The organism is Halomonas sp. TP35, from assembly GCF_052375975.1.
GTDB classification, from domain to species: Bacteria; Pseudomonadota; Gammaproteobacteria; order Pseudomonadales; family Halomonadaceae; genus Vreelandella; species Vreelandella citrativorans.
Genome location: NZ_JBQSUZ010000008.1, coordinates 1 through 57132, shown reverse-complemented (window position 1 = coordinate 57132; position 57132 = coordinate 1). Strand labels below are relative to the sequence as shown.

Genomic DNA, 57132 nt, shown 5'->3' with positions numbered 1-57132 from the left:
ATGAGTGATTTACTGGACTAATGTCCTATTGCAGTGAATAAAGGGCGCCACGAAATCGTTGAGCCCTTCTCAGTCTGGGTAAGTTGCTCACTATCAATCTACTTTTTTGCTCACCTGACGGCGGTGTTTTTATAATGCGCAGAGTTGCCATGATGACCGTGTGGGACCAGCTATGGTATTCCCACGATCAAGCCAAGAAACTGCTGATGTGTGCGTTACCCTCAACGCATGCTCCCAGCACCTCACGTCCTTCCGCCGCATCCGGTAGTGGTCAGTCCCAAGGCAGCGGGCCATCTCCACGCCCACCTGCCTACAATAAGCCCCAAACAGTAGGGCTTGTACTTGGGCCGCTGCTGTTTGCTTTGGTTGCGCTGTTTTTTCATCCTGCTGATTTAAGTTTTGAAGGCCGCATGGTCTTGGCAACTACGTTGTGGGTCGCTGTTTGGTGGATTACTGAGGCTATCCCTATCCCGGCAACGTCGTTATTACCCATTATATTGCTGCCTATTACGGGCGCATTGGATGGAAGTACGGTCACGGCTGCTTATGGAAATCCTATTATTTTTCTTTTCCTGGGCGGGTTTATGATCGCACTGGCCATGGAAAAGTGGGACCTGCACAAGCGTATTGCACTGACGATTATTTCCGTGTTGGGCACCAGTATTAACAGTATCGTGTTTGGCTTTATGGCTGCCACTGGGTTTCTTTCCATGTGGGTGTCGAATACCGCCGCGGTCATGATGATGCTGCCGATCGGCACCGCGATCGTCTACCAGGTGAGCCAGGAACTGGGTAAAAACGGGGGCGAGGTTGATAGCAAGGAAATTGACAAGTTCAGTAAAGCGCTAATTTTTGGTGTAGGTTACGGCGGCACTATTGGTGGGTTAGGCACGTTGATTGGTACACCGCCGAACATCATTTTAGCTGCGGTCGTGAATCAGCTTTTTGGTGTTGAAATCTCCTTTGCCAGCTGGTTAATGTTTGCCTTCCCGGTGGTTATCGTGCTGCTGGTGTTGGGTTGGTTGATGCTTACCTATCTGATTTATCCGATTAGTTTTCGTAACCTTCCCGGCGGTAAGGAGCTCATCAAGAAAGAAAAGGATGCGCTAGGCAAGATCTCATTTGAAGAGAAGGCCGTTCTGGGGGTGTTCATTTTTGCAGCGTTTTTCTGGATTACGCGCTCTTTCTTATGGCAAGGCCAGATTATTAATATTCCAGGCATCAGTGATGCCATGATAGCGATCAGTGCTGCGATATTACTGTTCCTGCTTCCCTCCAAAAACAAAGGCGGCTGTCTGCTCAACTGGGATATCGCGCGGGACGTACCGTGGGGTATTTTACTGCTATTTGGAGGCGGCTTGGCCATTGCGGCAGGATTCGGGTCTTCAGGTCTGGCTGGCTGGATTGGCAACCAGATGAGCGTGCTCCAGGGAATGAATTTCATTCTGGTCATTCTGCTGGCGACCGGTATAGTGCTGTTTCTTACGGAAATTACCTCCAATACAGCAACGGCAACCATGATTTTACCGGTACTGGCATCGCTGGCGCTGGCGCTAAATATTCACCCGTTTGCTTTGATGGTACCTGCTGCCATGGCGGCCAACTGTGCCTTTATGTTGCCGGTGGGGACGCCGCCCAACGCAATTATCTTCGCAACCGGCAAAATCAAGATCACCGAAATGGTACGTAACGGTTTCGGCCTGAATATTATCTCCATGCTCCTGATTACGGCGGCTGTATACTTCCTTTTACCGATGCTATGGGGGGTTGATCTGACGGTCTATCCCGAAGCTTTCCGTCACTAAAGCGCTCTTTTAATCGCTTTTGATCAAAGCCCTTATCCATCGATAAGGGCTTTTTTTATGCACATCGTTCGTACTCGTTTATTGATGACGCTATTGTTGTTGAAAGTTATTGTTGGAAAAGACAACTTAATATTTTAGAAAAAGAGCGCGGCGGTTATTGGGTTGACACTAAACCTGTCAGGATGAAGAATCGATTCATAAATGATAAGTGCATGTTGGGAATGTAAGGGAAAGAGGCCGCCTGCAAATATTACGTCCTATAACGATGTGGCTCAGGCGTCTGTCGTCTTTTGTTCCTGTTCCATATCATCGCCTCAACAAGGAAAAGAAATGGATAGCGCTGGCGTCTCGACTTCATAAAAGTGGCTGGAGTGAATAAGAGACGTTTGCTGACCGCTTCTGCCCGATTGCTTACAACCGAGCCCTGTCAATAATGGTGATTAGACCTTACGATTTCGCAACCTGTGCTCTTGGCCGTTTCAGGCTGAGTATTTTGACGTCTGACCCTGGCCGGGTTCGGCTTCGCTTGGCTGTGCGCACAATGCTCACGATGGGGCTTGTCTGCCTGGCGCTTCTCCTTCTTCATCGCTGGTTTCCCATGGCGGCACCCGCCTATGCCGTTGCGATGCTCACTGCGCTTCAAGGAGCGGTGGCGATAAAAGATGCGACGGCTGGCAAACGCGCTGTTTCCCGCGTTTTTGCCGCACTCTGCGGCTTCGCCGTCATTGCGGCGATTTCGCTAGTTGAACACTCGATTCTTCACATTAGTGCCGTGCTGCTTGGGGTCATTTTTTGGGCAGTATTTATACGCCAGTTTGGCGCTCGCTGGCAGGGCATCGGCGCGTTCACCTTTATGTGCGGTGTCATCGCTGCCTTTTTGAAGGCGCCTGATACGGACCTAATGGATATCGCTATTTCATTAGCGTTATCAGGCTTTATCGCTCATTTCGTCCGCAATTTTGTGCTACCGGAACGGCCCGTTCAGGATTTTGAGCGGGCGATACGCGCCTCCCTGCTTTCTGCAGACCGGTTGCAGGTCGGGGTCGCACGTTCGCTGCAGGCTGGCATGGCGATTGACTTGCGTGAAACGACCCAACTTGCGCGCCGGGCGCAGGAGGCGGCTTTCTTATGCGAAAGCTATCTACCCGCAATGCCGGAAGCAGTCGATGTCAAATTAGCCGACCTACTGGCGATGCGGCTGTTTGACCTGAGACTTGCTATCGAAAGGGTGCTAGATGACGCACTAAAAGTTGATCATAAGACATCCGGCCCCGAGCTTGCCGTGCTTGAAAAGCAGCTCACTGAGCTGCGGGATATTGAAGTAAAAGTGCGTGCCGATGTCGCTTCTATCGGTACTTCCTCTTCGGCTTTATCCCCCAAACGCCCGCCCTCGGTGCCTGCCGCGGCCCCATCGCCGCGCGGAAGCCTTCTGGCTAATCCATTCTTCAGGCAAGCTGTTCAGGTAACACTGGCGTCCGCCATTGCCATGACAGTGGGTCTCGTGTTGTCTCCGGAAAGATGGTTCTGGGCGGTGATGACGGCCTTCTTGATCTTCTCCAATACTCAGTCGCGGGGTGCTGTCGCCGTTCGTGGGCTTAATCGGGCACTGGGTACTGCCGTGGGCATTTGCGTGGGTATTGGGCTTGCTACCCTGGTGCATGGCAATCTCTACTGGACCATTCCGCTGGTGACGATCTCGATCTTTGCAGCGTTTTATCTGATGATGCTCTCTTACGCGATGATGACGTTTCTAATCACCATCGCTCTTTCGCTCATCTACGGAATTCTGGGGGAGTTTACGCCGGGGTTGCTTGTCCTGCGTCTGGAAGAAACGCTGGTGGGTGCCTTCGCTGGAATCATCGTCTCGCTTGCCGTCTTGCCGCAGAGTACTCGCGGGCAGGCACGCCAGGCATTTGATCGCTTTCTATCCGCGTTTGAAAAGCTACTGGGGGATATTATCGCCGAAGAGGGCGACGCGAAGCGTCATTCACGCCTGATAGCATCCGTCACCGCGCTTGATACAGCACGGGCGAGCTTCGTTGATGCTGCAAGCCCTATGCAAAGCTTCATATCGTTCGGAGCGACGCACCGGTGGGCCTACCAGAATTTGAAATACGCCTCGACCCTGGCGTACGCCGCGCATCTGCTGGAGCGTCGGTTTAGCCATGCTTCGCCGAATGAGAAAGAGCAGCAAGCAATCGCCGGTATTCGCGCTCGGCTTTCCCACCCGGCCGAGAATAATCTTGAGACGCCCGCTTTAGAAAACCCTGTTCAAAATAACCTGTCGGCGTCAGTGGTGAACGACTTAGCGGCCAACGATTTGGCGGCTAACGACTCTGCGGATGACACAGCCGCTTATGCGATCACTCTGATACATCAGACGCTGGATCGGCACGACAATGCGCCATGAGGCTTGGCCTGTGATTCAATATTAAAACGCCGCCGTGGGTTCACCGGTTTATACCCAAAATGTCTTAACGGCTCTATTTGGTTTAGCATCTACAGCAGGAGCAACATCTAACATTTTTGCATGAGAAAACCATGTCCATTCAGCACATTCAGTTCAGCCTGCGTGAAGCACATACTGCCCTTGAGAATCTCTTATCCAATCAAGCGGCATTGGCGACTATTGAGCAGGCCGCAGGCATTTTGATTGATACCTTTGAGAGAAAAGGACGCGTTTACTCGTGTGGTAATGGTGGCTCGATGTGCGATGCCATGCACTTTGCTGAAGAGCTAACGGGGCGTTACCGGAAAGATCGAGCAGCACTGGGTGCCGCAGCTATTAGTGACCCCGGCCACATGAGCTGTGTGGGTAACGACCTCGGCTATGAACAGGTGTTTTCACGCTACGTTGAAGCGCATGGTCGATCAGGCGACTGCTTGTTGGCGCTTAGCACCAGCGGTACCAGCAAGAATGTTGTAGCGGCCGCGCATACTGCTAAAGAGCAGGGGCTTAAGGTGATTATTTTATCCGGTAAACGAAGCCCTGAGCTTGAGGCACTCAGTGATGTGTATATTTGCACGCCAGCAGGTGATTTTGCCGACCGGGTTCAGGAGCTTCATATCAAAATATTACATATTCTGATTGAGCTTATTGAGCGGCACTTTTTTCCGGCTAACTACGTATAAGAGACGTTATTAGCGAGGGTGCTTATATCAGCTAAAAAACGCCGTATGGTCAGCAAGTACCCCAAAACCGATCCCGCTCAGCACAATTACCGAAAGATAGAAGCTAAGTAGTTAAAAAATAAATTTTATTTCAGTAAAATAGTATAGCTTTGGCTAACTATCACTGCATGGGGTGAGTTAGCCGCAAAAGCCTATAAGGTAAATGCGGGCCTGGCCCAGTTAACATGCCGTAAACGACACGCTGCGAATGAGTGCCGTGACCTGCATGCCTTTTGCTAACCCCATCTCATCCCATGATTTACGCGTTAGCCGGGCTCGTAAGAAAAAACGGCCGATGCTTAAACGCAGCTCCACTGTGTAAGGCGCTTCAGGGAGGGTGATGAAATCAGTGATGGTGGCGCTGAGCTGGTTGCGATAACTGGTGTTGGCCGGTGGGGTAAGCGCTAGGGCAATATCCCGGGCCAGAATACGTACCCGTAAGTGGCTGCCAATCGGCGCTGAAGTACCAGGCAGTACCAGCTGATAATTGTCATCAAGCGCTAAATGGGTAAGGCCATACGCGGTTTCATGGGCGACTACTTCGCCTTGCAGTAGCGAGGCCGCATCAAATCCCCCCAGTTCATGGGTTAGATCAAAGCGCTGGAGCAGGGCGCCTAGTTTGTCGCTGGCGCGAACCTGTCCGGCTTTCATTACCACCAAGTGATCGGCAATCGCCGTGATCTCTTCGGCATCATGGCTAACGTAGATCACCGGAATATCCACCTGCTGGGTGAGCCGGGTGATGTAGCGCAGCAGCTCCTCTTTGCGCGCGCCATCAAGCCCGGTAAGCGGCTCATCCATGAGGAGTAGTTGGGGCTCGCTCAGTAGCGCTCGGCCAATTGCCACACGGCGAGCTTCACCACCTGAAAGCGTGCCGGGCATGCGCTCCAGCAAGGCTTCGATACCCAATAGCTCCACTATCTCAGCAAAGCGCTGCGCGGCCGGCTTACGCATGCCGTAGGTTAAATTGCCACGCACGCGGTAGTGCGGAAACAGGCGCGCTTCTTGAAACACAACGCCAATACGCCGACGGTGCGGCGGTACGAAGATGCCTTGCCGAGTATCCAGCAAGGTCTGCTCGCCCAGTGTTATGACGCCCTGTTTTGGCCTTTCAAGCCCGGCTATCAGCCTAAGCAGGCTGGTTTTTCCGCTGCCGGAGGGGCCAAAAAAGCCGCTTACGCCTGTCGCGGGCAGGTTGAGTGCAACTGAAAGATGAAAATCCCCCAATTGCTGTTCAACCTGCAGTTTGAGTCGTGGGTCGCTGGCCTGAGGAGTAGTCGTTACGTTAGCCATCGCGTTCCTGTAGGCGTTGTCGAGTGCGTCGGGCCAGCCACTCAGAAGCAATCAGCGAAACCAGCGCAATGGCAATGGCAATTAAGCATAGTCGCGCGGCGGCGGATTCCTGGCCGGGGGATTGAATCAGGGTGTAAAGCGCCAGTGGCAGGGTGCGGGTTTCTCCAGGAATGTTGGAGGCAAAGGTAATCGTTGCGCCAAACTCGGAAAGCGCCCGGGCAAAGGCGAGTACCGTGCCGGTTAGCAGGCCAGGCACGGCGAGCGGCAGTGTAATAGTGGTAAATACCCGCCATCGGCTAGCGCCCAGCGTGCTGGCAGCGGCCTCAAGCTTGGGATCAACTGCCTCAAGCGAGAGCCTGAGGGCGCGCACCAGCAGCGGAAATGCCATTACGCCGCTGGCGACCGCAGCGCCTTGCCAGGTAAACGGCAGCGATACTCCCAGTGTGCTATACAGCCATTGGCCAATAACGCCTTGTCTACCCAGCGTCACCAGCAATAAATAGCCGACTACTACAGGCGGTAACACCAGTGGCAGGTGAATCAAGCCATCTACCACCGCTTTACCGCGAAACTCAAAGCGCGCCAGCCACCAGGCTACCGCAATACCCGGCGGTAGAATCCAGGCGATGGCGGCCAGCCCGATTAAAAGGCTCAGGCGGATAACTTCCCACTCAGCAGGCGAAAGGCTCACCGGGCATCCATACCTGTATCAAATCCGTACTGTGCAAAGATGCTCAGTGCTTCTTCGCTCTCAAGCCATTGGCGTAAAGCAACCGCTGCATCGTTCTGCTCGGCGTTGATCAAGGCAATCGGGTAGGTGATAGGCGCATGCGTTTCAGGCGGGAAAAGCCCCAATACTCTTACTTGTTGGCTGGCTAATGCGTCGGTTTGATACACAACACCCGCAGGCGTTTCCTGGCGTTCCACCAGTGTAAGGGCTGCGCGTACGTCGTTGCCACGCGCAAGCCTTGGGAGTAGTTCCTCCCATTCTCCTAGCGCTTCAAGCGCCTGTTGGGTGTAGATGCCTGCCGGCACATGGTCCGGGTCGCCGACCGAGAGTCGATCCCGCTCACCCAGCAGTGTGGCGATGCGGGCGTCTTCGCCTGGTGTAAAGTGCTCGGGCAAGTCAGGGCTCGCTGAAACCAGCGCCAAGCGGTTGTGCAGTAAACTACTGCGCTTTTGAACATTAATGTCTTGGGCTTCCAGCCAGTCCATCCACTCAACGTTTGCTGAAATAAACAGCGCCGCTGGGCTACCGTTGGCAATTTGGCGGGCAAGGGTGGAGGAGGACGCATAGATGGGCGTTACGGTCACGTCGTGCTGCGCTTCATAGGCCGCGATAGCTTCGTTAAGCGCATCGGTAAGCGAGGCTGCCGCCGCCACTTGAACATTTGCCGCTGCATAACTTGCGGTAGGTATAACCATCATGAGCAGGGCGGCTATCAAGAGGCGGTAAATGGCGAGATTGATCATACTGTTACGGTCCTTGTGCGCATCTTCTTGATGGTTAATGTAACGCTTTTATCGTGATCTAATCCAGGAGACGGTATCCAACATTGGCCATACGCACGGGTGGTGTGCCCTTGGTCATTGCGTCAGCAACGTTTAAACTGAGTAACAACCGCGAACTGCCTGGCATTTTGTGTATCTAACCCTCGATGAGTCAGTATTTATCAAATGAGCTGTTATAGGGAAAAACATGAAAAAAAACATGATTCAGGCAGGTGTTGTTGCCTTATTGACAGGTATGTTGTTACCACCGGTCGCTACTGCCGCCGATGATTTATGTGAAAGCAAGGCAGCCAATGTTCGTGAGCAGTTAGCGCATGCGCAGGCTCAGGGTAATCAGCATCGAGAAGAAGGCCTGCAGCGCGCATTAGATGCGATTGACGATAACTGCACGAATGAAAGTGTATTAAATGATGCAACGGATGAAGTAAAAGAGAGCCTTGCAGAGGTTCAAGAGCGCCAAGCGGAATTTGAAGAGGCGCTCAATGAGGGGGAAGAAGATGACATTGAAAAAAGGCGCGTTAAGCTGGAAGAGGCAACGCTTGAGCTAGAACGCCATACCGAAGAATTGAATACGTTACAGCAGCAAATTAGCGAGTAAATCATTGGGCGCTATGCCAAGCATAGCGCCCATCAGTAGCAGGGTAAGTAACGTGCAGGCCATTAAAGTGCTTAGCGTCGGCGCTGTTGATAAAGCCACCAGGTGTCGATGCCAAAGGAGTAGGCAAGTGAGAGTAGCGCGCTAAACGCCAACAGGCTCGCAACGAGCGTGGGCGTCAGTGGGGTGAGCGCCAATAGCAGGGCGGATACTTGCCAAACGCACACCACTTTACGGCGTATGCTGGCAAATAAAGGGGCTGAAAGCCACGTAAAGTGCCAGCTAGCCACCACAAATAAATAGCGCATAACGCCAATCAAAAGCACCCACAGCCCTAACGATTCAAGTTGAATTAACCCCACACAGAGCAACAGGATAAGCAGCGCATCCAGCTCCATATCAAAACGAGCGCCAAACGTGCTATAGCTCTGCGTTTTTCTGGCTATCCAGCCGTCCACGCCATCCAGCATCAGCGCGGTGGTCGCGGTAACAAGCCATAGCCAAATGGAATGAGTGAATACATTGTCGGCCAGCGCCCCCGCCACCAGCGCGACTAATACGGCGCGCAGTAACGTTATTCTGTTGGCCCAGCCAAGTGCGCCACCCGACCAGAAAATCAATACGAAAAGGCTAATAAACGCATACGTGCCAAACGCTAGCCCCCAGTTCAAAGCCGTTACCGTCAATGTGGGTAGCAGGCTGCCCAACCCCAGCAATAGCAAACTGCCCACCGCTAGTTCGCTGGCGCTGTAGAGGCGGCTCGATAAAAGATGGCTAGAAGCGAGCGTGGTAATTCGAACCATTGTGTCTCGCAAAGCGGATACCCCGCCCGCAGTCAATTGATGGGTGAGCCTGTTTTATATATACGCTTCTTGTACGTGGCTCTGCGGTTGTCTACCCCATTAATCATAGCGTATTGATGTCCCTGAAAAGTACCTACGCACATTTTTAACCGTTCTTAAACGAAATTGGCGCTCGCATTCATCGACCTGTGCCTTTTCTGGGCTAAGCTTTAAGGTACGCCACAAAAATTTCATACGTTGGCCATGCCAGATTAACGGTAGAGGCGCCCAACTGATTGGATGAAAACGCGAATAATAGGGAAATGTCATGTCGGCGAACGATACGGCCACTGCCTTCTGGGTAACGCGCCCAAGGGTCGGCGAGCTTAAAAAAGAGGCGCTTACCAGCGTAGGGGAGGAAGACGTACGAGTACGTGCCCTGTTCAGTGGCGTTAGCCGTGGCACTGAGTCGCTGGTATTCAATGCCCGCGTACCCGAAAGCGAAGTGGAACGTATGCAGGCCCCTTTTCAGGCAGGTAGTTTTCCCGCGCCGGTCAAGTATGGCTACTGTAGTGTCGGCGTTATTGAGCAAGGGCCTGCGCACCTGCTTAACAAAACGGTATTTTGTCTCTATCCCCATCAGGATCGCTATGTCGTTCCTGCTTCCGCCGTATTACCTATTCCTGACAATATACCGGCACAGCGCGCCGTGCTGGCCGCCAACATGGAGACGGCCATTAATGGCGTTTGGGACGCCGAACTTATGCTTGGAGAGCACGTCAGTGTTATCGGGGCCGGTGTTGTAGGCGCCCTGGTGGCTTACCTGTGTTCACAGATCCCCGGTGTGAGCGTCACGCTTATTGATATTAACCCGAAGCGCCAGGCGCTTGCCGCGCGTTTAGGCCTTGCCTTTTGTGCCCCCGAACAAGCGCCCGATAATCAGGACTGCATCATTCATGCCAGCGGCCACCCCGAAGGCTTACGCCAAGCGCTAAACCAGGTAGGCAACGAAGGCCGAATTATCGAAATGAGCTGGTTTGGCGAAGGGGAGGTAAGTATCCCCCTAGGCGGCGCGTTTCATTCACAGCGCCTTAGCCTGCGCGCCAGCCAGGTGGGCCAGCTACCTGCTAAATTGCGCCCGCGCTGGGGCTTCCAGCGCCGTTTAATGTTGGCCTTGAGCCTGTTAAACGATAGCCGATTAGACGCACTGATTAGTGGCGAGAGCGACTTTGACGCCTTTCCCCAGCTTGCTCCCGAACTTTTTTCTGCGGGCAGTGATGTGTTATGTCACCGCCTTCGTTATCCCTCTCGCGTTTAATCACGACTACTGACTATCAGGAGCGTTTATGTACCGTCTATGTGTTCGTGATCACTTTATGATTGCGCATAGCTTTAAAGGTGACATTTTTGGTCCTGCCCAGCGCACGCATGGGGCAACATATGTTGTTGATGTGGTCTTTCAGCGCCCGGAGCTTGATGAGGACGGACTAGTGATTGATATCGGCCTTGCCAGTGAAACGCTCAAAGAGGTGTTGTCGCACCTGAACTATCGCAATCTGGATGACGAAGAAGCCTTTAAGGGTAAAAACACCTCAACCGAGTTTATGGCCAGCGTTATCTTCAGCCGTTTGGCCGATGCCATCGGCGAAGGCCGAATGGGAAAAGCCGCGCAAGGCATCGCTCGTATGGAAGTCAAACTGCATGAGTCGCATATTGCCTGGGCAAGCTATGAAGGCGATCTATGAGTGAACCACTGACGTTTATTATCGCGGGGGCGCTTGATCAGCGCACCGGCGGCTATATCTACGATGCACGCATTGTCGAAGCGCTGCGTCAGGAAGGGCGCACCGTCGATGTCATCAGCTTATCAGGCCGCTTCCCTAATGCTGACCAGGAGGCTGCCGAGCAATTGGCTACGGCACTAAACAATTTGCCCGAGGCTACGGACGTTGTGATCGATGGTCTCGCCATGGGGATGTTACCGGACATCATTGTTCAGCAGGCCAAGCGGTTGATGATGACGGCACTGGTGCATCATCCGCTGGGTGATGAGCAAGGGCTAAGCGAGTCCGAGCAGCAGCAATTTCATCAGTCCGAGATGACGGCGCTTGCCGCAGTCTCACAAATAATCGTGACCAGTCGGTTTACTGAGCGCCGGTTGAAGGTGTTGGCAAACCACTACGCCATGCCTATAGCGGCTACCATTAGTGTTGTCGAGCCAGGGGTGGATGTTGTCCCAATGAACGCCGCCCCAATACCTGGCGAGCCGTTACGGTTTGTGTGTGTGGCAACGCTTGTTCCGCGTAAGGGGCAGGATGTATTGGTCCAGGCGTTGGCGGGATTAAACCAGAAAAACTGGCAGTGTGACTGTTATGGCGGCGCACGTGATGCGGCGTTTGCCGAGCGGGTAGAGCAGTTGATTGAAGCGCATGGGCTTGCGTCTTGTGTGCAGTTGCACGGCGAGTGCGACGCGGCGACCTTAACCCAAGCGTATAAAAGCGCGCATGCCCTGGTACTGCCTTCCTGGTACGAGGGCTATGGCATGGTGGTCACCGAGGCGCTGGCGCGAGGCCTGCCTGTCATTACCACGACCGGTGGCGCTCTTGATGAAACCTTGCCGGAAGGCGCAGGCCTTAAAGTAACACCTGGGGATGTAAAGGCACTGACACAAGCACTGAGCCGTTTTTGCGATGACCCCGAGCTGCGTGCGTCGCTTAAAGCCGGTGCAGAAGCGGTACGTGAAACGCTTAGCGATTGGCAGCATGCCGGTGCTGCGTTTGCTAAAGCGCTGAACCCGGCTCCCTCTTTTCATAATGGCAGCCAGTTTGAGGCCGATTGGCTCACGCTACGTGAAGAGGCGGACGTTACGTTTAGAAGCCAGCAGCTCCCTCAAAAAGCCGCTATATGGTTAAACGAACGCACTCAGACGCCGAGGCTGGTCGATTTAGGGGCAGGTAGAGGAAGCAATATGCGTTTCCTAATGCCTTTTCTACCGCCCCCGCAGCACTGGACGCTCATTGACCATGACGCTGAACTACTCAACGACGCCCGCGACAGCATCGGCAAGCTGGAAAATGCCCAGGCTGGCATTCGGGTAGAAACGCTCTGTACGTCGCTTGATTCGCTTGTTCATGTGCCTCTGCAGGATGCGGATCTGATAACCGCATCGGCACTGCTGGATCTTGTGTCTCAAGATTGGATCGAAACGCTCGTAACGCACTGTCAGGCACGTGACCAGGCACTTTTAATGGCCCTTAGCGTGACCGGAGAGTGGGGCTTTACCGATGCCGATGATGAACCGTTGTCCGATGATGATGACCACTGGCTACAGGCGCTGTTTATGGCGCATCAGCATCGCGACAAAGGATTAGGTGATGCCTTGGGCGGGCAGGCTCACGAGACGCTGGTTAATGCGCTTGAACAAGCGAATTATCAGGTTGAACAGGTTGCTACCCCTTGGCTGTTGAGTTCGGCTAACCGTTTACATCGGCCTTTAATGACGGCGCTCATTAATGGCTGGGCGGAAGCGGCGACAGAACAGGCACCAGAGGCCGCTACTCGCATTGGTGAGTGGCGTGAGCGACGTACACACTCGGTGGCTTCCGGTGAGGTGGGCATTTGGGTGGGGCATTGTGACCTGCTAGCAACGCCAGAAAAAAGGGCGTAGCCCGATGAACATGCAGCGGATATGGCGCTCTCCTTGGGTTCAACGCGGGCTAATGAGTGCTGGCTTGCTGGGGGCGATCGCGTTATTTGTAGAGCCCCGTGACATCATGGGTCAGGTACAGCGCTTATCGTTGGGCTGGGTCGTTGTGGCGCTGCTGATTAGCGTGGTTCAAATTATGCTCAGTGCGTGGCGATGGCAGTTGACGGCCAACCGAGTGGGGGCTCCGCTGCGGTTTAGCTATGCATTGCGGGAGTACTATCTTGCTTTGTTAGTGAATCAGATATTGCCTGGTGGCATTTTAGGCGATGCTGGCCGCGCTCATCGGCACGCTCAACAAGCAGGCTCACGGGGTAGCGCATGGCGGGCGGTAATTATCGAGCGCACCTCTGGGCAGGTGGCTGTGGTGGGTTTAACCATTGTGGCCTTGTTACTTTCCCCGCTATGGCACGCCGTGCTTGGCTGGCCGGTTAGCCTCACTATTATTGGAGGGCTGTGCCTTGCAGGCGTGGCCGTGTGGCAAGGGGTAGTACGCTTGCCTTCATCACGGTTACCGGCGTGGTGTCATTCGATGGGAGTGGATATCAAGCGAGGCCTTTTTAGCCCCGGGGTGTGGCACCTACAGCTGGTATCTTCGCTCGTTATTGTCATGAGCTATGGGATAGTCATGGTCTGTGCGGCGCGTGCAATTGGCGTCGAGCTTGCGGCGTCGCAAATTTTGGCATTGGCGCCGGTGCTTCTATTCGCCATGTTAATTCCGCTGTCCGTTGCCGGGTGGGGGCTGCGTGAAGGGGCCGCCGTGGCCACTTGGGCGCTGGTGGGGCTGCCCACTGCTCAAGGGGTTGCGGTATCCCTTGCTTATGGCGTGCTAGTACTGCTTTCAAGCCTGCCGGGCATTTGGGTAGCACTGGATAAACGTCATCGCTCCCAGCCGTCAGGTGAAGGTGGCGGCTCTCAGCAACACGTCAAACAGCGTATCGTCTCCACAGCGAAATGTTCGCATCGCCGGGCGCAGAGCACTTCCAAGCGTCTCGATAGGCGTCATCTGAAGCCCCGGCCTGCCCGAGCCGATCAGCAGTGGGGCGACCAGAAGATGCAGGCGATCGATAACATTTGCTTCAATAAACCGGGAGACCGTTATGCCGCCCCCCTCCACCAGAATGCGCTTCAAACCACACTGATTAAGCAGCGTGATCACATCATTTGGGGCAAACTGCCCCTGCGCATTAAGCGGCAGTACACGGCGCTGAGCCCGCGAATTGGTCGGCAGCGGTGCATCCGGCCCCACGATGTGCAGCGTGGGCGCCGAGTCGGTGTGGAACAGCTTAATGCCTGCGGGCACACGGCCGCGTGGATCAAGTACTACCCGCGTGGGATGCGTGCCGGTGACATGGCGCACTGTCAATTGGGGGTTGTCAGCACTGACCGTACCGGCGCCGACGATAACGGCATCCACCAAAGCCCGAAGACGGTGCAGGTGAACCAGGCTCTCATGGCCGTTGACGTAGTGCGAGTGGCCGCTCTCCGTCGCAATACGCCCATCCAGGCTTTGCCCCAACTGGGCAATCACCCAGTGGGGGCGGCTTGCCAGCGGCACCAGGCAGTCCAGCAGGTCAGTGGCCGCCGGTGTTATAGCGTTCTGACTGTGCCAGTTGCCCTCAGCGTCGAGCCGCAATGGCGCCTCGGTTGTTTGGCCTTCACATATTGCCAGCAGCCACGCCCACGCCGTGTCTATATCCAGCGACGCCTTCTTCTCCAACAATGTTTTAGGACCAGAGCAGCCACTATGGTGATGAGTGTCGGACATAACGCCTCCACGCTGAGAAAACAGTCTTATCTTGCGGGGCCGTATAGTTCAACGCAAGCGTACGCTACCCGCTGCACCAGGCAATTAGGAGGCCTGTATGTATCATATTGAACGCGCTATTTTCGATATTCGCCGTGGACTGCCGGTTGTGCTTAACACGGGGGAAAAGCGTCTGCTGGTACAGGCATTAGAGGGCATTGAGTCGGTCGATATGCTGGCCAAACTCGCAGGGACGCGACCATCTCTGGTATTAACGCGCCATCGTCTGGAGGCGATGGGCATGTCACTAACGGCGGAGGCAGCCTGTTTGCCCTTGGTTGAGCATGTGAACGAAGATGATTTGCAGGCGCTCGCGGTGGTTCAAACGGCAAGTCGACCCGCACATTCCTTATTAAGTGGCCTTAAACCCGCAGGACCTGGTGAGCGTGGCGCGGTTGCACTCATGCGCCGTGCTTTGCTAATTCCAGCCGCGCTATGTGCCGATGTGAGTGACCAGGCGGCTGAATCGGTGGCGCAGGAAATTGCTCAAGGCAAGCTGTTGGAAGTTGATTCGAGAGACGCTGCAAAGTGCCTGGCCGGTGCACCGGGTATGCTGAAACGGGTGAGCGAAGCCAGGATTCCGCTGGAAGACGCTGCTGAAAGTCGCTTTGTGCTGTTCCGCGAGCCGGACGGGCTACGCGAGCATGTGGCGGTAGTGATCGGACAGCCTGAAACGCTGGAAGGGGCGGTTCCTTTACGCCTGCATTCTGCATGCCTGACCGGCGATTTATTTGGCAGCCTGCGCTGCGATTGCGGTGAGCAGTTGCGTAATGCCGTGGCGGGCATTCAGGCCATGGGGGGAGGTGTACTACTTTACCTGGCTCAAGAGGGGCGGGGCATTGGGCTTGCCAATAAGTTGCGCGCGTATACTCTGCAAGATGGTGGCCTGGATACCATGGATGCTGACCAGGTGCTGGGGTTTGGTGACGACGAGCGCCAGTACGCCGTGGCGGTGGACATGCTTAATGCGCTGAAGATCTCTCAAGTGCAGCTACTGACGAATAATCCATTGAAGATCGCTGCCCTGCGTGAAGGCGGGATTGAGGTGGTATCGCGTCAAGCACTTTATGGGAGCGTCACCGACCAGAATCATCGCTACCTGAGCGCAAAAGCCAATCGAGCCGGCCATCTTTTCGGCGACGTATTAGGCCGACATGGGCGCTAACGCACCAGACCATTGCGGGTAGTAAGTAATTAACACGCTTAAAAAGCAGGCAGCCGAGCCGTTTCCGTGATCACGGTTGCCAGGTGTTCAGCGTAATGTTGTACCAGACGCTCGCCCAATGCCGACGTGGCTTGGCGGGCATCACCGGCCACGCCGTGCTGGCTTAAGTCCTCGGCGAGCCAGGCAAACGCGGCGGCCCCTTCCGGGCCTACCAGTCGGCAATTTTCTAACGCGCCGAGCGGGGCAGCCTGATAGTTGTCCAGGTTGACGGTTGTTGGCGCCAGGTATTGCATCATGGCGGTTTCAAGCAGTCCGCCGTGTAATCCATAACGCAGCTCCTGAGCATCAATCGCACCTTCAAGCGGTGGTAGCCGCGTATACGTCGCTTTAACGACGCGCATATTAAACTGCTGGCGTAGGGTGAGTGCGGCCAGGTCCATAATGGCTTTATTGCCGCCATGGCTGTTGATGAGTACCAGCCGGTTGATACCCGCCTGAGCGACGCATTTACCATACGCTTCAAGCGTGGCAATCGCGAGCGACGCAGGAAGGCTAAGCGTGCCAGAGAAATTAGCGTGCTCGTCGCTTGCGCCCACCGCAAGAGAGGGCAAGCAAACGACCTCTAGAGCGGGGTCAAGAACGCTCAGCATAGCAGCCTGCAGCCCTTCGCCAATAATAAGGTCCGTGCCTAACGGTAGGTGTGTGCCGTGCTGCTCAATCGCGCCCAGCACTAAAACGGCGACAGGATCGCGCTCGGCGACCGCCGCTAACTCGGGAGCGCTAAGCGCTTGCCAATCGTAAATCATAAATCCTGAATCCTTGGCGTAAGCTCCTTGTAACGGAGCTTGGTATGGAGGGTGTGATAACCGGTCCTGATGAACGTTTTAGTAAACATGTTTTAGTAAACGCGTTTTGGTAAACATGTTTTGGTAACCATAGCGCGCCTGCGCTTGAAACCACACCGCTGTTGGCAGGTTAGGTCGAAAATTAACGTTTGAAAAGCTGCAACACGTCATCACCCACTACGGGTACGCGCCAGTAGGGGATGCTCCACTCGGCAGGCATACAGGTCGCCCGAGGGCAGGCCATCTGCACCTGCAGCGAACCACAGGCTGCGTTAAACCAGCATCGAGCTGCTTAGCCGATGTGCTAGCTGGCCAAGCATTAATGGGGCTCCTTCGTCTGGGTAGCCGGGGACGACAGCGCCTGGATGCTGAACTGGTTTAGCGACTGAGGTGGCATCTCGCCAGACAATTCAGAAGGCAGCGCATTAAGAACATACGGGGACCCATCGGCCATGGCAGGCAAGGTTGAACTGTCACGCGACATAAGGGCGTTAAATTCATCCAGCAAAGGTGGGCTCAAACTCGTGCTAGGCGTTTGCAGCAGCCCTAAGCGCTGATTGATAACGCCACCCCACGTGCTGCTACTGGAGTACTTGATGATCGGCACAGCTAACAGCAGGCCCAGCCATACCGGCGATAGCCATCCAAAGGCTGAGGCGGAAAACAGCATGACAGCTCCCGCCCAGGCAAGGCCACATAACGTCATCCAGCCAGCATGCTGCCACACTTCTCCCCATGGTAAAGAGCGCTCGCCTCGGGGTTGGGTTTGCCACTCAATAGAGCGTCCTAGCAGCACGGTGATAATAAACAGGCTGTGCCATGCCATCATCAAGGGAGCAATCAACGCGGCAAAGAGTATTTCCAATACCATGCTGGCGAATAGCTTAAGCCTGCCACCAAAAGCATGAGGACACTGTCCGAGTGCTAGTAAAAACCCCAGAAACTTGGGTGCCAGCAGCATCCCCAGGGTAACAGTCAGTAGCCCTACTGATAATGATTTGGACAGCATCTGCTCTGTCGGCTCATCAATCGCCTGGTAGCCGACCAGGAGGCTCGTACACAACAGCAAAGCGAGCCACACAAGCGATGATAAATAGGCAAAGGCGCCGAAGAAAAAATGTAGCCGACTGATTGGGTGAAAGCCCGCGCCCGTTAGCAAACGTAGATGCTGTAAATTTCCTTGCAGCCAACGACGATCACGCTTGGCAAAGTCGAGCATATTGCTGGGCATGGCCTCAAAGCTGTTATGCGAGGCGCTGGCATACGGGTCATGGCGTGAAACGGCGGTGGTGGCCGTGGTATCAAGAAGTACCTGCCAGCCACTTCTTTTTAACAGTGCGGCTTCAACGAAATCGTGGCTAAGAATTTCCCCGCCAAGCGGCGGTTTGCCGGGAATGGTAGGCAAGCCTGCGCTGGCCATAAAGGCGCGCGTGCGCACAATGGCGTTATGCCCCCAGTAGTTGGCAGCATCGCCTTGCCAGAAGCTTTGGCCTGCGGCCAGCATCGGGCTGTAAAGTGCAGAGGCAAACTGCGTGAAAAGGCCAAACAGCGTGCGTTGGCCAACTGGAATCGGAACGGTTTGAATCAAGCCGACACCGGGCTCGCGCTGCATACGGTGAACAAGCGTTAACAGCGTCTCGCCACTCATCAGGCTATCCGCATCCAGAACCACCATATAGTCGTAGCGGCGTCCCCAGCGGCAGCAAAAATCGGCAATATTACCTGCCTTACGCTCATGGTTGTTCTCTCGGCGACGGTAGTGAACCGCCAATTGGCCGGCAAGGCGCTGCTGAAGTGCTGCCACGTGGGCGGCCTCTTCCTGGGCTTTGTTGAGGTCCTGCGTATCACTCAGAATAAAGACGTCGAAGTGTTCGCTTAAGAGCGTCTCAGGACGGTTCGAGGAGGTGTGTGCCTGCTCAATTAGCGAGCGACAGGTCGCTTCGAGGCCTGCAATAGTGGGGATGGGAGGTTCTGCATAAATCGGCATGACCAGCGCTGTTTTACTCACCAGTAAATTGCCGTTAGGCGAAAGCGGCACTTGCCGACGCAGGCTTAAGGGATCTAGCCGCAGGGCGCACACAATAAAACCGAACACAGCGCCCCAAAACGCCAAGGCGATCCAGCTAAACGTTAGTGCAAACAGTACCAACATGGTGATTTGCCAGCCTATTTCCAAAAAGGAAATAACCTTGAACATCACCACACAGCCAGCAATGCTGGAACTGATGACGAGCACGGTCAGCAATGCGCGACGAAAGGCCAACCACGGAATCAACGGGGTAAGTTCAATAGATTTACGCATCGGGATACCACACATAGTTCCAGGTTTCGCTAATGGGCTGGTTGTTGAGCATTAAACGCAGGCGGATATCACTTGGTTCAGTTGTCGGCGGAACTCGAAAGCTGGCGCGCCACATGTTATCGGGGAGCGACATAACATGGGGCTGCGTGACGTTGCCGGTTTGGGTGCTAATGTCGAGCTTGACGGGTTGGTCTGGGGCAATGTCGTCAAGCGCACCGCCTTGAAAATCGACAACAAACTGGCGCTCTAATGTAGCGCCTTCACTGGCGCTCCCCTCAATGGTGGCCTTGCCATGACGGGTGCGAATGACTCGGCCTACGTCGTGGTCCTGGGCATCATTGAGTGTGTGGGTATGATAGTGAAGGTGGCGTGAGTCCCCAGCGTTAAGCGGCTCATCGTCGACCCAATAGGCAACAATATTGTCGTGGGTTTCATCCGGAGTGGGTATTTCTACTAGTTCAACATGACCTGCGCCCCATGCATCAATAGGCGCTACCCATTGGCTGGGCCGTTGATGGTAATGCGCTTCCATATCCAAATAGCGGCTAAAGTCACGCTCACGCTGCATCAGCCCAAAACCGTGGGGGGCGTTATCCACAAAGCTTGAAATATGTGTCTCTTGAGGGTTGCTGAGCGGGCGCCAAATCCATTCACCAGCGCCTGTATGTATCAATAATCCGTCAGAGTCGTGTACCTGCGGCCGAAAATCATCAAACCTTTCATGGCTAGACTCGCTAAACGTGTACATGCTGGTAAGCGGGGCTATACCTAGCTTGGCGACATCGTGACGGGCAAATAGCTCGGCTTCTACCTCGGCATTGGTTTGCTCACCAGGACGCAGTGTTATTCGGTAAGCACCGCTTAACGATGGACTGTCGAGCAGCGCGAGCAGCGTGATTTCATCGGCATCTTCGCCTGGCTTATATAGCCAAAACTCCCGAAAGGCTGGAAACTCTTCCTTTTCAGATGACGCTGTGTCGATCGCTAATCCTCGCGTTGATAATCCGTAGGTTTGGTCCTGGCCCACCAAACGGAAATAGCTGGCGCCTAAAAAGACCGCGAACTCATCCGCGTAATCGTCATTGTTGAGGGGATAGTGCAGCCGAAATCCGGCATGGCCACTGCCGGTTAAATCCTGCTCAAGAAGCGCCTCAGCATTGTCATCGTACTGAAAATCATCGCTGGAGAAGGGCAGCGGAGTAACGTCATCGCCCTCAATGATATTCAGCGTGATAGGCGTTTGAAAAATAAATCCGCTATGAAATAACTGTAAATTGAAGGGGCTTTCATCACGCCAGTAGGCCTGGTCGGGCGAAAAGCGGATTTGTCGATAGGTGTCGTAATCAATCTCTTTTAGGGCCGAGGGTAGTGATTCTTCAGGCGCTTGATACGCCTGTTCAGCAAGCTGTTTAGCCTGCTCAATGACCGCATTGAAATGGTCATCTGTGTGGGCACTGGCTGGCAATGCCGTAAAGCAGCCAAGCAGTAATATCCACTTTCCGATCTCCGGGCTCTTCAACGTCGTACAGCGCATAGGCGAGTTCCTTTCGACGGCTGACTAAAACAGGGTGAGCTAACATCACTATCAGCATGTTTGAACAAATTTTGTACACTAAATCCTTTATGCACACCGTTCATTTAACGTATGGTCGTTAACATGGCTATGCTGAGAGAACCAAGAGCATGCTATGTTGCGACTATTTATAGGTGCTTTCGCTCTTAATATCCTCCTTGTTGCGCCTTTATGGTGGCACGTTGGCACGCTAGGCCAACCGCTTATCGCTTGGGAGGCGTGGGTCATCGTGCCGCTCATGTTATTGCTCCCCGTTGGCTATGGTCGCCGCGTTCTTGGCGTGGCCATAGCGGGTTGGGTGGTGTTAGTCACCGCTGCTAACCTGGGTAATGCCACCACTTATACGGCATTTGGACGCCCGCTTAACGTATATTTAGACCTGCCTTTGTTGCGCTCAATCTTTCACTTGTTAGTAGGTAATGTAGGCCAAATATGGGCATTTTGCGCGATGCTTGCAGGCGCAGCTGGGCTAATGGGCATTTTGTGGGGGCTTCTTTACGTGCTGCTTCCGGCGCTTTCCTGGGGGCTGGATCGCTTTAAGGGAAAAGTGGCGCTAGGTGTTTTACTTTTGGCCGCGGGCCTGGCCATCGCGGATAATGTTGGCAAGCCATTATCTCGTCTCTCCACACTGCCCGCCGTGGAGTCAACGCGTTTTCAGTGGCAGCAAATACGCGTGACCCATCAGGCACAGCTGGACTTCGCTGAGCAGCTTGATTCGGTGTCGCTTGAAGCCCAGCCGTTGCCAGGCCTTGAAGAGGTCAACGTGCTTGTCGCCTTCGTTGAATCTTATGGCGTGTCCGCGCTCAATGATGTTCGCTATAGCGATATATTGTTGCCGACGCTGGCAGCCATGGAGCACCGCTTGGCAGCGCAAAATCTTCACGTGGTGTCGGGGTTGCTGCAAGCGCCTATCCGGGGAGGACAATCCTGGCTGGCACATGCCACGTTACTCAGCGGTCGCTGGATTGATAATCAGCTTTGGTACCGGCTGATGCTTAACAGTGAAAACGCAACGCTCATTGATGACTTTAAGGCAACCGGGCAACAGACGTTGAGTATTATGCCCGCGATTACGCTTGCCTGGCCGGAAGGTGAAGCGTATGGCTTTGACACTATCGTTGCCGCTAAAGATATCGATTATGCAGGCCCCGCATTACATTGGGTCACGATGCCTGACCAGTTCACGCTTGATTATACGCAGCGCCATTTGCTGGGTAATACGCCCGTATTTGCTCAAATGGCGCTGATTTCAAGCCATGCCCCCTGGACGCCTATTTTGCCGGTGATTGATGACTGGGAAACGATAGGCGATGGCGCTATTTTTGCGCCTTGGGAGCACGCTGGTGACCCACCGGAGGTGGTCTGGCAGGATGTTGAGCGGATACGAGACCATTACGCTTGGTCTGTCGACTACGCTGTAGAGGTGATCGGACGTTGGGCGGAGCGCGTGGTAGACGATAAAACGTTGCTGATTGTGCTTGGCGATCATCAGCCAGCACCGCTTATTACCGGTGACGATGCCAGTGCGGCAGTGCCGGTGCATATTATTAGCGGTGACCCAGCGTTATTGGCGCCTTTTCGCACGTATGGATTTGTGGAGGGCACGCTGCCGTCATTGGATAACCCTGAAAAGGCTGCGCGAATGAGCCAGCTTCGCCACTGGTTACGGGAAGCATTTGGCAGCTGGTAACGCTTTGCCTACAAGGACGAGACTATGATTCAGCCGGTGATTCTATGCGGGGGAAGCGGCACACGGCTGTGGCCGCTTTCACGCGAGCAAATGCCCAAACAGTTTTTGCGCTTAACCTCGTCGAAGAGCCTGCTTCAGCAAACGCTGGATCGCCTGGAGGGGATAAGTACGACACCGCCGTTTATTATGGGCCATCAGGCGCACCGGTTCCTTATGGCTGAGCAATTGCGTGAAGCGAACCAGGCGGGGCGTATTGTGCTAGAACCAGAAGGGCGTAATACGGCGCCTGCGATTGCCTGTGCGGCGTTGTTAGCCAAGGCCGCAGGAGACGATCCGTTGTTGTTGGTCTTGCCGGCGGATCATGTCATTGGCGATGTGAGCGCTTTTCAACAAAGCGTCGAGTGGGCCGTGCCCTTGGCAGAGCAGGGCTATTTAGTCACCTTTGGCGTTGTGCCTACGCATCCTGAAACGGGATACGGCTATATCGCCTGTGGTGACGTGTTGAAGAGGGGGTATCAGCTCACCTCGTTTATTGAAAAACCAGATGCCGAACGCGCCGCTCAACTGCTTGAAAAAGGCGATACGCTTTGGAACAGCGGCATGTTTTTGTTACGCGCTTCGACATATCTTGAGCAGCTAGCGGACCTCCAGCCCGAGATGCTGTCTGCCTGCCAGGCCGCTGTTGATGGCGCTCACAGCGATCTGGATTTTCTAAGGCTCGCCGAGGCGCCGTTTCAGCGCTGCCCCTCCAATTCGATTGATTATGCCGTCATGGAGCACTGCCGTTTTGCGGCCGTCATCCCATTTGATGCTCAATGGAGCGATGTAGGCAGTTTCGATGCGCTTTGGGAGATGGCCGCAGCTGATGAAGCGGGAAACGTGGTGCAAGGTGATGCGCTTTTGCATTCGACCACGAATTCACTCGTGATGGCCGAACACCGGTTGGTGACCACGCTGGGTGTTAACGACTTGATTGTGATTGAAACCTCTGACAGCGTGCTGGTGGCGCACCGGGACCAGGCCCAGCAAATAAAACAATTAGTGGCGGTGTTAGCCAGCAAAGGGCGCCGCGAGCTTCAGTCAACGCCCCAGGTACATCGCCCCTGGGGTGACTTTCAAGCAATTGATAGTGGTGAGCGCTATCAGGTTAAGCATATTACAGTGAAACCCGGCGGCCGACTCTCCCTTCAACGCCACCATCATCGCGCCGAGCATTGGGTCGTGGTGAGCGGAACGGCACAGGTAACCGTGGGAGCGCGCAGCTTTTTAGTCAGTGAAAATCAATCGACCTATATTCCGATTGGCACACTCCACCGCTTAGAGAACTCCGGTAAAATCCCGTTAGAGCTGATTGAGGTTCAGTCGGGTGCCTATCTGGGGGAAGACGATATCGAAAGACTCGATGATGTCTATGCACGTCATGACGATGAGTAGGTGCTGATAATGTCTATCAGCACCTCTCAGGAAGAGTTTAGTAAAGCCGGAAGTCGTTGGCGTTGGGGTTTTGCTGCTGCTCTTCGATGACTTTGCGGTAGCGCTTGTATTCCCACTGGTACTGGGCGGGTTCCAGCGCAATTGACGCTTCGACACTGGCGTTAACCCCGCTCGCAGACTCTGTTTCGTCAGCACTATACACCCGCTCGTCGGCGTCCAGAAAATGGATAGCAAAGCCGCGGCCAGGCAGGCGCAGGGCAACGCCTGTGACAACGCGTGCTTGGGTGCGCGCCACCAGTTTGGGGAGTAGTGTGGCGGTATACGCATCGCGTGAATAAAACGGCGCAAAGACGCCGCTGCCCCAGTCGGGTTCCTGGTCAGGCAGAATGCCAATGGCCTCGCTGCGCTTAAGTGCTTTAAGCAGTGCTGCAACGCCCCGCGGGTTAGTGGGCACTAACTGCGCGCCCATCCGTTCGCGGCCATGGCGAATAATCGGCTCAAGGTTGGTTATTTTGGGAGGCTCGTACATAGCGGTGAAAGGGAAATGGCTGGAAAGCCAGAAATTCAACACTTCCCAGTTACCAAAATGCGGCGCCAGAACAATAACACCACGGCCCTGCGCGCGTGCGCTGTCCAGCTTGTCGCGGCCATGCACTTCAACAATACTTGCTTCAACGCGATCAGGCTCCGCCATCCAGGCATAGCCCAGCTCCATCATGGTGGCGGTGGAGTGACGAAGGCTCTGTTTAGCGAGCGCCCTGCGCTTACGCTGGTCAAGCGCGGGGTATACCACCTTAAGATTAATATCGGTGACGTTTCGCTCACGGCGGCTAAAGCAGTAAACGAGAGGACCAAGCGTGGAGGCAAAACGCCACAGGCGCGGCAGGGGCCAGCGCGAAAGCCTTCGCCAAAGCCACGCAATCGCCGTGGCTCGGGAGAGTCGCTTGTCTGATGTCGTTGCATGTTCCGTCATTCGTTAGATTAACCAGCTGTCCACATTACTCGGAGCACGTTTATCCTGTAAGCCCTTAAACCCTTTAACGCAGCGAACAATAAACCAAACCGCCAGCGCGAATAAAAGGGGGAAGCCGATCAGTACAAAGGTAAGCAGGAAGCTAATGCTTGCGTACAGCAAGCCAATCCAGAAGGTGCGAACCTGATAGCGGTAGTGTTCGTCCAGCCAAGCCGGGCCTTTGCCTTGATAGACATAGGCAATGATGACGCCTACCACTGAGGTGAAGCCGACAACAAAGCTTGCCAGATAAAGCGCATAAACCACCATGGCCATTGTGGTGTCGTGCTGCTTGCTTGGCTCGACGGTGGAGTGTTCTGAAATAATTTCGCCTTCAATCGGCGAGTCATGACGGTTATCTTGCATGTCTTTTTACCTTTAATACGGATGAGGCAATAAAGCGAAGGCTCTTAACGCACTATAATACCTTGCACGACGCCGCTAAGCATTAGTCACTGGCCTGCAAGATACTGACGGTAAAATTAGCGAGCCGGGCGGCAAATTTCCAAAAGGTTACCATCGGGGTCGCGCAGATAAACGGACTCGATCGCGCCATTGGCGCCCTGGCGAGCCACCGGGCCAAGTTCAACCTCAATGCCCAGCACGTCTAGATGCTGCTTGAACTCATCCAGCGGCAATTGACAGCGTAGGCATAAATCCAGGCTGCCGGGCGTAGGGGTTGCAGAAATAGGCTCGATGTCGGTGTCGGTTTGATGGAGTCGTAGGGCGGTATCGCCCAGCATTAAATCTACCCGTTGGGCATCACGATAGCGTACGTCTAGCCCTAGAACTCGCGAGTAAAAATCAACCGCGCGACCCATATCTGTGACAGTAACAACAAGATGATCCAAGCCTGAGAGCATGCCTCTTTCCTTAAATACAAAACCGAAAACCAGAGAATACGACGATGCAATGTTGTCCGCTATGCGGTGAAATTAAGGTCTCGCTCTATCATCAAAATCATCGTCGTGAATATTACCAGTGTGCCACGTGTTGGCTGGTGTTTGTGCCGTCCGAGCAGCATTTAAGCGTAGCGGATGAAAAAGCAGAGTATGACCAGCATCAAAATTCACCGCAAGATATGGGATACCGGCGGTTTTTAGGGCGCTTGTTCACGCCGTTGCTAGCCAAGCTGCCGAAAGGTGCCAAAGGGTTGGATTTTGGTTCAGGGCCTGGCCCTACGTTGTCTGTGATGTTCGAGGAAGGTGGCCACCCCATGGCGATCTACGACATTTTCTATGCGTCCGACATGTCCGTTTTGCAGAAAACCTATGATTTTATAACCGCGACTGAGGTCGTTGAGCATTTAGCCATGCCCGGAAAGGTACTGGCGCAGTTGGTTGATCAGCTACTCCCTGGTGGTTATCTGGGCATCATGACCAAGCGAGTGACCACTCATGCAGCATTTGCCAACTGGCACTATATTAATGATCCCACCCATATCTGTTTTTTCAGTGAGGCAACCTTTGAATGGTGGGCCGCACAGCATCAACTAACAGTCGAATTTCCTGAAAAAGATACGGTAATTTTGAGAAAACACTAATCGATACGAACAGGCTATGAAAAAGCGTTGACTTTATGCTATCCAGGGCAATAATTGCGCGCCCGTTTCTTGCCTATGGTTGTGTAAAAGGTGGTAACGGCTATTAAACAGCTACGCCCGCTTTTTTTGACAACGTGTTTGGCAAGGTGAGGTTTTCATGTCGCGGCAATTACTGGCTATGGCGTTTGCGCCTCTGTTGGGCCTGTTTATTTTAGGCATTGGCAACGGCTTTTTGGCTACCTTGATCACGGTACGCCTGGATGCGGCAGGCGAGTCTGCGACAGTGATCGGGATTGTCTCGTCAGCGTACTTTATTGGCCTGGCCTTGGGCGCCTTGTTTAACGACCGGTTATTGCTGCGTATTGGGCACATTCGCGCCTATGGCAGTTTCGCCTCGCTGGTTGCCGTGACAGTGCTTCTTCAAGGGCTCTTTTTTGACCCTTGGGCCTGGTTTGCATTGCGCTTGATTGGCGGCTGGGCAACGGTCGGCGTCTATCTGGTCATTGAGAGCTGGCTGCTCACGGCAGGCGAACAAAAAGTACGTGGCCGCCTGTTGGCGCTCTACATGATTTCGCTTTACGCCGCCGGTGTCATTGGTCAGCTATTGCTGGGCGTCACCAATGCCATGGGCGGGACGGCACCGTTTATGGTGATCGGCATGCTGGCGTCGCTTTCTGTGTTGCCAATGGCGATGATTCCGCGTGTTACCCCTCTGATTGAGCATGCCGAACCGCTGCCTCCTTATCGATTAATCATGTTAACCCCAACGGGCGTGCTGGGTAGCTTGGGGTCGGGCATGGTGGTCGCGGCGGCGTACACCTTGCTGCCCCTTTATTTGCAGCGCATTGGAATGAGCGTGAATCAGGTCGGCCAGATGATGGCGCTGGTGGTGCTGGGGGCCATGCTGCTGCAGTATCCAATTGGGCGCTGGTCAGACCGTCACGACCGCCAAATGGTACTTATCGGGATCAGTGGTTTTTGTGTGCTGGTGTCGGCGGCAATTCTTTGGCTACCGCTCTCCACGCCGCTGCTGGCGGTATTACTGTTTTTGCTGGGCGGTGGAGTATTTGCGTTCTACCCCGTGGCCGTCAGTCATGCTGCCGACCGAGCACCCGCCGGGGCGCTTGTACGTATGAGCCAAGGACTTTTGCTGATTAACTCTATCGGGGCAACCTTAAGCCCGCTGATGATCTCACCCGTTATGACAGCAGTGGGCGATGCCGGGTTGTTCTGGGCATTTGGTGGGCTCAGCCTGTTCTTCCTGCTCTTTTTTGCCTGGCGGCGCAGCGTGCGCCCCGCCCCGATGCCGGTGGCGCCGTTTACCGCTACTACGCCCATGACTGCGGCCGGGGCAGAGCTTGTGGTTACCGAGGAGCTTGTCCAAGGGGCGCTTGAGCACGAGCATCTGGAAGACTTGTCGGATGCAGTACCAAACGTGGACGTAGCGGAACCCGTAGTCGGCCCGCCCGCCGAGGAAGAAACCCGAATTGCCTACTATGACGATGTGGAACAGTTAGGTACGCGTAAGTAATTTGGTAGCGGGTCTGTATCGTAAAGAGGTGAGACGTTGGGCTAATGGTGTAACGATAGGCAGGAAACTACTATCGAATATAACGGTTTATAACAAACGACTGTTTTATTTCTACATCGAGGTTTTGCCATGAATCACTACGTCGCGCCGGTACGCGATTTGCGTTTTGTGCTCGAAGAACTGCTCGGGCATCACTCGCTGACGCTGTCCAATTTTACAGAGACAACACCCGACGTTGTTGAGGCGGTGCTGGATGAAGCCGCCAAGCTTGCGGGTGACGTGTGGGGGCCGCTAAATGCTACCGGTGATTATCAAGGCGCCAAACATTATCCGGATGGGCGAGTAACGACGCCTGACGGGTTCGCGGCGGCCTACCAGGCGTATGTAGAAGGCGGCTGGAACGGCATCGGCGTATCGGAAGCGTTAGGTGGGCAGAACTTGCCTGAAGTGGTGGCCAGTGCCGTTCAGGAAATGCTCCACGGTGCCAATATGGCGTTAGGGCTTTGTCCCATGTTAACCGCTGGCGCCATTGAAGCATTGGCCCATCATGGCAGCGAGCCGCTGAAAGCGACGTATTTACCCAATCTGGTAGAAGGGATCTGGACAGGCACCATGAACCTGACCGAACCCCAGGCAGGGTCGGATCTTTCTAAAGTGCGTACCAAGGCAGTACCTGAAGGTGATCATTACCGGATAAGTGGCCAGAAAATCTATATTACCTGGGGTGAGCACGACGCCGCTGAAAATATCATTCATTTTGTGCTGGCGCGTAAACCTGATGCGCCTGAAGGTAATAAAGGCATCTCGCTGTTTCTGGTGCCCCAATTTCTCGTCAATGATGATGGCACCCTGGGCGAGCGTAACGACGTTTTATGCACCGCCATTGAGCACAAGCTGGGTATCCACGGTTCACCGACTTGTTCGTTAAGTTTTGGCGAGAAGGGTGGGGCAATTGGTTATCTGGTGGGTGAAGAGGGGCGCGGCCTGAATCACATGTTCACCATGATGAACGAGGCGCGTCATAAAGTGGGTATCCAAGGGATTGGCGTGGCCGAACGCGCCTGCCAGCACGCGTTTGCCTACGCAAAAGAGCGCCATCAGGGTCGTTTGTCGGCAGCGCGAGGCGGTAAAGAGTGCTCCATCAGTGAGCATCTCGACGTGCGGCGCATGCTGCTTTCCATGCGTGCACGCACCGATGCGCTGCGTGCGTTAGCGCTGTACTGTGCAGCACAGCTGGACACCGCCCGCCATGCTGAAAACGAGAGTGAGCGCCAGGCGGCACAGGCCCGCGTGGATATCCTGATTCCTGTGGTAAAAAGCTTTTCGACGGATCAAGCGGTAGAGATCGCCTCGTTAGGTATCCAGGTGCACGGCGGGATGGGATATATCGAAGAAACCGGCGCGGCACAGCTGCTGCGTGATGCACGCATCGCACCCATTTATGAAGGCACTAACGGCATTCAGGCGCTGGATTTAGCAGGACGCAAGTTACAGCGTGATAATGGCGAAGCGTTTTCCAGCCTGCTAAACGAGGTAGCCGACACGGTTGAACGTCTCAAGGCTGAACCTGCGTTGGCTCATTTGGGGCAGGCGCTGGCTGCCGGGCTTGAGGATTTAAGCGCTGCTAAGCAGCAGGTACTTGAGCAGGGCAAAGACCCGGAAAAAGGGCCCGATGCCGTACAGGGTTATGCGACCCCGTTGCTAAACCTGGCAGGCCATGTGTTATGCGCCTGGCAAATGGGGCAAGCGGCACTCAGTGCGCAGGCGGCCATTGGGCAGGGCACAACAGACTCCTTCTATAAGGCAAAACTCCTAAGCGCACAGTTTGTGATCACCCAGTGGCTCCCTGTAGGGCGTGCCCAGCGGGCGGTAATTGACGCAGGCATTCAATGCCTGAGTGATTTCGAGATTGGCTAATCGCCTTATTGCAACAATCGCCGCCCTTGGAGGCGGCGACTGTTTATCTGGAGGGGGAGGGAAGAAGTGATTGCCCCCCAACCAAGCGTTCGCTAGGGTTGCAAGGCAGGCTAGTTAAGCCGTCATAACGATGTAAGCCACCATAACAATGAAGGAGCCAATATGAGCGAATCAGTTATTGAAAAGGTCGATAGCGAGGGGATTGTCCGCCTGACCATCAACCGCCCCAAGGCGTTGAATGCGTTAAATAGCGATGTGCTTTCTGCGCTAGAGACCCACCTTACTGAGCTTGAAAATCAGACAAACCTACGCGCCGTATTAATTACTGGCGCCGGTGAAAAGTCCTTTGTCGCTGGAGCGGATATCACCGAAATGCGTGATAAAACGCCGGAAGAAGCGCGCGCCTTTGCAAGCCAGGCGTTACGAACCATTCAACGACTTGAAACGCTTCCGGTGCCGGTGGTCGCCCTTGTGAACGGGTTTTGCCTTGGCGGCGGCTGCGAACTGGCACTGGCCTGCGACTGGGCAGTAGCCAGCGACAACGCGGTATTCGGCCAGCCCGAAGTTCTGTTGGGTGTCATCCCAGGCTTTGGTGGTACGCAACGCTTACCACGCCGCGTAGGCCCAGCCATGGCGATTGATCTTGTGACGACAGGGCGCAAGATAGACGCGAAAGAAGCGCTACGCATCGGTCTGGTTAACCGTGTAATGCCTCAGGCAGAGCTTGAAAGTTATGTCGAAGAGCTTACCCAACAGTTAAAAGGCAATGGCCCTCAGTCGGTACGCGGTGCCAAGCAGGCCGTTCATGACGGGATGGACCAGGACCTTGATAGTGCACTGGCCCTGGAGACCAGCCTGTTTGCACTCTGCTTTGCCGGTGAGGAACAAAAAGAGGGCATGAGCGCATTTATAGAGAAGCGTAAGGCCAGCTTTTAGTCAGGTTGGCGTGATAGGTACGTCGGTTGGTTTCCGTTAATTATTGAGGGGGTGGCGGTAGCACCCCCCCTTTGGGATCAATTATCTTAATCGTTGATCTGTTACTTCCATAACTCGATCAATACCTTGCCGGACACCTCCGCATCTTTGGCTATAGCAAAGGCTTGTTGAGCATCGGCGGCGGGCAATACATGCGTAATAACGTGATCAAAGTTTGAATTAGCTGCCAGTAGCGCGATAGCTTCATCAATCTCATTATTGAACCGGAAACAACCTCTAAGCTGAACTTCTTTCGCAATCAGCGATGCAAGCGCAATGGGCTGCGGAGCGGCAGGCATCATGCCTATTTGAGCAATAACGCCAGCGCGGCGCACGGCGAGAATAGCATTATTGATAGAGACGGGAACGCCGGTGCACTCAAGCACCACGTCAAAGGCCTCCTCGGGGAGCTCTTCCCTATCCACCTGAATGGTGCGATGAACCCCGAGTATTTTCGCACGTGACAGCGGTCCCTCAAGAATATCGGTAATGCATACCTCTTTTGCGCCCCTGGCAAGTGCAGCAGCGGCAGCGAGTAGACCTATAGGTCCAGCTCCACATACCAATACGCGCTTTTGGTCAACACCTCCGGCTACTTCGATCCCATGCAGACCCACAGCAAGTGGCTCTGCTAAGGCTGCACGTTTGAGTGGCAGAGTATCGGGCAATGCACGCAACATGCTGGCATCGACATCAAGGAATTGACTCATGCCCCCTTGCGTATGTGGCCAGGTTGACGCGGATCCCAAATAGGCTCCGTTGGGCCACAAGTGGGGCTTATCTTCGATACCGGTTTGGCTTTGCCCGAATGTGGCGGGGTGCAGTGTTACCGGTGTGCCAAGCGGCCATTGCCCGGTTGGGTCTTCATCGACTACTCCTGACATTTCGTGACCTGGAATCAATGGCTCACGAACAACAAAAGCACCGTTGGCACCTTCATGATAATAATGAAGATCCGAGCCACATATTCCACCGAAAGACATACGTAAGCGCACTTTTCCGGGAGCGAGCGCTGGGAGATCAATATTTTCTTCGCGCAGATCCTGCTTACCGTGAATAACTAATGCTTGCATGGTGCTTCATCCCCAAAGGCAATTTCCAGGTGTTAAACCACCGAGGTCATTCCGCCATCAACGAAAATATTTTGTCCAGAAACGAAACTTGAAGCATCCGAACAGAGATAGACCAGCGTGCCCACCAGTTCGTCGAAATGTCCCCAGCGTTGCGCTGGGGTACGTTTTTCCACCCACTGATTAAAACTCGGGTTTTGCCATAACGCTGTATTCATTTTGGTTTTGAAATAGCCAGGAGAAATGCAGTTGACCTGAATGTTGAAGCGAGCGAGGTCAGCAGCCATGCCCTGCGTGAGCAGAGCAACACCGCCTTTGGTTGCCGAATAGGGGGCGATGGTTTCTCTGGCAAGTTTGGACTGTACCGAGCCGATGTTGATGACCTTACCCGAGCCACGTTCACTCATGGCTGGAGTCAACGCACGAGACACGTAAAACAGGCTCGAAAGATTGGTGGCGATGAGCGCATCCCAATCTGACGTAGAGTACTCATTGAACGGCGCTCGGCGTTGAAGCCCTGCATTGTTGACCAGGATATCCGGAACGCCAAATTGATCGATAAGTGCTTCTACGGCTTGCTGAGTCGCCCGGGCATCAGTGACATCAAAGCTGATGGCTTCAACGTTGGCGCCTGTCTCTTGGGCGATGTTGAGGGCTTCCTCCTTGACGCTTTCCAGGTCCCGCCCATGCACAATGACATGAGCTCCTTGGGAAGAAAGCCCCCTAGCAAGCGCATTGCCCAGCCCCCTTGAGGATCCGGTTACCAGTGCCAAGCGGCCGTTAATATCGAAAAGTGTTTTTGTCATCGTGCTCACCTAAAACAGCATGAAAATAATAACCGCGAATATAAAGCCGACAACGGATTCGAGCGCCTGCTGCACCGTCCAGGTCTTGAGTGTTGTCTTGACGTCCATTCCTAAAAGGCGGCCAACGAGCCAGAACCCGGAGTCGTTGACATGCCCCGCAAAGACAGAGCCCGCTGCTGTTGCCAGGGTAATCGCCACTACCTGCATGGATGTAAAGTCACCGCCAATCACGGCGGGGGCCATGAGCCCGGCGGCGGTTACCAGAGCGACAGTTGCCGAGCCTTGGGCCAAGCGCATAATCACGGCAATGACATAGGCCGCCAGGATGATCGGTAAACCAATATCGCTGAGCGAACTTGATAGCGCATCGCCAATGCCGGATGCCCTGAGTACGCCACCGAACATACCGCCGGCGCCTGTGATCAGTACTACCGAGCAAATCGGCGCCAAGGATGAATCAAGCACTTTTTCTAATGCACTGCCTCCGATACCTTGGCGGCGGCCTAGCACTAACATTGCCACCAACGTTGAAATAAGCAGCGCTACCGGCGTGTTGCCGACGGCTGATAGCAGTTGGAACCATAGCGCGTCACTATCCACAACGCCCATTGAGCGCAGAAAGTTTAAGCCGGTGTTCATGAAGATCAGCACAATCGGCAGCAACAGCATGCTGATAACAACGCTGACCGAAGGCGGGTTGATAACGTGGTCATCGCTGACGTCACCGAACAGGGAGTCTGCGAGAGGGAAGGGGTAGCGCTTCGCGACAATTTTCCCCCACATATAGCCTGATACCCACCAAAGGGGGAATGCAATCACCACGCCAGCAAGCAGCAATAACCCTAAATTTGCCTCATAAAGCTCCGATGCGGTAACCGGGCCTGGGTGAGGGGGCAGGAAAACATGCATAACCGAAAAGGCAGCGGCAGCAGGCATGGCATAAAGAAGGATGGGGCCGCCCAGACGACGCGAAACTGCAAAGATAATGGGCAGCATGACGATCAAACCGGCATCAAAAAATATCGGAAAGCCCATTAGCAGTGACGTGATACCGAGGGCAAAAGGCGCCCGCTTTTCACCGAAGAGATCAATCATTTTATCGGCAAGCGCTTTGGCGCCGCCTGAATGCTCAACAAGCTTGCCAAGCATTGCCCCTAACCCTACCAGTAGAGCAACAGCGCCTAGCGTTCCCCCAAAGCTATCCACCATTGTGGGAACAATCGCATTGACTGGAATCTGCGTGGCGAGCGCCGTCAGTAAGCTCACCAACATCAACGCCACAAACGCATGCATCTTGAGTCTGATGATCAATATTAAAAGGGATAAGACCGCTAATGCTGCAATGCCTAGCAACGGTACTGTGGACAACGTTTGCGTCCATCCATCCATGCGAGTACTCCCAATGATAGTGCTAATTGCTGACTATGTTATCGGTAACATCGTACAGCTTGATATTTTCTTGCATACACGACCTTGGTTTAAATAAAGTAAAAAAAAGAATCTGTTTGACGATGAAACAGGCAGTTTATGGGATAAAGAAAGGCGACCTAATGCGACCAGCGTAGCCATCCTTGCTTATTTGACGTAAAAAAGGGGTAACCATGTTTGATCTCTACATTGCCAACAAGAATTACTCTTCATGGTCATTGCGGCCTTGGGTGCTTATGAAAGCGCTTAATATCCCTTTTAAGGAGCACGTTATGGCCTTTGAGGGTGGCAATGGGGCGAGTCGTGATACGTTTCTTCGCTTTTCGCCTTCCGGGCTTGTGCCTTGCCTGGTGGATGGCGAGACGGCCGTCTGGGATTCGCTGGCCATTGTTGAATACATTGCCGAGCAGCATGCTCGGGTATGGCCAAAAGAGGCGACAATACGTGCCTGGGCACGTTCGGCCAGCGCCGAAATGCATAGCGGCTTTTCCACGTTACGTAACGAATGCCCCATGAACTGCGGAGTGCGCGTCACGCTTCAGGATGTTTCTGCTGGGCTCAGAGCTGATCTCGCTCGATTGGATAGGCTTTGGCAAGAAGGCCTTTCACGCTTTGGTGGCCCTTACCTGGCAGGTGACGAATTTACGGCGGTAGATGCCTTCTACGCACCTGTCGTCTTCCGTGTACAAACGTTTGGCTTGCCTTTAAGCGAGGCTTCGAATGCTTATGCCAAGTCCCTGTTGACGCTGCCAGCGATGCAGGCGTGGTATCAAGCAGCGCTCGACGAAAAATGGCGTGAGCCTAATCATGAAGCCGATACGTTAAAACACAGCACCCTAACGGCTGATTATCGGAATGCCTAGCGCCTATCGGGCCGCGCATCAGGTAAACTAGCCAAAATTTATCGCTGGATATTCTGATGGCCCTTAGTGCGACGCCTTACAAAGTTGATATTAACCTTACCGACCTGGATCGTGGGGTGTATGAAACGCTACGTTTTACCGTGGCACGCCACCCCTCTGAAACAGAAGAGCGGATGAGTGCGCGGCTGATTGCTTATGTATTGTGGTACAGCGAGGCGATTGCATTTGGGCGCGGGCTTTCCGATGTGGATGAACCTGCACTATGGGAAAAGAGCCTGGATGGGCGGGTGCTGCATTGGGTTGAAGTAGGCTTGCCGGATGCCGAACGCCTCACCTGGTGTTCACGGCGCGCCGAGCGCGTATCGCTGCTTGCCTACGGGCGCACCGATATATGGGAAAACAAAGTGCTTCCAGGCGTGGCAACGCTTAAAAACCTTCACGTAGCGACCTTGCCTCAAGAAGCCTTGGCAGTGATTGCTCAGAACCTCCCGCGCGCCATTAACTGGGCTGTTATGGTGAGTGAGGGCTCGCTGTTTATCACTGATGAAAACGGCCAGCATGAAATTACTCCGCAATGGCTTTTAAGGGATCGCTAGGCTATTTCTTTAAATACATACAGCAAGGTACTGCCAACTGATGGTGCGCGTATCGAGGGCATATGAATTGGCTATGCTTACTGTTACCAACCTTTGGAACAGAAGAGATGCAGCGCCTTGCGCCTGGGTTTGGGGTTGTTATTGATGTTCGGCAAATAATATTTCCTTGCTATCTTTTTGCATGTTTACATACAATCAGAAATGTTTGCTAGCGCTCTTCAAGGGCGCTACTTTGGTTTTAACCCCCACTCAAGGGATGAGCAATGTACAACGTCTGCCTGCCTGCTTGGCGCCTGCTTCCCTTTGTAGCAGCAATGAGTCTACTCCCTGCCTTGGCGAATGCAGATAACAACGTCATTTCTGTGACACATGAAAATGACGGTCTAATTAGCAGTGACGATGGGCACTTTACCAGCGGCTTCGAGCTTAATTGGGCATTTAAGCCCAGCCCGGAAAACTGGACCCAGCGTTTAGCCACGGCGCTGCCTGATAGTTTGATAGGCCAAGCGGATTCAGTTGCTTTCCGATTGGTGCACCAGATTTATACGCCGGATGATATCGAGCGCTCTGAGCTAATTGAGGACGACCGCCCCTATACAGGCCTGGTCTATGCGGGTATGTCGCTTTATGAAGATGTCCCGATAGGGCGCTGGCAGCAAGCCACTGATCTTCATATAGAGGCCGGCCTGGTAGGCCCATCATCGCTTGCTGACAGCATTCAGCGTGAGGTGCACCGTGCCACCAATAGCGAACGCCCAAACGGCTGGCATCATCAATTAAAGGATGAGCCGCTGCTTAACCTAACCATGCGCCGTCAGTGGTGGCATAACGTGCCTCTGGCCGGTAAGCGCTTGGCTCACGGCCCCGGTGTCAGCGTTGCCTTGGGCAACCTCAATACCTACGCCAGTGCGGGTTATGGCGTTCGCTGGGGTGATGATGCCAGCGGTATCCCGACGCTTACCCCCAACCCCAGTAACCGTGGCCGCATGACGAGTACAACGGGCTGGCAGTGGTATGTGTTCGCTAATGTCGAAGGCTACTACGTCGCGCATAACCTCACTCTGGATGGCAACGTGTTTTCCAGCAGTCACTCGGTTGACCGTAAAGAGTGGGTAGGAGAAGGGGCCGCTGGTTTTGCCATTGCCTGGGATGAGTGGCAAGCCGTTTTTTCCGGTGTTCAGCGGACACGTGAATTTGATGGCCAGGAAAAGCAGGACAAGTACGGCGCTATTATGCTTTCAAAAAGCTTCTAGTTAAAAAGCCTTCCGACTTGCTCAGTCACATGATCAGGGCAAATGCCCTGGTTAGTGTAGAGGAGCGTCATGACTAACGCTTACAGAATAGCTCCTACACGGATGGGTGGAAGAAACAGCGCTAAGCCCTTATCAATTGATAAGGGCTTTTTTGATCCCTGGGCAATGGCGCGTTATTAACAAATGATGAACTTGCTGGCTGATTTTTCAGCCCTCTTCGAGAACAGCTACCTTTTAATGGGAAGAATAAAACGACAGGGATTGTGATTTGTCAGGAGATACGCAATGGAATTGCTTAAGCAAATTACTGATTATCTACAGCAGCAAAAACTCAAATTGGCCACTGCCGAGTCATGCACCGCAGGGCTGATCGTCTCTGAGCTGGCCCGTGTGCCCGGTAGCGGGCAGTGTATTGACTGTGGGCTGGCGGTTTATTCCCCTGAGGCAAAAAATCGCTACCTGTCCGTCAGTTTCGATACGATTGATACGTATGGGCTTACCAGTGAAGAAACCTCTCGAGAAATGGCATTAGGGGCACTGAATAATAACGATGCCAATATAACCGTCGCCAATACCGGGATTGCAGGCCCTGAACCGCATGATGATATTCCCGTCGGTACGGTATGCTTTGCCTGGGCATTTCTCCATGATCAGAAGATTTACATGATGACCGAGACTCGCCGCTTTTCCGGTGATCGTAACGACGTTCGCCTAGCCGCCGCGCACTATGCATTGGAGCGCATTCCTAAATATCACCGTGATGTATTGAACGGTAGCGCGCCATTAGATGAGTAGAACCAAACACATTTCTGCTCTAGCCTGAATAAAACGCTATCCGCTATGGATCAACGTTCGACCGCAAGGAGGCCAGGATGGTAGATCAGCAGGCAACCCAATCGCATATTCAAACGGTTTTACAGGTAAAGCCGCGTATTGACCCCCAGCAAGAGGTTGATAAGCGCGTTGATTTCTTGTGTCGCGAAATGATCGATACAGGGCAGCATGCGCTGGTATTGGGCATTAGTGGCGGCGTGGATTCCACAGTAGGCGGCCGCTTGGCGCAGCTGGCGGTTAATAAGGCGCGTGAGCAGGGCATTGACGCCTCTTTTTACGCAATGCGGCTGCCTTATGGTACTCAGCAGGATGAAGACGATGCGCAGAAGGCGCTGTCGTTTATCGACCCCGATCATGTGCTGACCGTTAACGTTAAACCGGCAAGTGATGCCCTGCTGACTGCGCTGGAAGAGGGTGGGCTAACGTTTAGAGACGACGCTCACCGCGACTTTGTGTTGGGCAATATCAAGGCGCGCCAGCGTATGGTGACGCAATACGCAGCGGCCGGAGCACGAAGCGGCCTGGTGGTCGGCACGGATCAAGCTGCCGAAGCACTAATGGGCTTTTTCACCAAATATGGCGACGGTGCCTGTGACGCTGCGCCGCTCACCGGGCTAACCAAACGCCAGGTACGTGACGTCGGTGCGGCGCTGGGCGCACCCGCCGCGTTGGTTGAAAAGCAACCTACTGCTGACCTTGAAACGCTCAAACCCCAGCTGGCGGATGAAGTGGCGCTAGGCGTGACTTATGTGGATATTGATGCCTTCCTGGTCGGCGATGCCATCAGCGCTGAGGCGTATACCACCATTATTGACACCTATACCCGCACCGAGCATAAACGTCAGCTGCCCAAGACCCCCTAAGTGTTTCTCACCAGTAAAGGCTAAACGCCGTCAGATTAGGTTGTTATGATGCTACCACCTAACCTGCTGTTGAGCCTGCCATGCGTCTACTCCACACCGCCGATTGGCACCTGGGGAGGTTGTTTCACAACATCTCACTGCTTGAAGACCAGCGCCACGTTCTAAACCAACTGATCGAGATCGTTGACCGCGAAGCCGTGGATGCTGTGCTGATTGCAGGCGATATCTATGACCGCTCGGTGCCGCCTGCCACGGCCGTGACGCTGCTTGATGATGTGCTGGGCGAGCTTTGCCAAGCGCGTGGTTTGCCAGTGGTCATCATTTCCGGCAACCACGACGGTGCCGAGCGCTTGGGCTTTGGTGCACGCCATTTGCGTCAGGCCGGGCTGCATATTCTTTCTGACTTGAGCGCCTGCGATACCCCGGTTACGCTCGCTATTAACGGCGTTGAGATTGATATTTTTGGCGTGCCCTATGCTGATCCGGAATACGTACGCAGCCAGTTCGGTGAACCGGTCCGCGATTTTGATAGCGCCCACCGCTACTTGCTAACGCGTATTGGTGAGAAGCGCCACGCTACCCGCCCAACGGTGCTGATGAGCCACTGCTTTGTAGATGGCGGCAGCGCATCTGATTCCGAGCGCCCGTTAACCCTCGGCGGTGCAGAAAGCGTTGCCTGGGAGCCCATGCACAGCTTCGACTATGTCGCGCTTGGTCACTTGCATGGCCCGCAATACCGCGGCGGCGAACATATTCGCTACAGCGGCTCGCTGCTTAAATACAGCTTTTCAGAAGCTCGGCAGCGTAAAGGCGTTACGCTTGTGGATATAGGTAACGAGGGAGTGACCGGCATTGAGCATCGCCCGCTGGTGCCCAAGCGCGAAGTGCGCGTGCTGGAAGGCGAGCTTGATGAGCTGTTGAGACAAGGGCGCGAGGACCTCCATGCCGATGACTACCTGTTAGTCAGATTAACCGACCGCCACGCTATTTTAGACCCCATGGGCAAGCTGCGCGCTATTTACCCTAACGTTTTGCACCTCGAAAAGCCCGGCATGCTAGGGACGCAGCAGCGTCAGCAACTGGATCGCGAACGGCTGCGCTTTAATGCCCTGGATATGTTCAGCGACTTCTTCGAGCAAACCAGCGGTGATGCCATGAGCGCTGACCAGGCGCGCGCCATGAGTGATGTCATCACCTCCCTCAGCCGCGATGAAGAGGGCCAACCATGACGCCGCTCGTACTTACCATGCAGGCCTTCGGCCCCTTTGCGGCCGAGGAGACCATCAACTTTTCTCAGTTGGGTAGAAGCCCGCTGTTTTTGATCAACGGCCCGACAGGCGCCGGGAAAAGCTCGATTCTGGACGCCATCTGCTTCGCGCTTTATGGCCAGACCACGGGAGAAGAACGTTCGGGCACCCAGATGCGTTGCGACCAGGCCGCCGATACGTTGCTAACTGAAGTAACACTGGATTTTTACCTGCGCGGAGAAAGTTACCGGGTGTGCCGCGTGCCTCAGCAGGAGCGCCCTAAAGCGCGAGGTGAAGGGACGACAACGCAAAACGCAGAAGCCCAGCTGTGGCGGCTAACCGCTGAAGGCAAGGAAAATCAGTGCCTCGTCGCGCGTAGCGTTAACGATGCTACCGCTCAAGTGCAGGCACTACTGGGGCTGGATGCCAGCCAGTTCCGCCAGGTCATGGTGTTGCCCCAAGGCAAGTTCCGGGAGCTGCTGTTGGCGGAGTCCAAAGATCGTGAAAAGATTTTTTCCCAGCTGTTTCAAACCCAAATTTTTCAACGCATCGAAGAGCATCTGCGCACGCAGGCCAACCAGATAGACCGAGCGGTGAAAGATCACCAGCACCGTGTGCAAGGTATCCTGGATGCAAGCGACAGTGAGAGCGAAGCGGCACTTATCGAAGCGCTTGAAACGCTGGTCCCAGAGCATCAGGCTGCTGAACAGGCGTTAGCCATTGCCAAGCAACAGTACCAGCAGGCCCTGGTAGCCGAGCGCAAAGGGCAGGAGTGCCAGGCGCTTTTTGACCGCCATACGGCGTTGGGCGCAGAAAAAAACCAGCGGCTACACCAGCAGCCGGAAATAGAGCGTGCTCAACAGCGCCTAAGCGCCCATGAACAAACCCAGGCGCTGGTCGAACCCTTTCACCGCGTGCAAACAGCGCAGCAAACGGCAAGCGCTACCCAGCAAGAGCGCGTTCAGGCTCAAACGGCTGTTGAAAAACAGCAGGCGACGCATCAACACGCTCAGCAAGCGTTACACCAGGCACAAACCCGCTACCAGCAATTGCCGGAACGCCGTGAACAGGCTGGTCGTTTACAGCAAGCGTTGGAGCAATTTCAGGCGCTCACTGGTGTAGAGCAGGCGCTACAGCAGGCGCAACAAACATGGCAAAGCCTGCATCAGCAGCTTGACCAACAAACACAGCAGCGCGACACCATCACCGAGCAGGGCGAGGCACTTGCCGCCAGACTGAAAGCGGAGCAGATAGAGCGCAATCACCTTGCAGGCTGCGATGAAGTGTTAAAAAGCCGCCAAGCGCTGCGCACGCAGCGGCAAACACTGGCCGGGCTTGAATCTCAGCGTGCTGTATTGGCCGAGCAAGTGGCTCAGGCGGCAAGCGATGTTGAGCGTCAACAACAAACGGTTGAGCGCTATAAGCGTCGCGCCACCGAGCAAGAGATGCATTGGCACCAGGGCCAAGCCGCGTTACTCGCCGCTCGGCTGGAAAACCAGCAGCCCTGCCCGGTGTGCGGTAGCTGTGAGCACCCCGCGCCCGCGATACAGGAGCAGCCCCCCGTTACCCAGGCGGATGTGAAGCGCGCGCGCACGGAGCATGAGCAGGCGCACCAAGCGCTGGTGCACGCTCAAGAGTTGCAGCAGCGTTTGACCCAACAGCTTAATTATAACGATGAGCAGAGCGAGTACTTGCGTCATACGCTGGGCGAGTGGGGCGCCAAGCCACTAAGCGCACTGGAGGCTGCCTGCCAGGAGAGCCAGCGACATGTTGAGCGCTATCAAGTGCTTACTCGAGAGTTGGCAGCCCAAGAGCGCACACTTGAGCAGCAGCGCAGCGAATGGAAAGCGCTGGATACCCAGATAAAGACACAACAGCCTGAGTTAGAGGCCGCCCAAAAGCGGTGTCATCAGTTGGAAGCCCAATGTGAACAGCTGCGCAGGGCGTTGCCCGAGCCACATGGGTCACTTGAGGCGCTGCAGGCAGAGCTTGGCCGTGTGCAAAGCGACATTCAGCAGTCTGAGGCGGCGTGGCAATCTGTTCAGGAGAGTGCTCATCACGCACAAACGGCGCTGGCCCGCGCCGAAACCACGCTGTCAGATATTACCCAGCGCGCCGCCGACGCGACTCAGGCGCTAAGTGTGGCCCAAAACGAATGGCAACTGGCGCTAAGCGGTAGCGCTTTCGACAACGATGCTGACTTCATTCAGGCCCGCTTGGAAGCGCCCGAGCGCCAAGCGCTTATTGAAACCGTCACCCTCTTTCAGCAGGCGCTGGCCAAGCTGGATGGTCAGCTTGAGGATAGTCAGACACGCCTTGAGGGGCTAATGCCGCCTGATTTGACCGCTCTGGCTGACCAGGTAACTGCCGCGCAGGCGCATGAGCAGGTTTGCGATCAAATCTACCAGCGCTTGACGGCGCGAATCGCACAGCTAACCGCCACTCAGCAAAAGCTCAAGGCCGCCCATGCCGCCGAGGCGGAGCTTGAAGCCAAGTATCGGCTGTGGGGAACGCTGAGCGAGATCGCCAATGGGCGCACTGGGCATCGCATTAGCCTGCAGCGTTTTGTGCTTGGCGTGCTGCTGGATGATGTGCTGATCCAGGCATCCGAGCGGCTGGTGCGAATGAGCCGGGGGCGTTATCAGTTGGTGCGCCGTGAAGACCCTTCTAAAGGAAATAAGGCCTCAGGCCTGGAACTGGATGTTGCTGATACCTATACCGGTAAAAATCGACCCGTCGCGACGCTCTCGGGTGGCGAATCGTTTATGGCCGCGCTGGCGCTAGCACTAGGGCTCTCTGACGTGGTGCAGGCATATGCCGGCGGCATTCAGCTCGATACGCTATTTATTGACGAGGGCTTTGGCAGCCTGGACCAGGATGCCCTTGATCAAGCCATTGCGATGCTAAGCGAGCTGCAAATGGGCGGGCGTATGATCGGAATTATTTCTCATGTCAGCGAACTCAAAGAGCAAATGCCGGTTCGTATAGAAGTACGTGCCAGCCGCCAAGGAAGCACGGTACAAGTGCAGGGTGTTATACCGGCGTAGGTCCTCTAGACTCAATAGGATCTGTGAGTGCATTCGTTGTTAGTACGTACATAGTTGGCACGTACGTTGTCAGTACATACATAGTTAGCACGTACGTTGTCAGTACAATCTGTCAGCCCCAAGGAGTACAAGGATGAACGCTAGTAAAATTCTTCAACAGCTTATGCAGCAGGCCGGCGGCAGCCAAAAAGGCAGCAGCGGAGTCAATGTGAAGGGCATGCTGGAGGGCTTGTCTCGTCAGTTGGGCGGAGGCGGTAGTGATCAGCGCTCAGGCCAGACGGGGAGTTCCAGTGGGTTTGATATGAAAAGCCTTTTGGGCGGTGGCGCTATGGGGCTGCTGGTTGGCTCCAAACGTGGCCGCAGTATGGGCGGTAAAGCACTTAAGTATGGCGCCATTGCAGGCGTTGGCATGCTGGCTTGGAAAGCCTGGCAGAATTCGCAGGCAGCTAACAACCAGCCCGCCACCAGCAATGACGCAGAAGGCGAGCGTGTTGATGTATTAAGCGGCGAGATTCAGGAGCGGCGTAGCCTCGAGCTGCTGCAGGCCATGATAATGGCGGCTCGCGCCGACGGACATATTGATGAGCAAGAACAGGTGCTGATTACGGAGCAGATCGATGCGCTAGGGGCCGACCAGGAAATGCATAACTGGGTCGAAAGGCAGCTAAAGGCTCCATTGGATGCTGAAGCGCTTGCCCGCGAAGCGGACTCGCCCCAGGCCGCCCGGGAAATGTATTTAATGAGTGTCGCGGTGACTGATGATCAGAACCCCATGGAGCGCGCCTGGTTGGATCAACTGGCGCAAGCGTTAAAGCTTACCCCGGATGTCACCAAAGAGCTTGAACACCAGGCCCAGCAGGCGGGCTAATTGGAGGTCGGTTTCAAGTTGTGGCGCCTGTGCTATTAAGTGGCGAAGGGAGCCCTGGTCGAACAGTTCGGCGTCAATGACCGTATCTGCCTTAAGCGCTTCCTACGGTGTGCTGCGGAGCGTGCTGGGCGCTAGGGGATCGCGCAAAGCAACATGCATTCGCCACCCCAAAATTGCTGAAAAAGAAGTAAATTAGGTTTTGGAGGAAAATGTGTTGCATTAACTTTTTTTTTAAGCATAGTGTTGACGTGTGACCTGGTTAGGCGCATTCTTGAACGCAGTTGGTTAGCAAGTCGAACGTTGTCAGCAGTATCGAACGCCTAAGCGTGAGTCTGGTGAAAGTTTCTTGTTCTACCCACTGCAATTCGGGTATTTCCCGGCTTTACATTAAGCTACATCGAGGATTTCGATCATGGCAACTGGTACCGTTAAGTGGTTTAACGACACTAAAGGTTTCGGCTTCATTTCTCCGGACGACAATGGCGACGATCTGTTCGCGCATTTCTCTGAAATTCAAGCTGACGGTTTCAAAACTCTGCAAGACGGCCAGAAGGTTTCCTTCGACGTCACTCAGGGTAAGAAAGGCCTTCAGGCTTCCAACATCAAAGTTCTGGGTTAATTCTCAGCATTTGATGTTTGCTGCTAGCGCCAAGCGTTAGTATGCTGAAAAAACCGCTCGTGAGCGTAATGCCGTTCGGTTAAGGCTTGCCGATGACCGAAGGCTCTAAGAAAATCCGGTATTCTTCATTGGATACCGGATTTTTTGTGCCTATTCAACAGACATTGCTCGATATTGATGAGCTACATTCCTTCACTAGCCTCAGCACCTTTGCCCAGCATATCCCTGTCGAATGGATAGAGTCTGCTCTTCACCTTTCTGGATGACCGTTCTCGACCATCAAGGCCGAGGACGGTAAAAATATCCAAAACCCGCTATCCAGTAAATCGCAAGGCGGCGCCGCTTAAGTGAACAGCATTACGAGCCTAGCGCCGGGGCTTTTTGCTATCCACTGCCCAACCACCCCATGATGCTCTAACCAAAATATGATTAGGTGGATGGGGTGAGGTTGATGATAGGCGTAGCCACGGCTTTGTTACTGGCGGGATGTAGTGATCCAGGGCCACCACAGCCTGATACGTCGGTCGAAATAGGCGATGAAGGTGTGATATCCGATGCCGTAGGGATTTGTAATACGGTTGAACTTTTTGAGACACAGCAGAAATGCGGTTAGAGTCTTTTGATGGGCAGGAAGGATTCAATCCCGCCGAAGCGGGGTCTGGTGGTTAGGCGACCTGATTCATAAGACTGTCGTAAGGGATTTTTAGGCCGTCATGAAGTCTTTTTATCATGCCCAGGCTTAGCTTGCGCTTACGATTCAATACTTCAGAGACGCGGCCACTAGAACCGATATAAGCCTCAAGGTCGCGCTGCGTTAGCCCCTGTTGCTCCATGCGAAATTTGATAGCTTCGATGGGGTCGGACGGGCCGATGGGATAGTGCTTATCCTCGTACTTCTCAATAAGGATGGAAAGCACTTCAATTTCATCGGCTTCAGGAGAGTCTGGCGCGGCACTCCAAAGCTCTTCTAGGCGAGCGAAAGCGCGATCAAGGTCGCTATCATTACGGATGGGCTGAATGTTCATCATATTGTCTCCGCATCAACTTTATCGTACTGAGCATGGGTGCCGACGAATCGAACCCAGGCAATTTGCTGCTCATAACGAATGGATAGGACTACCCGGTACTTATTGCCGCCGATATTGAAAACAGCGCGCCCACCTTTCAGGATGCTTGCTGTTCTAATATCAGCCTTTAGTTGCTGTGGTGTTTCCCAAGATGCCTTTAGCATCATGTTATACCACTCGGTCAGCGGGGTTTCGGCATCGCCATAGCCCTGCACCCAAAACTCTTTCAGCGTACGCTTTGCTATGACTCTCATGCCACCTCCCAATATGGGATATTGTAGCGCCTCCCAATTTGGGAGTAAAGTTTGATTCCAGCAAGCTAGCGCCGCCTCTCCCCCCCCTTAAAGCTAAGATTGGTTAGAACGCCCATATCGTCAGATGCCGCTAAGCGCGTCCTTAGTGATCGACTGCATGCCTTTCAGGACCCAAGTCAAGGGGCGCTTGCGGCGGAGGGCTGAAGGAGGCTGAATTCTTGGCGCGAGAGAATGAAGAAACGCGATACCGTATTTCGATCGATTCCAGTGGCACCATGGATATATCGCCTACTGCCTACTAGGGCGCTTATTTATTCTCAAGGGCTTGAGATAGGAAGACCCCGCCGAAGCGGTAATGCTGTTCGGTCATCGTCAAACCTTAACCGAACAGCATTACGCTCACGAGCGGGTTTTTTTTGTGTGTGAATTTTTTATTCCATTTTGGTATTTAAATGTTTCTAAAAATAACTTTTTAGAATATGTGGTTGAGGTCACAATAGCGCATTACTTTTTGTTAGGAGTGTCGCGTTATGACACTGGATGCATGGATTGCGATAGCGGTGGTGGTCACCATCTTCCCGCTAATGACCGTCTCGCGCTTAGGGCCCGACATCATTTTGCTTGGCGCTGTCATTGTACTGATGACCTTGGGTGTTATTGAGCCAGCTCAGGCGTTAAGTGGCTTTTCCAACAGTGGACTGTTTACGGTCGCTTTTATGTACGTGCTGGTGGCTAGCATCCGTGAAACAGGCGGTATCGATCTTATTATTCGCTATGTATTGGGGCGTCCTAAAACCGAGCGGGGTGCTTTGTTGCGGTTACTGCTGCCGGTGGCCTCTTTAAGTGCTTTTTTAAATAACACCCCTGTAGTGGCTACCTATATACCGGCTGTTATGAGCTGGAGTCGGCGGCTGCGACGCTCCCCCCAGCGGCTGCTGATGCCGTTAAGTTTCGCCTCTATTCTTGGCGGTACGATTACCTTGTTTGGCAGCAGCACCAACCTGGTGGTGTATGGGCTGCTGACGGAGCGTTATCCCAATGTGACCATGGGCTTGTTTGACCTTGCTTGGGTGGGTGTGCCGGTCGCCGTGGTAGGGCTTGCCTATCTGGTGATTCTGGGGCCGCGCCTGCTACCTGCCCGCGAGGGGTTGGCCAATGCGTTCGCTAACCCGCGTGAATTTACCATTGAGATGGAGATCGACCGAGAAGGCGTTTTGGTTAATCGAACGGTGGAGGAGGCTGGGCTGCGCCACTTGCAAGAGCTGTTCCTGGTTGAGATCGAGCGTGACGGTAATATTGTGAGTGTTGTGGGGCCTGGCGAGCAGTTAAAGGGTGGCGATAGGCTGGTGTTTGTGGGCACCAGCGATGCCGCTGTTGAATTACAGCAAATTCGTGGATTAATACCCTCGCACGATCATACCTCCAGCCTTGAAAAAGAGTTCAAAGAGCGCCGCTTGGTCGAAGCCGTAGTGTCGAACCAGTGCCAGTTCATTGGCCAGCGCATTCGAGATGGCCGTTTTAGGACGCTTTATGGTGCGGCCGTACTGGCTATTTGCCGAGGCGGTGAGCGTGTCACCGGCAATCTGGGGCAGGTACGCCTGCAGCCCGCTGATGTGCTGCTACTGGAAGCGCGTCCTCCGTTTATTGAGCGTCACCGTCAGTCAAAAGACTTTCTCTTGATCAGTGAACTAAATGGCTCTGCGCGGCCTGTTCATGAAAAAGCACCGCTCGCCTGGGGGATTTTGCTGGGGGCGGTATTGCTGGCTGCATTCGGCGTTTTGAGCATGCTAAATGCCGCGATGCTGGGCGCTGCACTGGCGCTTTTAAGCGGCTGCTGTTCGGTTGAAGCTGCCCGGCGCGGGCTGGATGGCCAAGTGCTTTTGACGATTGCTGCCTCGTTTGGCGTAGGAGCCGCGCTTCAGAGTTCGGGCGCCGCAGATGCTATTGCCGGTGGCGTACTGCATGTCGTAGGCAGCAACCCTTGGCTGCTATTGATAGGTACGTACTGTGTCGTGGCGCTGCTAACCGAGCTTGTCACTAATAACGGTGCTGCGGTCATCATTTTTCCGGTCGTCATGGCCGCCGCCGAGAGCCTTGGCGTAAACTCAATGCCTTATGTGATCGCGATAATGTTTGCCGCTTCGGCCAGTTTTTTAACGCCTATTGGCTATCAAACCAACTTAATGGTGTATGGACCCGGCGGTTATCGTATCAGTGATTTTATGCGCGTAGGTGGTGGCCTAAACGTGCTAACCGGGGCCATCGCACTCATATTGATTCCTCACGTGTGGCCCTTTTAAGCGTAATCATTCGCTGTGAATGCCGGTTTACGTTAGGGTCTGTTAATGTTTCATCACCGCTTGCGCTAAACGTTCAAGCGCCCTAATTGTGTGCTTTTTCAATTAAGTAAGGATAAATATCATGACGGACCCGGGCGAACTGATTATTGAGCCGCAAAACGGTCAACCTGCCGATGCCTGTGTGTTTATCATTCATGGCTTAGGTGCCGATGGGCATGATTTCGAGCCTCTGGTGCCCGCGCTTAACCTTCCTGAAGATGCCCACGTACGGTTTATTATGCCGCACGCACCACGGCTGCCGGTGACCGTTAACGGCGGCATGGTGATGCCCGCCTGGTACGATATTCTGGCGATGGACCTGGGGCGCCGTGTTGATGAAGTACAGCTGAAATGCTCTGCGGAGCGTATTCAGGCACTGATACAGGAACAGATTGATCACGGTATCGACAGCCAGCGGATTATCGTGGCAGGGTTCTCTCAGGGGGGCGCAGTGGCTTATCAGGCGGCGCTATCTTTTCCGTTGCCGTTAGGCGGGTTGCTGGCAATGTCGACCTACTTTGCCACGGCAGACTCAATTGAGTTAAGTGACGCCAACAAGGCAATTCCGATTGAGGTGCATCACGGTAACCTGGACCCTATCGTGGCAGAGAGTTTGGGACGGGCTGGGTTTGATCGCCTAAAAGCCCAAGGCTACACCGCCAACTATCGCCAGTACCCTATGGCTCACGCACTTTGCCCTCAGCAAGTGGGCGATATTGGCCAGTGGTTGAGTACTCTTCTGAAGTAATCCTTACATCGACAAGTGATCAAAAGATAGGCAAAGTAATTTGTCTATAAGCCGCTGCAAGGATAGCAATGGCAGTAATCTCGTCGGTAGACCTCATCGAGGCTGTATTAGCGCTGTATCTTATGATGGCAGCGCTGGTTTGCCCATTTGATCGCCATTGGCGTACACGCCCTCCGCCTGCAGGCGACTTATGGTGGCCTTATGCGTGGCTCGTTCAAAATGCCTTGGTAGGGTTCGCTCTGCTGGGCAATAGTTTGGCGATGTTAAAGCAGCGTCTGTGGATATTACTCTGGCCATTGAAAATCGGATGATGGCGCGCGTAACTCAACTAACGGCCATGGAAAGCTGGATGCGCCACCATACGAGCGGCTTGATGGTGGCGTTAGCCATTGTTTTGGCACTGTTATTAATCTGGGAAGGGTCGCCATGAGTCACGAGAGTCCACAGAACCACCGAGGGAGACGTGCCAAAAAGCCCGATGAGATTCCACGCCGTGGGTGGCTTGATATTGTATGGAGGGTGTTGCGCGCCGCTAAGCGTGACCGCCTTACCATGTTGGCGGCTGGTGTCGCGTTTTACGCTTTGCTGGCACTATTTCCTACCATTGCAGCAGTAATATCGCTGTGGGGATTACTGTTTGATCCGGTGGAAGCAGGGCGGCAGCTTTATGAAATAAGCCGTTTTATGCCCCCGGATGCGGCAAACCTTATTGATCAGCAGACTCAGACAGTGGTTGAAAGTGCCGAATCTGGCAACGTAATGGCGGTGCTTTTAGGGCTGTTGGTCGCTATGTATATCGCTTCCAAAGGCGTGGGAGTGCTCGTGGTGGGGCTGAATGTGGTTTATGGCGAAAGGGAGCGGCGTAACTTCTTTCTTCGCGGTGTTGTGTTGGTGCTACTGACGTTTGGCCTGATTGGCATGACCCTGGTATCGCTTGGCTTTATTGCGATTGTGCCTGTGGTGGTCGATGCCTTAGCGGTGGACGATCCTTTCGATAAAGTGTTTAAGTGGCTGCGCTGGCCTGCCTTGTTGATCATCATGAGCTTTTTAATTGCCCTGTTGTACCGATTTGCGCCTTATCGGCGTGCCGCGCAATGGCGCTGGTTAAGCTATGGCACGCTGCTGGCGACCACCTTATGGTTACTTGGGTCAGGCGGGCTTTCACTTTATGTACGCTACTTTTCAAGCTTCAGTGAGCTTTATGGGTCATTGGGCGCCGTGGTTGTACTGATGATGTGGTTTTGGTTGTCTGCGTTTGTGGTACTGCTAGGTGCAGAAGTGAACTGTGAAATGGAGCGCCAGACCTATAAAGACACCACTATTGGTGAAGAGCGCCCATTAGGTGAGCGCGAAGCCTTTGCCGCCGATACGCTGGGGGTTGAAAGCCCTTGGAACGGTGATAAAGAAAAAAACCGCCAGTAGCTAGCTGGCGGTTTTACCGTACGTTTGCGTATTAGGCGGTTACCCTCTCTGTAAGAGCCCTTTTTAGAACAGCTTTTTTTACAAAAGCTCTTCAGCCGCCAGCGCCAGGCGCGAGCGCTCAACGCTTTTGAGCGTAATATGCCCGGCGTGTGGCCAGTCACGGAAGCGCTCAACCACGGCCGCCATGCCGCAGGTATTGGCGGTTAGATAGGGTGTGTCGATTTGCCCCACGTTGCCTAAACAGACAATTTTGGTATTACGTCCGGCACGGGTAACCAGTGATTTAAGCTGTTTGGGTGTAAAGTTTTGTGCTTCGTCGATAATCAAAAAGGTGTCGTTTAAGGTGCGCCCTCGCATAAAGCCTGGTGAGCGAATTTGCACGCGTGAGCCAATCAGTTGCCGTGTTGCGCCATTATCCCAGGTCGACTCTCCTTCGTCATTGCGCAGCAGGTTATCCATATTGTCGTGGAAGGCTCCCATCCACGGCGACATCTTCTCCTCCTCGGTGCCGGGCAAAAAACCAATGTCCTCGCCCATCGGAATAGGTGCGCGGGTAAACACGATGCGCTCAAACTGCTTGGCATCCAGGGTTTGCTGGAAAGCGGCGGCCAGCGTCATAAAGGTCTTACCCGTGCCCGCGTTGCCGGCAATGGTGACCAGATCAATGTCCGGGTCCATCAGCAGGTTCAGGGTAAAGTTTTGACGGCTATCATGGGCGTGAACGCCCCACACGCCAGCGTGGTGGCGATAGTTGGTCAACAGTTGTAACCGCGCTGATGAGGGCGACAGCTCACGAATAATGGCCTCAAACTCAGCGCCATTCTCGCTGTCGGAGACAAGCATTCCCAAGTGCCAGTGACGGGGCATGTCGCCACTTAATTGATAAAACGTTTGGTGCTCCACCCGCTCAACGCTGACATCAACATTCAGCGCTTCCCAAAGTGCCCCGCCGTTGTGTCCCGCCGATGCGTACACCTGGGCACCCTCAATCATGGCATCGCTGTCTGAGAATGCCCGGTCGTTAAAGTAATCCTCCACAGGGACTTTTAGCGCGGCTGCCTTTACGCGCAGGTTGATATCTTTGGTAATTAGAATGACCGAGGCATCGGGGCGCTCATCGCGCAGCCGACAGGTTTCCGCCAGAATACGGTTATCTGGACTGTCGTCCATCGAGTCGAAGGGCTTTAAATCGTTGAAGCAGAGAAAGTGCAGGCGTCCAGATTCGCCGCTAATACGTGGGATGGGGATGCCGCGTTGAATCTCGTCAAAAGTAACCTGGTTGGTAAGATCAGAGAGCGTACGGCTAACTTGACGTGCCGTACGAGCAATCTCACGAATTCCGTTTTTATGCTTATCCAGTTCCTCAAGAACAGTCATGGGGATAACCACGTCATGCTCTTCAAAGTGGTAGAGCGCTGCGGGGTCATGGATTAGGACATTGGTGTCCAGGACATAAAGCCTTGTCGCTTTCTTATCGAGTCTTACCATCGGGCGATAGCTCCTTGGTTGACGGCAACATCGACACTGGCAGCTACATCTTACGCCTAGATGACACTTGCCTGTGTCGTTCCTCTGGCGTGTCTTTAAATCTCCTTGTGAGGCACTTTTTATAGCGTGGAAGGATATTGCGCTTTTTTCCACTGCTATATTTCAACGAAGTGACTACTCATACATTTCACCGAAGTGGCCACTACTGCGCATTTCCTAGAAAACGCGCCACTTTGTTAAGGAGAGCGGTGGCCACTACGCCCAGATTTTCACCCTCAACATAGCGGTAATAGTGGCTGTCCAAGGCAAGATCGTGATTCAGTGAACAGAGCTGATCACTTTCCAATGCTTCTTTAACCAGTGGGTGGGGAAGGAGCGCCCATCCCGTGCCGTTTATTACCGCGTCTCGGATCACCTCAAACATGGTGAAGCCCAGGTAGTTCGCGGAAAACAGCGCCTCGCTCACCAGTTTGTCGTCCTGAATGTGGGTTAAGCAGACTTGCGTGTATTGGGCGAGATCATCGCGATTGACGCTGGGCAGCCGACTCAGTGGGTGCTGTGGAGAGGCCACTAAGCGCATACTTACAGGTGCCAGATTGGCTGCATGGGTGGCAACGCCTTCGGCGGTATAAAGCCCAAACGCAATATCGACGGTTTGGCGCAGAATAAATTGGCTGTGCTCCTGCGGCGGAACAAGATAAACCGATACCGCGGTTAGCGGGAACTGCTGCTTCAAATCGTGCATAACCTGGCGCCAGAGCTGCTCGGGAAGCGCATCATCGCGGGCAATACACAGTTGGTTTTCAACCCCTTGCAGATGTTGGTGGCAGTGCTTTTTGATTCGATTGGCACTTGTTAGTAGCCGGTAACAGTCGGGTAGTACGCTTTCACCTACGGCGGTTAGTGTCAGGCTATTTCCCGAACGTTCAAACAGCGCCACACCCAGGCTATCTTCCAGGGCATGGACCGCCGCGCTTAGCGTACTGCGCTTTATGCCTGACTGCCGCGCAGCGGCGGCAAACGAGCCGTGCTCGGTAACTTCAACAAACGCCTGGACTTGTTCAGCTCGCATACGGAGTCTCGTGGTTGAGCGCTATTTTTTTTAGCGCTGAGCGATTCGTTAAACGTTAGTACACCCCTTACCATGCAGCACGATTTTCTACAACCCTGCTAAATCAGAACGGAGTTTTCTGCGTGACCCCCTTTATTGCTGAGCGCCGTGCGCTAAGATTTTCAGCTATTTCAGCAAGCTTTTTTGCGCTGTCTGGCTTGGTCCTCGGATTAGCCAGTGGCTCTATCACGATTTTATTCGATAGCGGATATTCGCTGTTAAGCCTTGTTCTCGCTTCGCTCTCACTGCTTGCGTTACAGCATGCCCGCAAACCCGCGGATGATCACTACCCCTTTGGACGGCTAACGGTAGAGCCGCTAGCGGTGCTGCTCAAAGGCGTGGTGATTGCGCTGGTATGTCTGTTCTCTTTAGTGTCAGCCGTGTGGAGCCTAGCGCAGGACGGACGCTTGGTGACACTTGATTTGGCTTTGTTATTTGGTGTCGCTAACGTGAGCGGCTGTTTGTTGACCTGGTGGTGGCTAAAGCGCTATGCCCGTATTGCTCGTTCCTCCTTATTGGCGGCTGAGCTGCGTCAGTGGCAAATGGATACCTGGTTAAGCGCGGCGGTAATGCTTGGTTTTGCACTTACCTGGGGACTCACGTTAACGCCTTGGGCAAGTTATGCGCGGTTTGCAGACCCGGTAATGGTGCTGGTCATTGCAGGCTACTTTTTACCCATGCCTATCCGCATGGTACGTGGAGCGCTTCGCGAACTGATGTTTGGCGAACCCATGGGCAGCATTCGCCAGGATATGGTGGAAGAGATCGCCGATTTTGATATCGCCAGTGACGATGTGCGCTTGGCGCAGGTGGGCAGTTTTCTGATGGTGGATATCCAGCTCGACAAGCAGCAGATCGATGATGCTGAAGAGATTGTGGAGAGCGTTGAGCAGCACTGCTTGCAGCGTAATTTGCGCCCTATCACCAGTATTACCCTGGTGGCCACGTAAACCGGGGGTAATAGCATTGTAACTTTCGTTAGTGTTCATCATAACGCCTGCTTAATGAAACGGGCGTTATGATGTAAAAGCGGAGCACTACAAGCGCAGTTAATCGCCTTTCTTCTCTGGTTTGTCTTTGCGTTCGGTGCTTGCCATCTCCTCAAGCTCCTCTTCGCTCATCGAGTCGTACATATCCTTGGAAGCATCATAAAGCTCGCTGGGCTTGGTTTCTCCACGTTTGGCGGAAAGAGCAGCGCCTGCGGCTTTTTGCTGAGCTTTCGATGTGGCTGGCATAATAAGGCTCCTTTCGGTTGACTTCCCTTTAGCGCTTACGCTATTTAGCGTAGCAGGCAGGAAGAGGCTTTCCAGAGCGCGCCACGAGGGCTGCCCAACTTTACTAAACATCAAGAGAGCGCCATGACACCAGCCATTAATACGGCCAAAAAAGCGGGTATCCCGTTTGAAATTCATGAATATCAGCACGATGTAGCGGCAGAGTCCTACGGCCTGGAAGCCGCTGAAAAACTGGGGGTGGCCGCCGAGCAAGTATTCAAGACCCTGGTAGTAACGCTGGACGGCAAGACGCTTGCCGTGGGTATCGTGCCGGTCACTCAGCAGTTGGGCCTAAAGCAGATTGCCAAGGCCGCTGGAGCTAAAAAAGCCGTCATGGGGGTACCTGCCGAGGTCGAGCGTGCCACTGGCTATGTGTTGGGCGGGGTAAGCCCCTTGGGGCAGAAAAAACGCCTGGCAACCTATATTGATGCGTCGGCTGCGGGCTTTGCCACTATTTTTGTCAGCGCCGGGCGGCGTGGGCTTGAAATTGAGCTGGCGCCCAATGATCTGGCAACCCTTTGCAATGCTGAGTTTGCGCCACTAGCGGTATGAGATACACGCAGGGGCAGGCACTTTCTGGTATGGTGCTTCACATTAAAGTGCATCCGTATTAGTTACCTCTTTACTGGCCGTTAAACGGCCCTGCAGGTTTTATTGTGTCAGACGTCTCCTTCTCGTCGCTCGCCTTACCGGCCACGCTGCTTACTAACCTTGAGTCGCTGGGTTATCACCAGATGACGCCTGTTCAGGCGCAAAGCCTGCCGCCCATGCTGGCCGGGCGGGATGTGCTGGCACAGGCCAAAACAGGCTCGGGCAAAACAGCGGCGTTTGGTTTGGCGCTACTCGCTGAACTACGGGTTGAAGTATTTTCTGTACAGGGCCTGGTACTTTGCCCCACTCGTGAGCTTGCTGATCAGGTGGCCGAAGAGCTGCGCCGTTTGGCGCGAGCCATGGCTAACGTTAAAGTGTTAACACTGTGTGGCGGAGCGCCGTTTGGGCCACAGTTAGGCTCGCTTGAGCATGGCGCGCATATCGTTGTTGGTACCCCGGGGCGTATTGAAGAGCATCTGCGTAAAGGTTCGTTGACGCTGGGTTCGCTAAGCACGCTTGTGCTGGATGAAGCGGATCGTATGCTCGATATGGGCTTTCAAGCATCATTGGACGCGATCATTGCGGAAACCCCGGCGGATCGCCAGACGCTGCTATTTAGCGCTACCTTCCCTGATGAACAGGAGTCCGGTGGCTTGGCGGCCATGACGCGCGGTGTCATGATTGATCCTGTCAGCGTTAAAGTGGCTGAGGTGCATGACGCCACTACCATTGATCAGCACTTCTATGAAGTGCCCAGTGAAGATGCCCGCTTTGATGCGCTTAAACAGCTGTTGCTGGTCAATCGTCCGACGACCAGCGTGGTGTTTTGCAACACCAAGCGCGAAACTCAGGCGGTAGCTGATAGCCTGGTGGATGCCGGTTTTAGCGCGGTAGCGCTGCACGGCGATTTAGAGCAAAAAGACCGTGATCGTATTTTAATACTCTTTGCCAACCAAAGTGCGTCAATCCTGGTGGCAACCGATGTGGCGGCACGTGGCCTGGATATTGCGCAATTGGATGCGGTGTTTAACTATCAAATTGCCCGTGAGCTAGAGGTCCATGTTCACCGCGTAGGGCGTACCGGGCGGGCTGGTGCCAGTGGCATTGCCTGTACACTGGTAACCCCTCAAGAAACCTATCGCCTGGGGCGCTTGGCAGAGCTTCTGAGCGAGCAGCTCACCACAGAAGCGCTTCCTAAAGCCACACAAACAGCCCCCTTTGAACCTCCGATGGCGACGCTGCAATTAGCCGGTGGCAAAAAGGATAAACTGCGGCCAGGCGATATTTTGGGTGCCCTGACCAGCGAAGGCGGGCTGCGCGGCGATCAGGTCGGTAAAATTAAAGTGTTGGCCCGCAGTGCTTATGTCGCGGTTGAGCGCAGCGCCGTTCAAAAAGCCCAAGCCAAACTCGAACGTGACAAACTAAAAGGGCGCGCCTTTCGTGTGCGTCGCATTCGCTATTGAGTGCCAGAAACTGTCCCTACTTCTAACTGTTTCTACTTCTATAGGAGCCATTGCAGCTAGCCATGAAAACACCCAAACGATTACAGCCCCTGGTCGATGACGGCCTGATCGATGAGGTGCTGACGCAGTTGATGAGCGGCAAGGAAGCACAGGTTTACGTGGTGCGCTGTGGCGAAGAAGTACGCTGTGCCAAGGTATTTAAGGAGGCTAAACAGCGCAGCTTTAAGCAGGCGGTACAGTACCAGGAAGGGCGTAAAGAGCGTAATAGCCGGCGTGCCCGGGCCATGGCGAAGAAGACCCGCTATGGTCAAAAAGAGCAGGAGCAGGCGTGGCTAACTGCGGAAGTAGATGCGCTTTATCGCCTTGCCGCGGCTGAAGTACGCGTACCCAAGCCTTTCGGTTTTGTGGATGGCGTACTGCTCATGGAGATGATTACCGATGCCGAGGGCGCTGTTGCGCCACGCCTGGATGACGTAACACTGACCCACGAGCAGGCGTTGCGCTATCACGATAAAGTCATCAAGGATGTGGTGCGCATGCTCTGTGCTGGCCTGATCCACGGCGACTTATCGGAATTTAACGTGCTGGTAGATGCCGAGGGGCCGGTTATTATTGACCTGCCCCAGGCCGTGGATGCTGCTGGTAACAATAGCGCCGCTGCCATGCTTGAGCGTGACGTTAACAATATGCGCGCCTACTTTGGCCACTATGCGCCAGAACTGCTAAAGACCCACTATGGCAAAGAGATGTGGGCGCTTTATGAGGCAGGCGAGTTGCATCCAGAGAGTAAGTTGACCGGTCACTTTGACTTCGATACTCACATCGCCAATGTCGATGAGTTGATGGAAGTGATCGATGACGCCAAAGAAGAAGAGGCTGAGCGTCAGGCGCGGATGCGCGATGACGAGGATGAAGATTAAGCTTATTGGTAGCCAGCGTTGGTAATCAGGGCATGGCATTTGTGGTGATGCTAGCCATGCCCTGAGTAGAACGTTGTTCAGCTTTTTTCTTACCTTAGCATTTCTTCTGCCGTGCCAAGAATATTCTCAACCGTAAAGCCGAAGTGCTTGAACAGCTCACTCGCGGGGGCGGATTCGCCGAACGTGGTCATGCCGATCACACGGCCGTCCAGACCCACATACTTGTACCAGTAGTCGGCATGCGAGGCTTCAATGGCAATGCGCTTGGTGACCGCCCTGGGCAGTACGCTTTCCCGGTACTCGGCA

At 54.1% G+C, this 57132-nt stretch carries 51 protein-coding genes and 1 pseudogene; 32 read left to right on the top strand and 20 right to left on the bottom strand.

Annotated features, from left to right (window positions below; all coding sequences use genetic code 11):
- The first annotated feature begins 152 nt into the window (after nt 1-152).
- From ACT3RU_RS11120 to ACT3RU_RS11110, 3 genes are all read left to right on the top strand, one after another.
- Nucleotides 153-1805 carry an SLC13 family permease gene (locus ACT3RU_RS11120; RefSeq protein WP_192527481.1) on the top strand — a complete coding sequence of 551 codons (1653 nt, stop codon included), beginning with the start codon at nt 153-155 and terminating at the stop codon, nt 1803-1805.
- 493 nt (nt 1806-2298) lie between these two features.
- Nucleotides 2299-4215, top strand: coding sequence for an FUSC family protein (locus ACT3RU_RS11115; protein ID WP_192527442.1), 1917 nt, complete (start codon nt 2299-2301; stop codon nt 4213-4215).
- A 131-nt stretch (nt 4216-4346) separates the two neighbouring features.
- Complete coding sequence (locus ACT3RU_RS11110; RefSeq protein WP_087109801.1) at nt 4347-4937, top strand: SIS domain-containing protein; 591 nt, start codon at nt 4347-4349, stop codon at nt 4935-4937.
- Between the two features lie 219 nt (nt 4938-5156).
- Here the strand turns inward: ACT3RU_RS11110 and modC are convergent, their stop codons facing one another.
- Genes modC through modA form a run of 3 tightly spaced genes read right to left on the bottom strand, consistent with a single transcriptional unit; the run spans nt 5157 to nt 7742 of the window.
- Complete coding sequence (modC, locus tag ACT3RU_RS11105) at nt 5157-6269, bottom strand: molybdenum ABC transporter ATP-binding protein (RefSeq protein WP_192527443.1); 1113 nt, start codon at nt 6267-6269, stop codon at nt 5157-5159.
- Complete coding sequence (gene modB, locus ACT3RU_RS11100) at nt 6262-6960, bottom strand: molybdate ABC transporter permease subunit (RefSeq protein ID WP_087109797.1); 699 nt, start codon at nt 6958-6960, stop codon at nt 6262-6264. Before modB ends, modC begins: the two co-directional genes overlap by 8 nt.
- On the bottom strand, nt 6957-7742 hold the full coding sequence (gene modA, locus ACT3RU_RS11095) for a molybdate ABC transporter substrate-binding protein (protein WP_192527444.1): 786 nt from the start codon (nt 7740-7742) through the stop codon (nt 6957-6959). The genes modB and modA overlap by 4 nt, the downstream gene beginning before the upstream one ends.
- Before the next feature lie 226 nt (nt 7743-7968).
- Between modA and ACT3RU_RS11090 the strand changes: the two genes are divergently transcribed.
- Nucleotides 7969-8379: a DUF1090 domain-containing protein gene (locus ACT3RU_RS11090; RefSeq protein ID WP_192527445.1), complete on the top strand. Its 411-nt coding sequence runs from the start codon at nt 7969-7971 to the stop codon at nt 8377-8379.
- A 71-nt stretch (nt 8380-8450) separates the two neighbouring features.
- Here ACT3RU_RS11090 and ACT3RU_RS11085 read toward each other — a convergent pair whose 3' ends face one another.
- Complete coding sequence (locus tag ACT3RU_RS11085; protein ID WP_192527446.1) at nt 8451-9179, bottom strand: CDP-alcohol phosphatidyltransferase family protein; 729 nt, start codon at nt 9177-9179, stop codon at nt 8451-8453.
- Between the two features lie 307 nt (nt 9180-9486).
- Here ACT3RU_RS11085 and ACT3RU_RS11080 point away from each other — a divergent pair, with 307 nt between their 5' ends.
- From ACT3RU_RS11080 to ACT3RU_RS11065, 4 genes and pseudogenes are all read left to right on the top strand, one after another.
- Nucleotides 9487-10476, top strand: a complete 990-nt coding sequence (locus ACT3RU_RS11080; protein ID WP_192527447.1) for a zinc-dependent alcohol dehydrogenase — start codon at nt 9487-9489, stop codon at nt 10474-10476.
- 28 nt (nt 10477-10504) lie between these two features.
- Nucleotides 10505-10903 carry a 6-pyruvoyl trahydropterin synthase family protein gene (locus tag ACT3RU_RS11075; protein ID WP_192527448.1) on the top strand — a complete coding sequence of 133 codons (399 nt, stop codon included), beginning with the start codon at nt 10505-10507 and terminating at the stop codon, nt 10901-10903.
- A complete protein-coding gene (locus tag ACT3RU_RS11070) occupies nt 10900-12825 on the top strand; it encodes a glycosyltransferase (protein ID WP_192527449.1) in 1926 nt (641 codons plus the stop codon). Before ACT3RU_RS11075 ends, ACT3RU_RS11070 begins: the two co-directional genes overlap by 4 nt.
- Before the next feature lie 4 nt (nt 12826-12829).
- Nucleotides 12830-13693 (top strand): annotated as a pseudogene (locus ACT3RU_RS11065) (lysylphosphatidylglycerol synthase transmembrane domain-containing protein); the annotation flags it as partial.
- Between the two features lie 63 nt (nt 13694-13756).
- Here the strand turns inward: ACT3RU_RS11065 and ACT3RU_RS11060 are convergent.
- Nucleotides 13757-14629: a RibD family protein gene (locus ACT3RU_RS11060; protein ID WP_140398988.1), complete on the bottom strand. Its 873-nt coding sequence runs from the start codon at nt 14627-14629 to the stop codon at nt 13757-13759.
- Between the two features lie 97 nt (nt 14630-14726).
- Between ACT3RU_RS11060 and ribA the strand changes: the two genes are divergently transcribed.
- Nucleotides 14727-15833: a GTP cyclohydrolase II RibA gene (ribA, locus tag ACT3RU_RS11055; RefSeq protein ID WP_192527450.1), complete on the top strand. Its 1107-nt coding sequence runs from the start codon at nt 14727-14729 to the stop codon at nt 15831-15833.
- Nucleotides 15834-15871: 38 nt separating this feature from the next.
- On the opposite strand, the gene ACT3RU_RS11050 is transcribed toward ribA, so the two are convergent.
- The 3 genes from ACT3RU_RS11050 to ACT3RU_RS11040 all read right to left on the bottom strand — a co-directional run bounded on the left by ACT3RU_RS11050 (nt 15872) and on the right by ACT3RU_RS11040 (nt 20514).
- A complete protein-coding gene (locus tag ACT3RU_RS11050; protein ID WP_192527451.1) occupies nt 15872-16639 on the bottom strand; it encodes a creatininase family protein in 768 nt (255 codons plus the stop codon).
- 358 nt (nt 16640-16997) lie between these two features.
- Complete coding sequence (gene mdoH / locus ACT3RU_RS11045; protein ID WP_192527452.1) at nt 16998-18980, bottom strand: glucans biosynthesis glucosyltransferase MdoH; 1983 nt, start codon at nt 18978-18980, stop codon at nt 16998-17000.
- The gene (locus ACT3RU_RS11040) at nt 18973-20514 is read right to left on the bottom strand and encodes an OpgD/OpgG family glucan biosynthesis protein (protein ID WP_192527453.1); all 1542 of its coding nucleotides are present in this window, start codon (nt 20512-20514) and stop codon (nt 18973-18975) included. Before ACT3RU_RS11040 ends, mdoH begins: the two co-directional genes overlap by 8 nt.
- Nucleotides 20515-20668: 154 nt before the next feature.
- Here ACT3RU_RS11040 and ACT3RU_RS11035 point away from each other — a divergent pair, with 154 nt between their 5' ends.
- Together ACT3RU_RS11035 and ACT3RU_RS11030 are read left to right on the top strand one after the other, a co-directional pair.
- Nucleotides 20669-22243 carry an alkaline phosphatase family protein gene (locus ACT3RU_RS11035; protein ID WP_192527454.1) on the top strand — a complete coding sequence of 525 codons (1575 nt, stop codon included), beginning with the start codon at nt 20669-20671 and terminating at the stop codon, nt 22241-22243.
- A gap of 24 nt (nt 22244-22267) precedes the next feature.
- A complete protein-coding gene (locus tag ACT3RU_RS11030) occupies nt 22268-23677 on the top strand; it encodes a mannose-1-phosphate guanylyltransferase/mannose-6-phosphate isomerase (RefSeq protein ID WP_192527455.1) in 1410 nt (469 codons plus the stop codon).
- 37 nt (nt 23678-23714) lie between these two features.
- Here ACT3RU_RS11030 and ACT3RU_RS11025 read toward each other — a convergent pair whose 3' ends face one another.
- The 3 genes from ACT3RU_RS11025 to ACT3RU_RS11015 all read right to left on the bottom strand — a co-directional run bounded on the left by ACT3RU_RS11025 (nt 23715) and on the right by ACT3RU_RS11015 (nt 25552).
- Entirely contained in the window at nt 23715-24650 is a 936-nt protein-coding gene (locus ACT3RU_RS11025) for a lysophospholipid acyltransferase family protein (protein ID WP_087109770.1), read from the bottom strand.
- 3 nt (nt 24651-24653) lie between these two features.
- Nucleotides 24654-25055, bottom strand: coding sequence for a DUF4870 family protein (locus tag ACT3RU_RS11020; protein ID WP_087109768.1), 402 nt, complete (start codon nt 25053-25055; stop codon nt 24654-24656).
- A gap of 116 nt (nt 25056-25171) precedes the next feature.
- Entirely contained in the window at nt 25172-25552 is a 381-nt protein-coding gene (locus ACT3RU_RS11015) for a VOC family protein (RefSeq protein ID WP_087109765.1), read from the bottom strand.
- 44 nt (nt 25553-25596) lie between these two features.
- Here ACT3RU_RS11015 and ACT3RU_RS11010 point away from each other — a divergent pair, with 44 nt between their 5' ends.
- From ACT3RU_RS11010 to ACT3RU_RS10995, 4 genes are all read left to right on the top strand, one after another.
- Nucleotides 25597-26232, top strand: coding sequence for a class I SAM-dependent methyltransferase (locus ACT3RU_RS11010; protein ID WP_192527456.1), 636 nt, complete (start codon nt 25597-25599; stop codon nt 26230-26232).
- A 157-nt stretch (nt 26233-26389) separates the two neighbouring features.
- A complete protein-coding gene (locus ACT3RU_RS11005; RefSeq protein ID WP_192527457.1) occupies nt 26390-27763 on the top strand; it encodes an MFS transporter in 1374 nt (457 codons plus the stop codon).
- A 129-nt stretch (nt 27764-27892) separates the two neighbouring features.
- Nucleotides 27893-29680 carry an acyl-CoA dehydrogenase gene (locus ACT3RU_RS11000; RefSeq protein WP_192527458.1) on the top strand — a complete coding sequence of 596 codons (1788 nt, stop codon included), beginning with the start codon at nt 27893-27895 and terminating at the stop codon, nt 29678-29680.
- Between the two features lie 162 nt (nt 29681-29842).
- Nucleotides 29843-30616: an enoyl-CoA hydratase-related protein gene (locus tag ACT3RU_RS10995; RefSeq protein ID WP_192527459.1), complete on the top strand. Its 774-nt coding sequence runs from the start codon at nt 29843-29845 to the stop codon at nt 30614-30616.
- 101 nt (nt 30617-30717) lie between these two features.
- Here the strand turns inward: ACT3RU_RS10995 and ACT3RU_RS10990 are convergent, their stop codons facing one another.
- Genes ACT3RU_RS10990 through ACT3RU_RS10980 form a run of 3 tightly spaced genes read right to left on the bottom strand, consistent with a single transcriptional unit; the run spans nt 30718 to nt 33920 of the window.
- Nucleotides 30718-31728, bottom strand: coding sequence for an L-idonate 5-dehydrogenase (locus tag ACT3RU_RS10990; RefSeq protein WP_192527460.1), 1011 nt, complete (start codon nt 31726-31728; stop codon nt 30718-30720).
- Between the two features lie 32 nt (nt 31729-31760).
- On the bottom strand, nt 31761-32531 hold the full coding sequence (locus ACT3RU_RS10985; RefSeq protein ID WP_192527461.1) for a glucose 1-dehydrogenase: 771 nt from the start codon (nt 32529-32531) through the stop codon (nt 31761-31763).
- A 9-nt stretch (nt 32532-32540) separates the two neighbouring features.
- Complete coding sequence (locus ACT3RU_RS10980) at nt 32541-33920, bottom strand: GntP family permease (protein WP_192527462.1); 1380 nt, start codon at nt 33918-33920, stop codon at nt 32541-32543.
- A 212-nt stretch (nt 33921-34132) separates the two neighbouring features.
- Here ACT3RU_RS10980 and ACT3RU_RS10975 point away from each other — a divergent pair, with 212 nt between their 5' ends.
- The 9 genes from ACT3RU_RS10975 to ACT3RU_RS10935 all read left to right on the top strand — a co-directional run bounded on the left by ACT3RU_RS10975 (nt 34133) and on the right by ACT3RU_RS10935 (nt 44149).
- Nucleotides 34133-34822, top strand: a complete 690-nt coding sequence (locus ACT3RU_RS10975) for a glutathione S-transferase family protein (RefSeq protein ID WP_192527463.1) — start codon at nt 34133-34135, stop codon at nt 34820-34822.
- Between the two features lie 56 nt (nt 34823-34878).
- Nucleotides 34879-35418, top strand: coding sequence for a YaeQ family protein (locus ACT3RU_RS10970; RefSeq protein ID WP_192527464.1), 540 nt, complete (start codon nt 34879-34881; stop codon nt 35416-35418).
- Nucleotides 35419-35681: 263 nt separating this feature from the next.
- On the top strand, nt 35682-36671 hold the full coding sequence (locus ACT3RU_RS10965) for a lipid A deacylase LpxR family protein (RefSeq protein WP_192527465.1): 990 nt from the start codon (nt 35682-35684) through the stop codon (nt 36669-36671).
- 285 nt (nt 36672-36956) lie between these two features.
- The gene (locus tag ACT3RU_RS10960) at nt 36957-37466 is read left to right on the top strand and encodes a CinA family protein (protein WP_192527466.1); all 510 of its coding nucleotides are present in this window, start codon (nt 36957-36959) and stop codon (nt 37464-37466) included.
- Nucleotides 37467-37543: 77 nt separating this feature from the next.
- Nucleotides 37544-38368, top strand: a complete 825-nt coding sequence (gene nadE / locus ACT3RU_RS10955; protein ID WP_192527467.1) for an NAD(+) synthase — start codon at nt 37544-37546, stop codon at nt 38366-38368.
- Between the two features lie 80 nt (nt 38369-38448).
- Nucleotides 38449-39597 carry an exonuclease SbcCD subunit D gene (locus tag ACT3RU_RS10950; protein WP_192527468.1) on the top strand — a complete coding sequence of 383 codons (1149 nt, stop codon included), beginning with the start codon at nt 38449-38451 and terminating at the stop codon, nt 39595-39597.
- Nucleotides 39594-42662 (top strand): AAA family ATPase, encoded by a 3069-nt coding sequence (locus ACT3RU_RS10945; protein ID WP_192527469.1) that lies wholly within the window; start codon nt 39594-39596, stop codon nt 42660-42662. The genes ACT3RU_RS10950 and ACT3RU_RS10945 overlap by 4 nt, the downstream gene beginning before the upstream one ends.
- A 133-nt stretch (nt 42663-42795) precedes the next feature.
- Nucleotides 42796-43530, top strand: coding sequence for a tellurite resistance TerB family protein (locus ACT3RU_RS10940; RefSeq protein WP_192527470.1), 735 nt, complete (start codon nt 42796-42798; stop codon nt 43528-43530).
- Between the two features lie 412 nt (nt 43531-43942).
- Nucleotides 43943-44149: a cold-shock protein gene (locus ACT3RU_RS10935; RefSeq protein WP_054641278.1), complete on the top strand. Its 207-nt coding sequence runs from the start codon at nt 43943-43945 to the stop codon at nt 44147-44149.
- 665 nt (nt 44150-44814) lie between these two features.
- Here ACT3RU_RS10935 and ACT3RU_RS10930 read toward each other — a convergent pair.
- Both ACT3RU_RS10930 and ACT3RU_RS10925 read right to left on the bottom strand, forming a co-directional pair.
- Nucleotides 44815-45177 (bottom strand): helix-turn-helix domain-containing protein, encoded by a 363-nt coding sequence (locus tag ACT3RU_RS10930; RefSeq protein WP_225733795.1) that lies wholly within the window; start codon nt 45175-45177, stop codon nt 44815-44817.
- Nucleotides 45174-45470 (bottom strand): type II toxin-antitoxin system HigB family toxin, encoded by a 297-nt coding sequence (locus ACT3RU_RS10925; protein ID WP_192527471.1) that lies wholly within the window; start codon nt 45468-45470, stop codon nt 45174-45176. Before ACT3RU_RS10925 ends, ACT3RU_RS10930 begins: the two co-directional genes overlap by 4 nt.
- Before the next feature lie 530 nt (nt 45471-46000).
- On the opposite strand from ACT3RU_RS10925, the gene ACT3RU_RS10920 reads away from it, so the two are divergent.
- The 4 genes from ACT3RU_RS10920 (at nt 46001) to ACT3RU_RS10905 (ending at nt 49979) form a co-directional block, all read left to right on the top strand.
- Nucleotides 46001-47770 (top strand): SLC13 family permease, encoded by a 1770-nt coding sequence (locus ACT3RU_RS10920; protein ID WP_192527472.1) that lies wholly within the window; start codon nt 46001-46003, stop codon nt 47768-47770.
- A 121-nt stretch (nt 47771-47891) separates the two neighbouring features.
- Complete coding sequence (locus ACT3RU_RS10915; protein ID WP_192527473.1) at nt 47892-48557, top strand: alpha/beta hydrolase; 666 nt, start codon at nt 47892-47894, stop codon at nt 48555-48557.
- Nucleotides 48558-48834: 277 nt separating this feature from the next.
- Entirely contained in the window at nt 48835-48987 is a 153-nt protein-coding gene (locus ACT3RU_RS10910) for a hypothetical protein (protein ID WP_192527474.1), read from the top strand.
- Nucleotides 48984-49979: a YihY/virulence factor BrkB family protein gene (locus tag ACT3RU_RS10905; protein ID WP_192527475.1), complete on the top strand. Its 996-nt coding sequence runs from the start codon at nt 48984-48986 to the stop codon at nt 49977-49979. Before ACT3RU_RS10910 ends, ACT3RU_RS10905 begins: the two co-directional genes overlap by 4 nt.
- A gap of 78 nt (nt 49980-50057) precedes the next feature.
- Here ACT3RU_RS10905 and ACT3RU_RS10900 read toward each other — a convergent pair whose 3' ends face one another.
- On the bottom strand, nt 50058-51467 hold the full coding sequence (locus ACT3RU_RS10900; protein WP_087109719.1) for a PhoH family protein: 1410 nt from the start codon (nt 51465-51467) through the stop codon (nt 50058-50060).
- Between the two features lie 202 nt (nt 51468-51669).
- A complete protein-coding gene (locus tag ACT3RU_RS10895; protein WP_087109717.1) occupies nt 51670-52539 on the bottom strand; it encodes a LysR family transcriptional regulator in 870 nt (289 codons plus the stop codon).
- Between the two features lie 122 nt (nt 52540-52661).
- Between ACT3RU_RS10895 and ACT3RU_RS10890 the strand changes: the two genes are divergently transcribed.
- Nucleotides 52662-53528, top strand: coding sequence for a cation diffusion facilitator family transporter (locus ACT3RU_RS10890; protein ID WP_192527476.1), 867 nt, complete (start codon nt 52662-52664; stop codon nt 53526-53528).
- A gap of 99 nt (nt 53529-53627) precedes the next feature.
- Here ACT3RU_RS10890 and ACT3RU_RS10885 read toward each other — a convergent pair whose 3' ends face one another.
- On the bottom strand, nt 53628-53813 hold the full coding sequence (locus tag ACT3RU_RS10885; protein WP_192527477.1) for a DUF3008 family protein: 186 nt from the start codon (nt 53811-53813) through the stop codon (nt 53628-53630).
- Nucleotides 53814-53936: 123 nt separating this feature from the next.
- Here ACT3RU_RS10885 and ybaK point away from each other — a divergent pair, with 123 nt between their 5' ends.
- From ybaK to ACT3RU_RS10870, 3 genes are all read left to right on the top strand, one after another.
- Nucleotides 53937-54404, top strand: coding sequence for a Cys-tRNA(Pro) deacylase (gene ybaK, locus ACT3RU_RS10880; RefSeq protein ID WP_192527478.1), 468 nt, complete (start codon nt 53937-53939; stop codon nt 54402-54404).
- A 104-nt stretch (nt 54405-54508) separates the two neighbouring features.
- Nucleotides 54509-55906, top strand: a complete 1398-nt coding sequence (gene dbpA, locus ACT3RU_RS10875) for an ATP-dependent RNA helicase DbpA (RefSeq protein ID WP_192527479.1) — start codon at nt 54509-54511, stop codon at nt 55904-55906.
- A 62-nt stretch (nt 55907-55968) separates the two neighbouring features.
- Entirely contained in the window at nt 55969-56826 is an 858-nt protein-coding gene (locus ACT3RU_RS10870) for a PA4780 family RIO1-like protein kinase (RefSeq protein WP_087109706.1), read from the top strand.
- 89 nt (nt 56827-56915) lie between these two features.
- Here the strand turns inward: ACT3RU_RS10870 and ACT3RU_RS10865 are convergent.
- The coding region (locus ACT3RU_RS10865; protein WP_483392678.1) for a transketolase-like TK C-terminal-containing protein at nt 56916-57132 on the bottom strand (217 nt) is incomplete at its 5' end.

What these genes read in the sequence shown, in the direction of transcription:
- ACT3RU_RS11120 (WP_192527481.1), top strand. Translation starts at nt 153, where the DNA reads ATGACCGTGTGGGACCAGCTATGGTATTCCCACGATCAAGCCAAGAAA.
- ACT3RU_RS11110 (WP_087109801.1), top strand. Translation starts at nt 4,347, where the DNA reads ATGTCCATTCAGCACATTCAGTTCAGCCTGCGTGAAGCACATACTGCC.
- modC (WP_192527443.1), bottom strand. Translation starts at nt 6,269, where the DNA reads ATGGCTAACGTAACGACTACTCCTCAGGCCAGCGACCCACGACTCAAA.
- modA (WP_192527444.1), bottom strand. Translation starts at nt 7,742, where the DNA reads ATGATCAATCTCGCCATTTACCGCCTCTTGATAGCCGCCCTGCTCATG.
- ACT3RU_RS11090 (WP_192527445.1), top strand. Translation starts at nt 7,969, where the DNA reads ATGAAAAAAAACATGATTCAGGCAGGTGTTGTTGCCTTATTGACAGGT.
- ACT3RU_RS11085 (WP_192527446.1), bottom strand. Translation starts at nt 9,179, where the DNA reads ATGGTTCGAATTACCACGCTCGCTTCTAGCCATCTTTTATCGAGCCGC.
- ACT3RU_RS11080 (WP_192527447.1), top strand. Translation starts at nt 9,487, where the DNA reads ATGTCGGCGAACGATACGGCCACTGCCTTCTGGGTAACGCGCCCAAGG.
- ACT3RU_RS11075 (WP_192527448.1), top strand. Translation starts at nt 10,505, where the DNA reads ATGTACCGTCTATGTGTTCGTGATCACTTTATGATTGCGCATAGCTTT.
- ACT3RU_RS11070 (WP_192527449.1), top strand. Translation starts at nt 10,900, where the DNA reads ATGAGTGAACCACTGACGTTTATTATCGCGGGGGCGCTTGATCAGCGC.
- ACT3RU_RS11060 (WP_140398988.1), bottom strand. Translation starts at nt 14,629, where the DNA reads ATGTCCGACACTCATCACCATAGTGGCTGCTCTGGTCCTAAAACATTG.
- ribA (WP_192527450.1), top strand. Translation starts at nt 14,727, where the DNA reads ATGTATCATATTGAACGCGCTATTTTCGATATTCGCCGTGGACTGCCG.
- ACT3RU_RS11050 (WP_192527451.1), bottom strand. Translation starts at nt 16,639, where the DNA reads ATGATTTACGATTGGCAAGCGCTTAGCGCTCCCGAGTTAGCGGCGGTC.
- mdoH (WP_192527452.1), bottom strand. Translation starts at nt 18,980, where the DNA reads ATGCGTAAATCTATTGAACTTACCCCGTTGATTCCGTGGTTGGCCTTT.
- ACT3RU_RS11040 (WP_192527453.1), bottom strand. Translation starts at nt 20,514, where the DNA reads ATGCGCTGTACGACGTTGAAGAGCCCGGAGATCGGAAAGTGGATATTA.
- ACT3RU_RS11035 (WP_192527454.1), top strand. Translation starts at nt 20,669, where the DNA reads ATGTTGCGACTATTTATAGGTGCTTTCGCTCTTAATATCCTCCTTGTT.
- ACT3RU_RS11030 (WP_192527455.1), top strand. Translation starts at nt 22,268, where the DNA reads ATGATTCAGCCGGTGATTCTATGCGGGGGAAGCGGCACACGGCTGTGG.
- ACT3RU_RS11025 (WP_087109770.1), bottom strand. Translation starts at nt 24,650, where the DNA reads ATGACGGAACATGCAACGACATCAGACAAGCGACTCTCCCGAGCCACG.
- ACT3RU_RS11020 (WP_087109768.1), bottom strand. Translation starts at nt 25,055, where the DNA reads ATGCAAGATAACCGTCATGACTCGCCGATTGAAGGCGAAATTATTTCA.
- ACT3RU_RS11015 (WP_087109765.1), bottom strand. Translation starts at nt 25,552, where the DNA reads ATGCTCTCAGGCTTGGATCATCTTGTTGTTACTGTCACAGATATGGGT.
- ACT3RU_RS11010 (WP_192527456.1), top strand. Translation starts at nt 25,597, where the DNA reads ATGCAATGTTGTCCGCTATGCGGTGAAATTAAGGTCTCGCTCTATCAT.
- ACT3RU_RS11005 (WP_192527457.1), top strand. Translation starts at nt 26,390, where the DNA reads ATGTCGCGGCAATTACTGGCTATGGCGTTTGCGCCTCTGTTGGGCCTG.
- ACT3RU_RS11000 (WP_192527458.1), top strand. Translation starts at nt 27,893, where the DNA reads ATGAATCACTACGTCGCGCCGGTACGCGATTTGCGTTTTGTGCTCGAA.
- ACT3RU_RS10995 (WP_192527459.1), top strand. Translation starts at nt 29,843, where the DNA reads ATGAGCGAATCAGTTATTGAAAAGGTCGATAGCGAGGGGATTGTCCGC.
- ACT3RU_RS10990 (WP_192527460.1), bottom strand. Translation starts at nt 31,728, where the DNA reads ATGCAAGCATTAGTTATTCACGGTAAGCAGGATCTGCGCGAAGAAAAT.
- ACT3RU_RS10985 (WP_192527461.1), bottom strand. Translation starts at nt 32,531, where the DNA reads ATGACAAAAACACTTTTCGATATTAACGGCCGCTTGGCACTGGTAACC.
- ACT3RU_RS10980 (WP_192527462.1), bottom strand. Translation starts at nt 33,920, where the DNA reads ATGGATGGATGGACGCAAACGTTGTCCACAGTACCGTTGCTAGGCATT.
- ACT3RU_RS10975 (WP_192527463.1), top strand. Translation starts at nt 34,133, where the DNA reads ATGTTTGATCTCTACATTGCCAACAAGAATTACTCTTCATGGTCATTG.
- ACT3RU_RS10970 (WP_192527464.1), top strand. Translation starts at nt 34,879, where the DNA reads ATGGCCCTTAGTGCGACGCCTTACAAAGTTGATATTAACCTTACCGAC.
- ACT3RU_RS10965 (WP_192527465.1), top strand. Translation starts at nt 35,682, where the DNA reads ATGTACAACGTCTGCCTGCCTGCTTGGCGCCTGCTTCCCTTTGTAGCA.
- ACT3RU_RS10960 (WP_192527466.1), top strand. Translation starts at nt 36,957, where the DNA reads ATGGAATTGCTTAAGCAAATTACTGATTATCTACAGCAGCAAAAACTC.
- nadE (WP_192527467.1), top strand. Translation starts at nt 37,544, where the DNA reads ATGGTAGATCAGCAGGCAACCCAATCGCATATTCAAACGGTTTTACAG.
- ACT3RU_RS10950 (WP_192527468.1), top strand. Translation starts at nt 38,449, where the DNA reads ATGCGTCTACTCCACACCGCCGATTGGCACCTGGGGAGGTTGTTTCAC.
- ACT3RU_RS10945 (WP_192527469.1), top strand. Translation starts at nt 39,594, where the DNA reads ATGACGCCGCTCGTACTTACCATGCAGGCCTTCGGCCCCTTTGCGGCC.
- ACT3RU_RS10940 (WP_192527470.1), top strand. Translation starts at nt 42,796, where the DNA reads ATGAACGCTAGTAAAATTCTTCAACAGCTTATGCAGCAGGCCGGCGGC.
- ACT3RU_RS10935 (WP_054641278.1), top strand. Translation starts at nt 43,943, where the DNA reads ATGGCAACTGGTACCGTTAAGTGGTTTAACGACACTAAAGGTTTCGGC.
- ACT3RU_RS10930 (WP_225733795.1), bottom strand. Translation starts at nt 45,177, where the DNA reads ATGATGAACATTCAGCCCATCCGTAATGATAGCGACCTTGATCGCGCT.
- ACT3RU_RS10925 (WP_192527471.1), bottom strand. Translation starts at nt 45,470, where the DNA reads ATGAGAGTCATAGCAAAGCGTACGCTGAAAGAGTTTTGGGTGCAGGGC.
- ACT3RU_RS10920 (WP_192527472.1), top strand. Translation starts at nt 46,001, where the DNA reads ATGACACTGGATGCATGGATTGCGATAGCGGTGGTGGTCACCATCTTC.
- ACT3RU_RS10915 (WP_192527473.1), top strand. Translation starts at nt 47,892, where the DNA reads ATGACGGACCCGGGCGAACTGATTATTGAGCCGCAAAACGGTCAACCT.
- ACT3RU_RS10905 (WP_192527475.1), top strand. Translation starts at nt 48,984, where the DNA reads ATGAGTCACGAGAGTCCACAGAACCACCGAGGGAGACGTGCCAAAAAG.
- ACT3RU_RS10900 (WP_087109719.1), bottom strand. Translation starts at nt 51,467, where the DNA reads ATGGTAAGACTCGATAAGAAAGCGACAAGGCTTTATGTCCTGGACACC.
- ACT3RU_RS10895 (WP_087109717.1), bottom strand. Translation starts at nt 52,539, where the DNA reads ATGCGAGCTGAACAAGTCCAGGCGTTTGTTGAAGTTACCGAGCACGGC.
- ACT3RU_RS10885 (WP_192527477.1), bottom strand. Translation starts at nt 53,813, where the DNA reads ATGCCAGCCACATCGAAAGCTCAGCAAAAAGCCGCAGGCGCTGCTCTT.
- ybaK (WP_192527478.1), top strand. Translation starts at nt 53,937, where the DNA reads ATGACACCAGCCATTAATACGGCCAAAAAAGCGGGTATCCCGTTTGAA.
- ACT3RU_RS10870 (WP_087109706.1), top strand. Translation starts at nt 55,969, where the DNA reads ATGAAAACACCCAAACGATTACAGCCCCTGGTCGATGACGGCCTGATC.